Origin of the sequence: Nonomuraea sp. NPDC050394 (assembly GCF_044459065.1) — a bacterium.
In the GTDB taxonomy this organism is placed as follows: domain Bacteria; phylum Actinomycetota; class Actinomycetes; order Streptosporangiales; family Streptosporangiaceae; genus Nonomuraea.
On sequence record NZ_JBITIO010000009.1, the window covers coordinates 338,182 to 392,179 of the forward strand.

Genomic DNA, 53,998 nt, shown 5'->3' on the forward strand with positions numbered 1-53,998 from the left:
CAGATGTGGCACCTGCGCGAGTACGTGGCGCACCGGTCGATCTACCACCTCAAGGAGGCCGACCCGCACGCGTGGGTCATTCCCCGGTTGCAGGGCAGGGCCAAGGCCGCGCTGGTGGCGGTGGAGTTCGACGAGTTCGGCGGCGGACGGGCCGAGCGTGTGCACGCCCAGCTGTTCGCCGACCTGATGGACGAGCTCGGGCTCGACTCCGCCTATGGGGCCTATCTGCGGGTGGCGCCCGCCGAGATGCTCGCGATCGTGAACATGATGTCGCTGTTCGGCCTGCATCGCACACTGCGCGGAGCGCTGGTCGGACACTTCGCCGCCGCCGAGATCACCACCGCGCCCAGCGCGAGGCGTATGGCTCAGGCTCTGGTACGCCTCGGCGTCGACCCGCTGTTCTACACCGAGCACATCGAGGCCGACGCCGTACACGAGCAGGTGCTGCGCCGCGACGTCATCGGCGACCTGCTCCAGCGGGAGCCCGGCCTGGCGGCCGACGTCGTGTTCGGCGTGCAGGCCACTGACTGGCTGGAAGGACGCTTCGGCGAGCTCGTCCTGGACCGCTGGCGCTCAGGCATCACCTCGCTGCTGACTCCGATGTCCGAGAGGCGATAGGGGGCTGGGAGATGTTTCTGCTGAGACCGCCGGGGGTGTACCGGCCACAGGGTGACACCGCGCTGCTGGCGGCGGCGTTCGCGCTTGTCGAGCTTCAGCCGGGGGCCCGGGTGCTCGACGTGGGCACGGGGACAGGCGCGATGGCAGTGCTCGCCGCGCGCCGGGCCGGCGTGCGGGTGACAGCCGTGGACCGGTCGCTGCGCGCGGTGGTGGCGGCCAGGTTCAACACGCTGATCAGAGGGCTGGCCGTACGGGTGGTCCACGGTGACCTGTTCACGCCGCTGGACGGGCAGGTATTTGACCTCATCGTGAGCAACCCGCCGTACGTGGCAGGCCGGTCCGCGCCGCCGCCCGCCCACGGCCGGGCGCGGGCGTGGGACGCGGGGCTGGATGGCCGCGCGATCCTCGACCGGATCTGCTCGCTGGCGCCCGCCCACCTGGCCCGCGGTGGGTCGCTGCTGATGGTGCACTCGGCGCTGAACGGCGTCGACGCCTCGCTGCGCAGGCTGCGCGAGGCGGGGCTCAGGACATCCGTGGTGGCCAGACGGCGCGAGCCGTTCGGGCCGGTCATGCGCGCGCGCAAAGGGATCCTCCAGCTGCAGGGGCTGCTGGAGCCGGAACACGACGACGAGGAACTGGTGGTCATCCGTGCCGACACATTCGACAGCGATACAAGGTGGCAGGCCGCTTGAGGCCCGCAGAGTCACCATGGTGCCCGGCGGGCCCGTGCTGATCGAGGGGCCGGTCGAAGTGGTCCTGGAGGACGGCTCGGTGGCCAGGTCCGACCGGTTCCTGGTGGCGTTGTGCGCCTGTAGGCGCAGCCGCTCCTACCCGTTCTGCGACACCAGCCACCGTCGCCGCGCACGCCTCCAGCACACCGACGAATCTCCCGGCGACATCTAGAACATCTCATCGGACTCCCGCAACCCGCGGGTGAAGGTCAGCGGTTCTGGGCGCCTTCCATGACCAGGCCGACGGCCTGTGACAGATCGTTCACCGCGATGACGTGGCCGGGCAGAGACGTCGCGGCCCAGCCTGGCCCCGCGGCGAGGACCATGACCGATGCGTCGTCGAATATGCGCAAGGCGCTGGGCGACGCGGTGGCCGGCGAGTGCGACCACAGCACCACGACCTTCGGCCGGGCGCGGCCTGCCGCGTCGGCGAGCGCCTGCCCGGGTACATCGGCGCCGAGCGTGAGAGCGGGCACTCCTCGTTCGGCCAGGGCGGCGTTGAGGGCCTCCAGCGGCAACGCGTGGTGTTCCCCGGCCGTACAGGCGAGCATCGCGACCGGCGCTCCCGCAGCGGCGGTGACCACCTGGTGCAGGCCAGTGGCGATCGACCAGGACAGCAGGTGCTCGACGTCGACGCAGTCGCCCTGACCGGAGACCCGCTCCTGTACCTGGTTCAGGGCGGGCACGCACAGGTGCTGCCAGGCGTCGACCACCCCGTGTGTCGTCAGCGCCTGGCAGATCGTGGTGATCGTGGTGTGGCTGTCGAGCCGGTAGGCCGTGCCGACCAACTGCTCGACCAGCGCGCCGCCCAGGCGGACGTCGTTCGGCCGCCGGTCCTTGGCCGCGCGTGCGGCGGCTGCCGGTGGGCTGCCCTGGGCGACGAGTCTCCGCATGATGAGCAAGGCGGCGATGTCGTTTTCGGTGTAGCGGCGGTGCCGGCCGCGCTGGTGATCGCTGGGCCCGATGCCGTAGCGGTTGTTCCAGCTGCGCAGCGTGGAGACGGGCAGGCCCAGACGACGTGCCACCGCGCCGGCGGCAAAGGTCGGCTCGGCCGGATGGACGTGCTGTGTCACCTGCCTATCGTGGCACTGCGCCCGAGCGGACAGGGGCCCGGGCGATGCGCCCGCTTCGGACGGCGTATCGGCCCAGGCCCGGAGGTGAGGGGCTCAGCTCAGCTCTGGTGCGGGCCGTTGACCTCGCCCCGCCAGGCGCCGGTCTGGCCGCCGCGCTTTTCAATGAACTCGCCGAAGCGCCGCAGGTCGCCCTTGACCCGGTGGGTCAGCAGGCCGACGGCGTCGGCCACGTTCTCGGCCACCCCCTCGGGGTCGGTGTCCATTTGCAAGGTGACCCGGGTGTGGTCGTCGTTGAGCCGGTGGAAGGTGACGACGCCGGCGTGCCGCGGGCCGTCGAGCGACTCCCAGGCCACCCGCTCGTCGGGGTGCTGTTCGGTGATGCGGGCGTCGAACTCGCGGCGTACCCCGCCGACCTGGATCTTCCAGATAGAGCCGCCCCTTCCGTCGTGCGCGTCCAGACCGGCGCGCTCAGGGCGCGAGCCGTGGCCCAGCCCAGGGCGGTGCGGCCACCATGGCCGCGCCGATGGCCAGATCACGTGCGCCCACCGCGGCGATCAGCGTCGAGATGCCGGGCAGTGGCTCACCCGCCGTATCGACCAGGTCGCATGGCCCGGCCAGGAGCCTGGGCCGCACGATGATCGCGGCTGAGTGGAGCACGGTGATCGCGCCGAGCATGCGCGCCAGCAACGTCACAACCTCACGCCTGCCCTCAGCGACAGCGTTAAACGACGCATAAACGACGCGATGGGGGTAGCGGCCTGTCCAGGTGCCGCGGGCACACGCCCCGGCCGTCATCTCCCGGAGAGGCAGACACCCATGGACCACGCCACACGCGGACGTAGCCCCGTCCAGTGGGCAGCACTCCTGGTCGGCGCAGTGTTCCTGCTCGTCGGCATCCTCGGGTTCGTCCCGGGCGTCACGACCAACTACGACGATCTACAGGTGGCGGGCCACCACTCCGACGCCATGCTCCTGGGCATCTTCCAGGTCTCCATCCTGCACAACATCGTGCACCTGATCTTCGGCGTGGCCGGGCTCGCGCTGGCCCGCACCTTCTCCGGCGCGCGCGCGTTCCTGATCGGCGGCGGAATCATCTACCTGCTGCTCTGGCTCTACGGCCTGCTCATCAGCCCCGACAGCCAGGCCAACTTCGTCCCGGTCAACACCGCCGACAACTGGCTGCACCTGGCACTGGGCATCGGCATGCTCGCTCTGGGCCTGGTGCTCGGGCGCCCGGTCAGCTCGCGGACGAGTAACCGATAGGGACCGGTTCATCCGAAACCGGGCGGGAGCCTTCAGTGACCCAGGCTGACCCGATGCTGATCCTGCTGCTTTGGCGTGTTGTACGGGTCGCGTCCGGAGGACATGTCGATCAGCCGGCGAACCGGCAGGTCGGCTGCCGTGGGGTAGCGGAAGCGCTGGTCGAGGGTGAGGTGGTAGCGGTTGCGGCGGCCGTTGCGCTCGCGGGCGAAGTCGGACGCTCCCCTCGTCGTACCGGCGCGCGCGTGATCGCCGGAAGGGCGAACAAGGCGGATATTGAGCCGCTTTACGGGTAGTTGTCGTCCCTTGACGATTCTGGGAGGAATCCGATGGGTCTGAGTTACCGGAAGTCGATCAAGCTTGGCCCGTTCCGCATCAACCTGTCCCGCCGCGGCGTTGGTCACAGCTACGGCAATCGCCTGTTCCGCGTCACACGCGGTCCAGACGGGCGCCGGACGGTATCGGTGAACCTGCCGGGCGGCTTCACCTGGCGCAAAAGCACCAAGAGCCGATAGCGGCACCCGTGCCCCCTCGTCCGCGATGTGACCGAGGGGGCACGAACGTTCCACGACGGTAGAACAGGCATGGCGCGGACACCGCCCTGCCGTACTCCCTGAAACGCGAGATCGAGGCGCTCGTCGCGCAGACGGGCGGTGCGCGGTGTACCAAGTGCCCCTACGACCGGAGCGGAGGGCTGGCGTGTCGCCATGCTCGTAGCCCTCAACGTGGCCAGTCGGATCCAGGCCGTCCTCATCGCCTGCCAACGTGGCTGGCTCTGACGCGAAGCCCTCAAGTCCACGCTGACGTCCGCCGGGCCGTTCGAGAGCGAATCGACCACTCGCACCGGTAGCCTGAGTGATCGTTTCCGGTCACAGCCCTACGCTGCCGGGGGTCGGTTCGCCTGACGCGGCTGTTGCCTTATGTGCACAATACCGAGCATGATCCTCAATCTGGCCGTCGCGTTGTCGTTGGTCGTTGCTCCTGTCCCGCGGTGGGACAAGACGTCATCCGACAGTCCCGCCTTCCTGACGAAGGATCATGAAATCGACGGCGACCTGGCCATCGCTCTCGACTGGGACAAGCGTCCCGTGTGGCGCATGATGCGCTGGACCGGCCGTAAGTGGCGTACCGTGGCCACCCCGGCTGCCTTCGCGAACGCGAAGAATGCCGAGGTCAGTCGCTCCTGGGCCTTCGCCGGCAGGGGCAACGCGATTCACGCTTGGCGGATTTCCGGGACGCGTTGGCGAGATCAACCGATCCGGTCGGCGGGCCGGTTGGTGGACGCGGTGGTGGCCGCCGGGGATGAGGTGTGGGTCGCGGGCGCGAGCAAGCGGCTCTGGCGCTGGGATGGCACGAGGTGGCATCGGCGGGACACGCCTCGTAACGTGTCACAGATGCTCGCGGTGGGCGGCGACGACGTCTGGGCGTTGAGCGGCGACCGCCGTACTCCCATGCACTGGGAGGGTAGCCAATGGGTGGAGACGGCGCTTCCCGGCGACAAGCTGCCGCCTACCCCCAAGGGCGGCATCTCCGGATCGTGCGGTACCACGTGGACCGAACCCGCTGTGGAGATCACCGACTGGGCAGCCGGCGCCGGCGGTGACGTCTGGGCTTCGGCCGAGATCCGCTCGCACGCGGCCAAGTGCGTGGGTCATGTGTACAGCACGCTCAAGACCCTCGCTCTGCGCTGGGACGGCGGGCAATGGCAGGAGGTGGATCTGCCGGCCAAGCTGGACCGGCTGGAGCATGTGGCCATCGATGCTTCCGGCGCCGTGTGGTTCGGCTCCGCGGACCAGCCCGAGCTGGTGTTCCGCGCAGGCGCATGGCGGCGAATCAAGGTACCGCGCGGGTTCGAGACGCTGGAGCAGATCGGCCCCACGGCCGACGGACGCGGAATCTGGGTGTGGGCCGACAGGATCTACCGTCTGTCTGTTTCGTGAGACGAGCGGCCCGGTCCGGCGTAGACCGAGGAAGGATACTCTCGGCGTACTGTTGCTGCGTTACGCCGGGAGCCCCGGCCTCTGGCCGTGCAAAGGCCGGGCTCTTTCACGTGTTCTGGGGAGCGATCAGCAGTTGTTGACCCAGAGGTGACCGGTGATGGTCTTCTCCACGGACTTGCCCTTGTCCGGCCCTGAGCTCCACGTTCTGGGGACGTAGCCGACAAACCCGGGCTTGATGCACCACGAGCTGCCCGAGCCGCCCTTGCGTGAGTAGAACCGGATGTGTGAGTAGCTGCCGGTTCCGGCGTTGAACACGTGGTTGCGCGGGATTTCGGTGAAGCCGTTGCAGTTATTGCTCCAGTCCAGGTCGTCGCCTTGCCACCGGCACTCCCGGCCGTAGGCGTCGGTGACGCACACGTATGTCTTGCGGCACTCGAAGATGTCGGCCGAGGCTTCAGCGGCGGCCACGCCTGCGCCGCCCGCCGACGTGGCGATGGCGGCGGCAAGCGCCAGTCCGACTCTGCGGAGGTTCATACAGATCCCCTTTCAGGCGAAGCCGACGGTAGAGGGAACTGCTTTCGATCCGCTTTTGCCAAGGGCGCCTGGCTGACGGACAACCGTTTGAGGTGGTGACCGGTGGTGGCTCCGCGGGCGGAGGGGCGGGCGGGCTCCATGGTGTCCAACCTCGTTGTGTTTCCGGCCGGGTCAGGCCCTTTGTGCTGCCGGTGTGTGAGCGTACGGTGACGGTGATGACGAGCACCAGCTCGCGGTGCTGCACGGCGCCGGCCGCCACCGCCATCGCCTCAACCACGCGTCGCAGGGCTGGCGTGCGACGCCGGTGGCGCTTGGGCAGTCCCTGGACCTGCTTGACAGACGTCACTTCGGACGGGCGTGGTTCTCGCAGGGCGGACGCCGTACCGACAGGTCGACCGCGACCGGGCGGCCCGCCCACGCCAGTGCCCCGACGTTGTGGTGGCCGACCGCGGCTATGGCCGACAACTACCGCCGCCTGGTGCGCGAGGTGCAGACCCGCCCGCTGATCGCCCCCAAGCCTTCCTCGGCCTGGCCTGCGCCCTCATCTGCTGGCGACGCCTCCACTCACCGAGTTAGGAGCTCCCGTTAGTGCTCGTTGCGGCGGGCGAGGCTGCGGGCTCGTCCGGCCCGCTGGCGGCGTGCCGGGTCGGCGGGGTCGGCGGGCGCTCCGGCGGGGTCGTAGGGGCGTTCCCCGGTAGGGTCTCCCAGGCGCTTGGCCAGTTCCTTCAGCTGGATGCTGTCGGCTGGCACGTTGATGTGGAAGTGGCCGTGTTTGGCGGGTTTCAGGTCCCCACCCCAGGTGACCAGGCCATCGCAGTCGGCGAGAATGTCGCCGACGATGCGCTGCTGATGCGGATAGAGGCCGTCGCCGCCGCCTGCCGGGAAGGCCCCCGGATGCAGCGCCACCGCTGACCCCGACAGGTGATTGGATTCATAGTCGGCGTACACGGTCCGGTCGGTGGTGTGCCCGTGCAACGTGGTTCCGGAGCCGTCGCCGAGCGGCTGGATCTCGTAGTGCCAGCGGCGCACCACGTGCAGCAGCACCTGCGCGGCGGCCGGATGCAGGGTGACCGTCTGCGCCGCCCCGGACACGTAGAAGGGCTGGACGATTCGCGGGTCGATGCGCCATCCGTTGCGGCTGGTGTCGCGGTTCCAGGTACGGGCGACCGCGCTGCCACCGCGTGCGGATGCCGGTGCGGCCAGAGCCGTGGGTGCTGGCCCGGTCAGTGCCGCCACGGCGCCGACGGCTCCGCCAATGAGGACAGTCCGGCGGGTGAGGGTAGTCACGTGGGCTCCTCGGTGGCGTCGCGGTGCATCCGGTCGGCGATGGCGTGGGTGAAACTTTCGAGTTCGGCGCGGGGCAGGTCGTCGGGCATCTGGCCCTTGAGGATCAGTTCCCTGGCCAGCGCGTACACGATGGCGTTGCCGAGCATGTCCTCCCCCAGCATCTGATTGGTGATGCGGGAGCGTGCCGTGGCCTGGTCGCTTTGGAACCGTCCCTTGAAGAAGTTGCGGTAGCGGTGGCGGGCGTGGATGCTCGGATTGGTGGGCGAGTAGTAGCGGGTAAGGACGTCGGAGAACAGCATCTCCGGATTGCCGATGAGCAGCTGACTCAGGCTGAGGGCGTCGGCGTCGGAGAGGTAGTCGTCCAGTGCCCACGCGCTGGAGTGGGTGGTGCTGGCCAGGTAGCGGTTCACCATCGCCGCCCCGGACAGGTGCTGGTAGGTGTTGCGCCATTCGACGTACAGGGTGATCGCGTCACCGAACCAGCCGGTGGCATCCCCCATCCGGACCTCGTCGCCGCCGCTGGTGGACTTCAGGTAGCCCTGCACGTTGGAGACGCAATGCTGCATGTCCAGGGTGATGGCCTGGATCGGATCCTTCGGCCAGGCGTTGTTCTCGGTGAGGGCGCCGGCCTGGCCGGCGGCATAGTTGTTGCGTTTGGGGTCGGGGGCGCCGAGGAGCTGATTCCAGTGGAGCGCATCGTACTTGTACTGCCGGAAGAACAGGCACAGGTCCTGGCGCTGGTCGGCGATCGCCAATGATTCGCCGTTGTCGCGGCGGTAGCGGGCGAACGCGTTCTCCAAGGCTTTGACATACCCGATGAACGCGGTGATCTCCGCGTACTGGTCATCCTTGAGGTGCAGGGACTTGACGGCCGGGTCGTAGCCGTCGCCACGCCACACGTTCTTGTCGAGCCCGATCGGTGTGATGTTCCCGTCGGTGAACCCCGTACCGTTGGCGGGATTGAATTCGAATATCTGGCTGAACGACCAGTTCTGCGGCATCGGGAATCCCAGGTTGCCGGAGAATTCGAACGACATGCTGGACACGAACGACCATCTGGCCCCGGTCGCCTCCGACACCCGCGTGCACACGTTGCGGGTGCCGTACACCCCGAACCAGTACCAGCCGCCCTTGTCGGCGAGGGCCTTGCGTACGCCGTTGAAGTAGGGGATGACGAACTGGCTGATCTCATGGTCCTGGGCGTCGTAGTCGACGGCGAAGTAGATGCACGCACCCTGGAGCATGTGGTGCTCGACCATCTTGTCGTGTGCTTTGCCGGCCTGGTCGTAGCCCTTCTGGTAGGTGAAGTTCTCGGGTACCGAGCCGTTGTACTGGAAGATCGGCATGAGTCGCAGCCCGGCGTCGATGATGGTCTTGGGTTCGCCGGGGACCAGGGCCTTGCCGATGTAGTCGGGGTCGTCGGGCGGCAGATGCTCGTCGAGGTATCGGCCGACGACCTTGTAGCCTTTGGCGACCAGGGCTTTGGCGCGTTCGGGGGTGATGGTGACGGAGGTGTCGGAGCCGGTGGCGGCCCGATTCTGGTCTCCCCGGGAGATCAGCAGCTGCGCCCAGGTGTCGAAGGTGGCATTGCCGCTGGTGGGCAGCAGCATGAATTCCTGATAGTGGCGGAGCCATGCTGCGGTGTCGGCGGTGAATTTGCGGCCGTTGTCGACGGAGCGGATCCTGTCCCAGGGAAAGTTGAACGTCTCGACGCCGGACCCCCACGGTGCGCCCTTGTAGGCGGGGGAGTTGAAGTAGCAGGCCGCGTGCAGCAGGTAGGTGAGCGGGGAGGCGGCACTGTCGGTGGTGAGGGTGTGCTTTTTCAGTTCCCGCGTGGTGCCGTCGCCGAAGTAGCCGGTGATGTCGGCGGGGTTGAGGCCGAGGCGGTATTGGATGGCCATCATCAGGCACTGCTGGGTGACGCGGTCATAGTTGCCGTCGCAGGGCGACAGGCCCATCGCCGGTACCACGCCGAGCCGTACATAGTCACGGTTGAGGGTTTGCTGGAACTCTCGGATGACGCCGTCGCCGCCGGGTATGAGCCGGAACTGGTCCATCCGCAGGAGCGCTTTGGTGACGTGCGCCCACATGCGGGGCTCGATCGGGTTCTGGGTGTCGGGCAGGCCCATGTCGCCGAGGAGCTCGCCAATGGAGAGCTTGGCGCGGAGGTCCCAGGTGCCCGCGTCCGAGGAGCCGTAGTACCCCTTGCACCATAACGCGTAGTTGTAGATGCGCAGGATGTTCGTGTTCGTCTGCTGGGCCAGGTCCGGCTTGATGTCGGACGCCACCTTGGCGAACGTGCCGGGCCCGAAGTTCTGCACCGTCGGGGAGATGCCCAGTTCATGCTGAAGTGCCTGAGTGAGGGATAACACGACGCCCCAGCCGGTGCGGCCGTCCTGCGGGCATCGAATGTAGCCAGGGGCCTTCCCGACGTAGGTGGCGTTCACCCACTGTTGCGCTTCGAGGACGTTGGGGTCTGCCATCTCTACCTTTCGTCTACATCGGTGCCTGCGTGACTTATTCAGAGCACCGGCCTGGAATCCCCTCCCCGGTGCCTCGTGAAGGCTTAACGGATCACCCACCGGCCAATCCCGCTGGGCTCAGAGCTCCTAACAGAAGGACCTCTCCTGCATCCCCTCACCTCTGTAAGGAGGTGAGGAGGGTCATTCTGTGAGGGCTCTTAAACGGACGTTGTCCTCGCGAGCGCGATATCCGCTCCTACCGCGGCAGAAGTAATGGTGAGTGTCTTGAGCACGATCACCTTCCAGGTTCGAGGTGACTTGAACGGGTACCGCGAAGGTAGACGAGATCGCTTTCGTTTAGCTTTATGAGTGTCCGGCTACACACCTGACCTGGGCCACAATTGCTTTCATGTCACGCCGGCAGGCTAGGGGGGCCGCCACTCGCATCCCGCCGACGCACTCACCTGTCCCGCTTCAAAACTCGTGCACGTGGTTTGAGCCGGCGCTTCTTCGGAGTGGTCAGGCGACTCGGTGGTACTCGTTGATGGCCCCGCTGAGCACCTTCCGGCGGTACCAGGACGTGCTCGTCTCGATCGGGTGGGCGTCGTTGGCGGGATCGGTGCGGGCAGTGCGCGTCGCAGTGGTCGGCGTACTCGTTCAGGACCGATCGCAGGTGGCGTTCATCCTGACGCTTCAACACGGCAACCTCATGGCGAAGCACCATGATCTCGACATCCTTGGACGCCTGGCTACACCCCAGCCAGCCAACCACCCGAATCAAGGTCAGATACCGGAGACGAACCGGCACGAACTGCGATCCTGGCCGTGGGGCTTGTGGAGGTCAAAGCCGCAGATCAAGCACCACGCGATGAGTTGTGAAGCGATACAGGATGGTTTCTTTCCTGCACTCCGGCGAGAACTGCGTGCGACGCCTCGCGTACCTACCTCTTCCAGACTTCTGTCAGCTTATGGAGCCGATGTTGGGTGCACTTCGTCCACCCGTGCGAGCGTTTGCACGCCCGGCTCGCCGGAGGTACGACGTGACGGCCAGCGACGATCCCCCTATGATCCGCATGGTGATCCTTCGCCCCCTTACTGGCTTCGCAACCGCAATGCTCTTTTTCTCCGGAGTTGCGTACGCCGACCCGGTCACCGGTGTCCCCGAACTCACCCACAACCAGATCTACAAGGCCAAAGTAGCCGGAGCCAGCTGTGCGCTGACCAAAGGCACGAGCGCCTCCTCGACCAAGAAATACGTCACCGACCTGGTCGGCTGCCTGAACAAGGCCTGGAAGCTCGCGATCAAGGACTTCCAGCAGGTCAAGGTGACCTTCAAGGAGGCCGACGACAAGCGGTCCTGTACCACCGGGCTCGACGTCAACGGCTCTTTCTCCGAGATCTGCGCGACCGAGATCCACGTACGGCTGGCCAAAGACTGGATCAAGGCCAAGAGCGACGTGGCGGTGTTCACCTCCATCGCCCACGCCTGGAGCAGTGTGGTGACCGGCCAGACCGGCATCGGCGAAGCCTGGTGGTCGATGCAGAACGACGCCTCGGAATCCCAGATGAACCAGCAGAACCGTCGCTACTACCTGCAGCTCGACTGCTTCGTGGGCGTCTCGGCGAAGGCGCTCCGCCGGGCGGTGAAGGACTGGAAGCCCACCGCCAGGGGCAAGCTGTTCTGGGAGTACGCCCTGAAGAACAAGTACAGCGGGAAGACCGCAAACCGGCTGTACTGGCTTGAGCAAGGCTACGCGAGCGGGAAGCCCGGCGCCTGCAACACATGGAAGGCGGCCGACTCCAAGGTGGCCTGATCCGACCGCGGGCCGCTCGGTCGACGACAGGATCCCCCTGCCTGCTGGTCAACTCTGAACAGTGCCGAGCAGCTCGCGGCGCCCGCCTGCCTGGTAAAGGTGACCATCAGCGATAGTGAGCCAGGGCTGAAGATTGTGGTTGAGGACATTCGGCAGCCGCTTTCGTGGAGTTCGTCGACAACCGCGCGTGGTGGGGATGCCAAGGTCCACGGCCGGGGTTCATACGCCCCACTGGAGCCGCCCACCCACACAGGGCAACCTGCGAGTGAGCTTGCTCCGCTTTCACGGACGCCTTCGTTGTGGCCAAGCCTCGTGGGCGGCTTCGGTGGCGGCGGGACTACGTTAATCGAGGCTGCGCCTGGCCGGGAAGCCGATCTATCACCACAACGGGCGCGGGCACGTGATGTACCTCCCGGACCACGCTTGCGTCACGAGAAAGGTGAACGCCTACCTGCCTGGTCGTCCGCGAGCCACTGAGAATACTCCTCATGTGTGGCCCAAGCGGGCCGACCAGAAAGGTGGCAACGTTCCACTCCATCCCGATAGAATGCAATGAATGTGGGACATCTACGGATGGAAAGGAGTCGCCGATTAAATCTCGACGTCCTCTTCCCAAAGGCTGGCTGCTTTTGCTGGCGCTTTCCATGGCGATTCTCCTTGCGGTGGTGTTGCCGACCTCGCCCATCGCTCACATCTTGTTCGCCGGGTTGTCTGATTCCTGGAACGCTTTCTGGTACGAGCGGCGGTAGTTGTAGGCAGGGGTCTGCAACGGAAAACTGATGACAGCCACGGGCAAATTCCGGATGCCCGTATTTCGCAACCTCATCGCGTCGCCGCTCTTTACGCTCAGGGCCGTCGAATCTGGATCACCGGCTTCACCGACACCGGACTGATCGTCACCCGCAGCCACAGCGCCGGCCAGCGGCTGGACATCACCCAGCCGAACGAGGCCGTCCTCGGCCCGAACTGGAGGCTGGAGCCCCTGGGCGGCATCCTCGGCAACCGGCTGAAGGACAACGGCGACTGCGGCATGACGGCTCCTTTCGTGAGGGGAATCGCCGGTCGGGGAGCGCGCTGCACCCCGGCGGCCGGGTGTCTCCGGCGTCTCGCAAGGCCGGAGGGACCCGCTGCTCGAGAGCGGGGGCTTAGGCCTGCCCTGTCTCGAACCGGCTGATCCGCTCCCCGGTGACGGTGAAGGCCCACCGGGTGCGCATGGCGCCCCAGGTGGAGTTGGTGTAGGTCGCGGCCAGTGTCCGGCCGTCCGCGGAGGCGGACTCCACGTCCATGCGGCCGTTGGAGGAGAAGATCTCCCTCTCGACCCACGCGGCCAGGTCGCGGTCGGTGCCGTCGTCGGACATGGTGGCGTCCGGGGTGAGGACAGCGAAGAAGGCGTCCTTGTCGCCGGCGTTGACAGCGGCGACGAACGCGGCCACCGCGGGATCGGTGAGCTGGGCGGGCATGGCGCATCTCCTCGGAAACGAGAACGTGTGGCGGTCAGTCGCGGCACGGAGCCGGAGGGGGGCAGGCCGGGTCATCGGGTGGTGTAGCCGCCGTTGAGGAAGAGGGTCTGGCCGTTGGCCCACCAGCCGTCGGTGAGCATGTGCCGGACCCAGGGGACGATATCCTCGATCTTGGTGAGGTCGCCGTTCATGGCGGAGGACTTGTGGTAGGCGATGGAGTCGTCGTCCACGGCGGGGTAGAAGGACGGGGTGTCCATCGGTCCCGGGGCGAGGTTGTTCACGGAGATGTTCCGGCCGAAAAGCTCCTTGGACAGAGCCCGGGTGAAGTGCTCTACGGGGCCTTGCTGCCGGCGTAGGAGGAGTACAGGCCGGTGTAGGCGGCCAGCAGCGACGTGATGATCTTCCCGCCGTCCTCCATCCGCCGGGCGGCCTCGCGCATCACGAAGAACGCGGCTTTGGAGTTGACCGCGAACATCCGGTCGTACTCCTCCTCGGTGATCTCCGTGAGAGGCTTCTTCAGCACCATGCCGGCGGTGTTGAGGCTGTAGTCGAGCTTTCCGAACCGGTTGACGACCTCGTCGAACACCCGCTCGACCTCGGCCGGCCCGGTCAGGTCGGCCTGGACCGCGAACGCCTCCCCTGGGCCGGCGTTGATCTGCGCGACCACGTCCTCGGCCTTGGCCCGGGAGGAGTCGCTGTTGTAGTGCACGGCCACCAGCGCGCCCTCGGCGCCGATGGTGGTACTGGCCAGTCCGCCCAGGTTGCGGGACGCGCCGCCGACGAAGGCGACCTTGCCACGCCGGGTGGCAGGCGGACTGGCATGAACTGGCCGAGACCTCGCTCACGTCATGAACGGGTGTCAGATCGTCAGCACGTTGCGGAAGCGGGCCGTGTTCATCGACTGGAACGCCTCCTCGGCCGACTCCAGCGGATAGGTCTGGATGAGTGGCCGGACCCCGGTGAGGGCGGCGAAGTTCATGGCGTCCTCGCTGTCCTGGGCGTGCCCGCTGTACCAGCCGGTGATCTCGCGCCGGCCGAAGATCAGCAGGTCGCCGCTGATCGGGATGGGCTGGTGGTCGTGGTCGGAGGCGATGACGAGCAGGCGGCCGTTGGGGCGCAGGCCCTGGGCGATATCGGCCTGCGCGGCGGCGACACCGACCGTGCCCAGAATGACCTGCGCGCCGCCGAGCTTGGCCAGGGCCTCGCCCGCGCTGCCGGACTCGCTGTCGATGTAGTCGTCCGCGCCCAGGTCACTGGCCAGGGCCTCCTTGGCGCGGCCGCGATTGACGGCGATGACCCGAAAGCCCATCTTGTCGGCGTACTGCAGGGCCAGGTGCCCAAGCCCCCCGACGCCGTGCACGGCGACGGTGTCACCGGGGCGGGCGCCGCTGTTGCGCAGCGCGTTGTAGGTGGTGACGCCCGCGCACATCAGCGGCGCGGCCTCCTCCAGCGTGAGCTGCTCGGGGACGCGGGCCAGCGCGGCCTGCGGGGCGATCAGATGCTCGGCGTAGCCGCCGTCGTAACTGACGCCGACGATCTCACGCCGCTCGCAGTTGACGAAGTCGCCGCGACGGCAGAATTCGCAGGTGAAGCAGTGGCCGCCGTGCCAGCCGACCCCCACGCGCTGACCGGGCTGCCAGCTCGTGACGCCCTCGCCGACGGCGTCGACGACGCCGGCGACCTCGTGGCCCGGAATGCGCGGGAGCCGCACTCCGAGCAGGCCGAAGCGCGCGATGGCGTCGCCGCCACACACCCCGCAGGCGTGCACGCGGACACGTACCTGCCCCGGTCCGGGGTCGGGTACGGCCACGCCGGTGACGGAGAAGGGCGCACCCGGCTGGGTGATCTGGACCGCGCGCATGGTGGTGGTGCTCATCGTGTATCGATTTCCTCTCCGGATGACCGGTTTCAGTTGCTGGACGCGCCGTTCATGAGGATGCGCTGTCCGGTGATGAAGAAGGACTCCTCGCCCGCCAGGAACGCCGTCACGTCGGCGACGTCGGCGGGAGTGGCGAGGCGTCCGAGCGGGACACTGTCGCGCAGGGCCTTCTTGTACGGCTCGGCGTCGTCGACATCGGTGAAGATGCCGGCCCCGTCGACGGGCCCCGGTTGCAGCGAGTTGACGGTGATCCGGCGCGGGCCGAGCTCCAATGCCAGCACCTCGGCCAGATAGTTGGGCGCCGACTTGCTGGTGCCGTACAGGCCCAGTCCGGGCTGGGGGCGGACGGTGGAGCTGGAGGAGATGTTGATGATCCGCCCGCCGTCGGCCAGGTGCCGCGCCGCGGCCTGCATGACCAGGAACGGTCCCTTGGTGTTGACCCGCAGGAGCTGGTCGAGGTCCTCCTCAGTGACGTCGATGACCGGGATGTTGACCTTCTCGATGCCCGCGTTGGCGACGACGAGGTCGATCCGGCCGAACGCGGCCAGCGCGCGCTCGAACAGCTCGGTGACGCCCGCACCGGTGGAGACGTCGGCCTTGACGGCGATCGCCTTGACACCGGTGGCGTGGATCGCCTCAAGGGTGTGCTGCGCGGCCTGATCGTCGCCGAGGTAGTTGACGGCGACGTCCGCACCGTCCTTGGCCAGGCGCAACGCGATCGCCCGGCCGATGCCCTTGGACGAGCCGGTGACGATGGCAGCCTTCCCTGAGAGTTTTGTCATGATGTGTCCCCTTTGGGGAGATCGGCAAGATGCTATCAGCGATACTACTCAAACGCTATCGATGATGCAAACGTTGATAGCGCTCAACTGATACCATCGGTTCATGGCAAGGCGTGAAGACATGCGAGAGCGGATCATCGCCGCCGCGGCGGACCTGCTCGCGGCGGGGGGCCAGGAGTCGGTGACGACCCGCTCGGTCAGCGCCGCCGCCGGAGTCCAGCCGCCAGCCATCTACCGGCTGTTCGGAGACATGCAAGGGCTGCTGGACGCGGTCGCCGCCGAGGGCTTCGCCCGCTACCTGAGCGAGAAGAAGGACCAGCCACTCTCCGCCGATCCGATCGACGACCTGCGCGCCGGCTGGGATCTGCACGTGGAGTTCGGCTTGCGGCACCCGGCGCACTACCGGCTGATGTACCAGCACGCCACCGACGAGGCGGCACGGCAGACACAGGAGATCCTGCGCGCGATACTGCTCCGCGCCGCCGCGGCCGGTCTGCTGCGCGTGCCGGTGGAACGCGCCGCGCAGATCGTGCACGCGGCCTGCATGGGCCTCACCCTCAGCCTGATCTCGCTGCCACCCGAGGAGCGAGACCTGCCGGCGTCGGCCGCGCTGCGCGAATCCGTCCTGGCCGCGATCACCGGCCAGGAGCCCGATGCGGCCGAACGCGACCCGGTCAGGCACGCGGTCGCCCTGCGGGCCCTGCTGGAGGAGACGGAAGGCGGCTTCACACCCGGCGAGCGGACGCTGTTCGGCGAACTGCTCGACCGCGTCGCCGGTCGCGGCTGACCCGCGGGCCGCCGCGAGGCGGCCGGGACCTCAGCGGCCGGGGAGCCGGCGCACCAGGTAGCACACCCGGTCGACGGCTTCAGTGTCGAGCGACTCGCCGGGGTCCGACCAGGTCGGCCAGGTGCCGGAACCACGGGTGATCCACTGCTGGCACGCGGCGCGCTCCAGGACGATCGCGGCCACGGTGACGGCCCGCAGGGTGGGGCCGATGCCGTGGTTGACCAGAAAGAGGGTCGAGGCCGGCCCCAGCGTCGCGGCCACCGACCGGCCCGTCGCCGGCGTGAGGATGAGGTCGGCGGTGCCGGTGAAGCGCGGCACCCCCGGCGGCACAATCAGTTGGCGGCGTGGCTCGCCGGCAGAAGTTCCTGGCCCGCGACGGCGTGGGGGAGTGGGTGCGCATGGGGCGGGCAATGCACCGCCCGGGCCGGCGACGGATGATCCTCGGGGCAGGCCGGCGGGTGACCGGGCCACCCGGCCCGTTCAGTCAGGCGTGCTCCAGTAGGCGAGTCGTTCGCTCGCGCTCTGGACGACCTGTGGCTCGGATGCGTCCTGGGGCCAGATCTGCAGGAGATAGCGGTCGATGATGTCGTCCGAGGTGTCCACGTCGGCGGCCTGATCCATGTTCTGGGCGTGGTAGCGCAGCCGGTACCAGCCCGGTCCTGCGCTCAAGCCGGGCAGGCCATGCGTGTCTCCGTCCCACTCGTGCAGGGATACCTGCTCGGATTCGGATTCGAAGCTGATCTCGACGATGTCTTCGTATCCGGCGGTGTCCGCTCCCGGATCGTGGTCGGCCACGGTCACCGAGAAGGCGACAGTCCCGGTGTGGAGGCCGGTGACCAGGAAGGCGCTACCGCCATCGTCGACGCGGATGATCCCCACGGGGTGCACGGGGTGATCGTCGGGTATGCCGTCCGGGCTCTCGGCGTCGTCGACGAGGTAGGTCTGGTCATAGTGGACGCGCAGGTCGAAGGTATGGCGGGCGCCTGACCGGCGATGATGGCGGCCCGGTAGCGTCAGCACATGATTTTCACGCAAGCCGAACTCGACTACCTGGCCGCGCAGCCCCTCGGGCGGCTGGCCACCGTATCGCCCGCGGGCCAGGTCCAGAACAACCCGACCAACTTCTTCGTCGACGCCGAGGGCGGCACGCTCGTGATCGGCGGGGGTGCGATGGGCGCGACGAAGAAGTTCCGCAACGTTCAGCAGGGCAGCACGGCCGCGTTCGTCGTGGACGATCTGGCCTCCACCGACCCGTGGACGCCGCGGGGCATCGAGATCCGGGGCAGGGCGGTGGCGTTGACGGACGAGGAGCCGCCCCTGCCCGGCCTCTCCCGGGAGATCATCAGGATCACACCGACCAAGATCACCTCATGGGGGCTGGACGGCGGGCGGTCCAGCCGGACGGTGTGATCACCTCGGCGCGGGCACAGTTCGGGCTGACCGGCCAGGTGCCCGCCTTCGCACCCTGGCGCCGGTTCCCCGCTCCCTTGTCTTTGGGCCAGGGGAGCCTTGAAGGGTCGGGATTCGGGGTTTCCGCCGATGGTGTCGTGGCCGTGCGGACCGTGATCGGACATCCCATCGCCGCGACGAGGTCTTCGCAGGCTGGAACCGCCGTCAAGCCTCCCGTACGAGGGGGAGGACGATGTCGTCGAGGATCTCTTCGATGACCTCGTCGGGGAGGGGCCGCAGCGTCGTGAGGGCCTCGTGGCGGAACAGGTCGAAGGCGAGCGATCTGATCCGGGGAGTAAGGCCATCGGCGTCTACCTCGCCGCGGTCGATCGCCCGCTGGAAGATCACGTCCGCGGCCGGGGGGCCGCCCGCGAGGACCTGCTGTCGAAGCCGCGCGGGGTTCGTCCGCGCCTCGTCGAAGTAGGTGCCGAGGGTGGCCGTCATCGCGGCGATGAGATCGATGCGCGTCTCGTTGGCCGCCCGCATGCTCGCCAGGAGGTCTCCGCGCAGCGTCCCGGTGTCCGGGGTCTCGACAGGGCGGGCGGAACTGGCGTGCAAAAGAGCGGCCTCGACCAGGATGTGCTTGTTCGCCCACCGCCGATAGAGCACCGGAGTGCTCGTGCCGGCCCGGCGCGCCACGGCTTCCAGCGTGAAGTCGGCATAACCGCGTTCGATGAGTTCCGCCCACGCGGCCTCAAGCAGTTCCGCCTCCAGCCGGGCGCCTCGCCGTCGTCGAGCGACGGTCTTCTCAAGATGCACACGCACATCTTACGGCCATGCCGTACGGTGGAGTTAAGAAGTGATTCCACTTCTTAAAACGGAAACAGAAGGTGAGTGATGATGACGAACGACGCGGTGACCGTCCTGATCGAGATCCACGCCAAGGACGGGCGGGAGCAGGAGGCGCGTGACGCGCTGATCCACGCCATCGAGACCTCGGTCAAGCCGGGCTTCCTCGGCGCGCGCGTCTTCGGACACGCGACGGATCCGGGTGCCTTCTACTCGGTCCAAGAGTGGGAGAGCGCCTCCGCCTTCCACGCGCACATGGCGGAAATGGCGGCCGGGATGGCGGAGGCGACCGCCATGCTCGCCGAGCCTCCCGCGACGGCGGTGCTGCAGCTCATCGACCGCTGAAGCGACGGCCCAGCCCGGCATCAACCGCGAGACCACGGCCTGGCCTCAGGAGTCGGCGTGAACGGCCACGTGTTCGCTCGCGGACCGCGACCTCGGACGCCGGGCCGTGACCGGATGGGGAACAAGCTCGCCGTGACAGAGGACGACCCCTCATGAAGGCGATGGTGGGCCCGAACCTGGCAGGACGAGCCCGCTGTGGTACGCGGCGGCGATGGCCTGAGAACGGTCACGCAGTCCCAGTTTGATAAGCACGCGCCCGAAATGCGTTTTGACCGTGGCTTCGCCGACGCTCAGCACGGCGGCGATCTCCTGGTTGGACAGGCCGTAGGCGATGTGCGTGAGAACCTCGCGTTCGCGCGCGGTTAACGCGGCCATCTCCGCCGGGGTGGGGATACGGGGGTCAGGGCGGGAGGCGAAGTCCCTGAGCAGGCGGCGGGTGACCGAAGGCGCCAGGTATCCGTCGCCTGCGGCAACCGCACGCACCGCCATGATCAGCTCCTGGGGGGCGGCGTCCTTCAGCAGGAAGCCCGAGGCGCCCGCACGCAGTGCGCTGTATACCGCGTCGTCGATGTTGTACATCGTGAGGATGAGCACCTTGATGGGCCGATCGGCGTCCTTGGCGAATCCGTCGGCGGCGATTTCCCGGGTGGCCTGGACGCCATCGAGCCCGGGCATCCGCACGTCCATGAGCACGACATCAGGTTGCAGTGAGCGAGCGGCCTCTACAGCCTCCAGCCCGTTACCGCTTTCTCCCACGACCAGGATGCCTTCTTCGGCACCGAGCAACATGGCTAAACCCGCTCTGATCAGCGGCTGGTCGTCGCACACGAGCACCTGAATCGCCATCTGCGTCTCCCAGAGGTGGCACGCGGCGAATCCGCTACCGTGATTGTCCACATAAGGCGGGATCGCGTCGAGCGGGTACCCGATCACGGGACGCTTCTGGGCCGTTCGTCTGGCTCGTGTGCGTGGGCGTTGGGCAGCAAGGCCCGGACGCGGAAGCCGCCGGCGGGAAGAGGGCCGGCGTTGAATGTGCCGCCAATCACGTGAACCCTCTCGCGCAGGCCGAGCAGGCCGTGTCCGGTGGACAGCTTGCCGCCCCGCAGCCGTGGCCGCCCGCTTTCCCGGTTGGCGATCTCGACCAGCAACTGATCATTCTCCCAGCCCAGCAGGACGGTGGTGGGGCAGTCGTGACCAGCGTATTTGGCGACGTTCGTCAGGGCTTCCTGGATGATCCGGTACGCCGTGACCTCGACGCTGCGGTCGACCGGTTCGGGTGGGTCGACGCGGGTCAGCTCCACCTGAAGGCCGGCTCCTTGCATATGGGCGATCAGATCATCGATGTCCGACAGGTCCGGCTGCGTGCCCACACCGTCATCCCTTTCGCCGTCACGCAGGGCGCTCAGCATGCGCCGCAGCTCTCCCATGGCCTGCCCTCCGATGTGCTCGATGTCGGAGAGGGCTTGGTGGACACGGGCCGGATCTCGCGCTGCGATCCGCTTGGCGCCCGCCGCCTGCAGCACCATGACCGTAACTCCGTGAGCAACGATGTCATGCAGCTCACGGGCGATTCTGAGACGCTCGGCCGCTACCGCCTCCTGGGCGGCCACGCGCCTGCGCCGTTCGAGCATCGCGGCGTGCACACGGCTCGCCCGCACCCAGCGCCCGATGCTCCAGATGCCGACGTTGAGGACGGTGTAGAAGATGGCATTGCCCAACGCCACGCCCGCCTGCCGTGGACCGGCCGTGTTCCGCACCACTTCGTCGGCAATGGCCATACCTTCAGGCACGAAACAGGAGAAGAGCGCAAGAATGCCCGGCATGACCTGCCTTCGCGACGCCACCGAATAGAGAGCCACCACAAGACCGACGGTCGGCCGGTATCCGGACATGGGAATCTGCAGGGCGATCACGCTGTGTAGCCAGAGCAGGCAGAACACGATGACGGGATGACGACGCCGGAAGATCAGCGCGGCTACCTCGGCCAAACCATAGAGAAGGAGTACCGGCAGGGGGACCAGCTCCTTCTCGGCATTCTCCATGGCGGGAACGCCGAGAAGGTAGGAGAAAAAGGCAAGATCTACTGCGGAGAACAGGACCGCCAGTAGAACGTCCTGCAGACGCGAACCCGTTCTGATCGAAGCGGCAAGCGCTGCCACCCTCCCAGGCATGATGCCTACAGTTCCGGAGGCTCGCAGGGCCAGACGATGAGCTGGCAGATATCGCAGTCACCACCGCGACGGCCCCCGTAAATCCTGGTGCGATAGGCGCGCATCTTCCTGTCGTAGCCAGGTAACTCCTGCCAGACGTCGTCGCGCGGGCCATCCTTGATGTTCTCGTCGTCGATGAGGCCCAGACGGTGGAGTTCCTTCCACATGCCGGTGCGCTTGCGGAGTGCCTTGTTCACCTCGCGGCTATCGCCCGCACGCAGGGTCGATGGATAGCGGGAGTTGCCGGCCAGCCGGATGACGGCGAAGGTGATGCCCTCTTTCCCTTCCTGGGCGCCGAATCCCAGCAATGCCTCGATCCCGAGGCGTTCCACCGGCTGGGCTTGATCGAGCGGTGTGGGGATGACGAGGACCTCGAGGGGACGTTCGGTGTCGAGGAGTTCGGCGGGCGGATTGGGGACAAGCACGGTGTCCCTGCCGACGAGCAGGCCGGCGGCGACATGGCCCTTACCTGGCGCATCGTGCATGCCGACTCGCTGCACGGAGACGTGGATCCTGGTTTCGCAGGCGGCAGAGGACGCCGTCATCGTGACCTCCGGTGATCATTGATGGGTAGCGCTGGTGGTGCTTTCAGAGAACCTTCCGGCGACGCGCGTGGAAAGACGCTTCGCGAGCGTGAGTTCATGGCGGAGCGACCGGAAACGCCCACGGAAGGGCGTCACCGGCCACGGTGTCCGTTGGATGCCCAGCTCATGTCAGGGCTGAATGAGGAACATCCGGCTCTTGGCCAGGCTGGCGTCGTGGTTGCGAATGCCGGCCAGAAGGTAGGCGTACACCTCACACAGGTGTCCCTTCCGGTTGGTGAGGTCGTTCGCCTTCACGGCGTAGACGAAGGAATTGTCCTCACGCGACCACTCCTGTTGGCCGAACTGGCCGCTGACGCTGCCGGGAGCGAAGGGGATGTCGTCGTTGGCGGTGAGGTCGCGGACGACGATGCTGGTGGTGAACTGGCCGCCGCCGGAGAAGATGGCGTTCCCGGCCTCGGCCTCGACCACTACCTGGAAATCGTTGGTGGACGCGAAGGTCACGTCCGCGATGGTCTTGTTCGGCTCGCGGGTGTAGACCTGGGTCAATTCGACGTCGTTCGGTCCCATGATCGGTGCTTCCTTTCGTTCGCGGCTCAAGCCGCGCGACGGTGTCAGCTCCGAATCCTGGTCCGTGCAGCCGGCGTGGTCGTCTGCCGTCAATTGGATTCTTGTTCTCCACCCACGGTCGTAAGCGCGGGAGCGTGGTGCGACCGGCGGAGGACGGAGACCTCGCATGACAGGCGACAACGTCCGCTGACCGATCCGCGTGGACGTAGGCCGAAGCGAGGGCTGCTGCCAAGAGGGGTCCCGAGTTGGATCCACGGTCGGGATGGATGTGGGGCCGCCGCAGGAGACGTGACCGCGGGCGTCTTATCCAGAGGTGCGCGGAATCGGCAGGCGGATGTCGGTGGACGTGGTCCCGACGGCGCGGCCGTCCTCGCCGATCAGCCGGCCGACGCGCTTGGCGGTGCGCAGCATCACCGAGCGGTCGATCACCTCCACGCCTGGAAGGGAGCGGCAGATCAGCGACTCGAAGTTCGTGATCCGGTCGCGCGACGGCACCCAGGCCTGGACGATCAGGTTCGCCGGGCCGTCGACGGTCGCACACAGCCTGACCTGCGGCAACCGGCCGATGGTGGCTCCCACCTCATCGGCCTTGGCGGCTGCCACCCGCAGGAAGTACCACACGCCCACCGGAAACCCCGACCGTTCCCTGGCGACCTCACAGCGCAGGATGAGCTGACCGCTGCCCAGCAGCGCCGGGAGCCTGCGGCGGATCGTCGCCTCGCTCACGTCGGACGACGCGGCCAGGTCGGTGACGGCGCGGCGCCCGTTCTGGCCGAGGGCGACCGCCATGGCCCACTCGGGCGCACCCGCGACCGGAGCGGGGACGGCCGCGTAGGACTTGGCCAGCATGCGCTCCTGGCGCGGCGTCAGCACGCCCATGCGCCAGTGGCCGCCGTTGGTGTGGACGCGGAAGGCCAGGTGCCCGGTGACCGTGCGCACCCCTTCGAGGCCGTCGAACCTGTGGAGGAGGTACTCCGACAGCTGGGCGGCCGACCTCGTGGTGACGGTGAGCATGAGGTCGCGCGCCCCGGTCGTGATGTCGAGGTTCATGCAGTGGGGGTCGTCGGCGAGTTTGGCGGCGACGGCCATCGCCCGCCCCGCCGTACAGCAGACCTCGACGATCGCGCCCGCGTGGGCCGGCTCGCGCAGCGGGTAGGCGGCCACCCAGGCGTCGCCGGAGGACTCCAGCCGTGCCCAGCGGCGGGCGGCGGTGGCGGGGTCGACGTCGAGGGCGTCGGCGATCGCGGACCAGCTCGCTCGGGCGTTCACCTGGAGGGCGTGGATCAGCTTCAAGTCCAGCTCCGGAAGCGTGACGGAATCCCGCATTCCTGCCCTCCCTGTGACGAATGCTGCCGATGTTAGCCGCAGAACAGGTCAATTAGGTGACAACGGTGCACTAGTTCGCAAAACATGGCGGCGAGCACACGAGGAGACCGCTGTGGCACCTATCGTTTCCGCACCTCAGGCGCGCCGTACCATCCGTTATCTGGCTGTTCTCGAGTTCGCGAACGGCCTCGACCAGTCGTGGCTCCTGCCCGTCCTTCCCGCCATCGGGGAACGCTATGGCGTGGACGCCGGTGGGCTGAGCTGGGCGATTTCCGCCAACCTGCTGGCTTCGGCGCTCTACGTGCCGATCCTGACGAAGCTCGGCGACCGCTACGGCCACCGGCGCATGCTCCAGATCGCGGTGGCGCTGGCCACCGTCGGCCTGGTCGTCGTCGCGATCGCGCCCGACTACGGGCTCTTCCTCGCCGGACGCGTCCTCGTCGGCGCCATGACCACGTTCCTGCCGCTGAACTTCGCGATGGTCCGTGACGGCTCCGCCGGCGAGAGCGCAGCCGGCATCGGCGTCATCGTGGCCAGCCTCACGCTCGGCTCGGCCGTCGGCGGGCTGCTCGGCGGCGCGACGCTGGTGTGGACCGGCGACCTCACGCTGACCCTGTGGGTGCCCGCGCTGCTGATGGCACTGTGCCTGATCATCCCCTTCCGCCTGGTGCCGGAGACCACCACCAGGGCCGGGGGACGCGTTGACTGGCCCGGCGCCCTGCTCATCGGGCTCGGGCTGGGAACGTTCCTGCTCGGGGTGTCCAAGCGGGAATGGAGCTGGGCGCTGGCCGGTCTGGCGGTCCTGTCGTTCTGGAGCTGGTACGCGCTGCGCACCCGTGAGCCGCTGGTCGACCTGCGACGGCTCGGCCGAGGGTCCATCGCGCCACTGCTGGCGATCACCGCGCTCATGGGCTTCGTCCTCCTCGGGCAGAACGCGATCCGGTCGATCTACGCGGGTCTGAACGACGACCTCGGCTACGGCCTCGGTCTCGGCGCCGCGCAGATCGGGCTGTTGCTGTTCCCCTCCTCGTGCGCGGCCTCCCTGGGTTCCGCCGTCACCGCCAGGCTCGCCGCCCGCTACGGCGACCGGGCCACGCTCGCCGCCGGCGCCCTCGTCATCGCGGCCGGCTACCTGGAGCTCGCCCTGGCCCACGGCTCCGTCCCCGCCTTCCTGCTCGGGACCTGCCTGGAGTGGTTCGGCAGCGGCATCGTCTTCGCGATCATCCCGTCGATGCTGCTCGCACGCAGCCCCGCCACGGAGGCGGGGGTGACGTCCGGGATGTACAACCTGCTGCGCAGCGCCGCCGCCTCCGTCGGCGCGACGGTCTTCGGCGTCATCCTCAGCACGCTGGTCGCGGGCGGGAGACCGGTGCCGGCCGAGTCGGCGTTCGTCGCGGTCTGGTCGATCGGCGCGACGCTGATGGCGGTGTGCGCCCTCCTGGTCCTCCTGCTCAGGAAGGACGAGACGTGCGCCTCCTGATCAACGGCAACGAGCTCGAGGTCGAGGACCTCGGCGACCGCGACGCCCCGGTGATCATCGCCCACCACGGCGCGCCCGGCCTGAGCACCCGGGCCGAACCGAAGGCCGGCTGGGGCGCGCTCGCGGACACCTACCGCGTGATCGTGTTCGACGCCCGCGGCAGCGGCGAGAGCGGCTCGGTCCCGCCGCTCACGCACGACCAGTGGGTCGCCGACGTCGACGCGCTGCGCGCCTGGGCCGGCGTGGACCGGGTCGTCGTGGCGGGCGGATCCTACGGCGGCTTCATCGCCCTGCAGTACGCCCTGCGTCACCCGGATCGGGTGCGGGCCCTGCTGCTCCGCGACACGGCGGCCACCGATGACTTCCGCGCCAGGGCCAGACGCCGCGCGGAGGAGATGGGCCGGGACGTCGACCTGGCCGAACTGGACCGCATGTTCACCGGCCAGGTGAGCGACGACGCGGACCTGAGGCGGCTGTGGCTCAACATCCAGCCTCTCTACACCCATGACCACGACCCGGCCACAGGGCGGGCGGAGCCGGTCACGATGCGCTTCCGCGCCGCGACCCACCGCCGCGTGTTCGGGCCGGACATGCCCGTCTACGACATCAGGGACCGGCTGGGGGAGATCGGCTGCCCCACCCTGATCACCGTCGGCCGGGCGGACTGGATCACCCCCGTGGAAGCCGGCCGGGAACTGGCCGACGGCATCCCTGACAGCCGGCTCGTCATCTTCGAGCACTCGGGTCACTCACCGCAGATCGAGGAGCGTACGGCGTGGCTCGCCACCGTCCGCGCCTTCCTCGACGACATGGAAGGAAGAACAGACCAGTGAAAGGCCAGACAGCCAAGCCCAGGAAGCCCGACGGGCAACTGCGCTTCGGCATGATGTGGATGAACTCGCCGACGCCCAACATCACCTCGAAGGCGATGGCGGACCGCAACCCTGACGTGCTGGACGCCGACACCCACGCGGAGCTGGCCCGCATCGCGGAGAACACCGGCGTGGACTTCGTCTTCTTCGCCGACGGCTACACGCACCACGGCCCCGGCAACGCCCGCGTCGGTCACGGGGAGCCCTGCGTCTCGGCGCCGATCTACGCCCCCATCGTCATGGCGGCCACGCGGCACGTCGGCGTGGTCACCACCGTCCACACCCGCTACCTGCCGCCGGCCGTGATCGCCCGCCTGGGCGCGAACCTGGACGTGCTCAGCGGCGGGCGCTGGGGGTGGAACGTCGTGCCGGGCTCCAAGGGCTCGGAGGCCGACCTGCTCGGCATCGACCTGGTGGAGCACGACGCGCGCTACGCCATGGCCGCCGAGGCCGTCGAGGCGGTCAAGGCGCTGTGGGCGGCCCGCGGCGAGCCGGTCACGTTCGAGGGCGAGCACTACCGCTTCCGCGGAACGCCGCGCGGCCCCTACCCCGTGCAGGAGCCATGGCCGCTGCTGTTCAACGCCGGTGTGTCGCCGGCGGGGCAGGAGTTCATCTCCCAGTCCTGCGACTACGCCTTCTTCGCGGTCGTGGACGACCTGGCCAAGGTACGCGAACCGGTGGAGCGGCTGTCCGCGCTCACCGAGTCGAAGGGCCGCTCGCCGCTCGAAGTGAACATGGCCGGCTCGATCGGCGTGGTCCTGGGCGACACCCACCGGGACGCGCAGGACAAGTACGCGTGGATCCGCGACTCGATCGACATGGAGGCGGCCCGCGGCTGGGCCAAGGGCTTCCTCGGCGGCAGCCAGACCTACCAGTCCACCTACGGCGGCGGCGACTTCGACGAGGCCGCCCGCAAGATCGGCATGGCGGCCGGCAGCAGCGTCCTGGTCGGGACCCCGGAGGAGGTGGCGGAGCAGTTTCTCCACATCCACCGCGAGACCGGCCTGCGCGGCTTCATGATCCTCAACCTGATGTGGGCGCCGGATGAGGTCGCCCGGCTCGGCGCGGTGTTCCCACACCTGAAGAAGGCCGGCGTGTGGACGCCGCCCGCGGAAAGGGGCTGGTCCTGGTGACGGATGCGATGGGCACCTGGACGGCGCCCGAGCTGGCCGAAGCGCTGGCCGCCGGCCGCGACACCCTCCGCGCGATCGACCTGCACGTGCACTACGTCCCGAGGGAGTACCGCGAGCGGGCGCTGGCCGCCGGGCACGACAGGCCGGACGGGCACGTGGGCGGACTGCCGGAGTGGAGCGCGGGGCGGCACCTGGAGGTGCTGGACGAGTGGGGGATCGAGAAGGCCGTGGTGTCGATCTCCACACCCGGCGTGCAGCTCACCGGCGACTTCGCCGAGGGGAGGATCACGGCCCGGGTCGCCAACGAGGGCGGGGCGCGAGCCGTACAGGATCATCCCGGTCGTTTCGGGTTCTTCGCGACGCTGCCCCTGCCCGACGTGGACGGGTCGCTGGCGGAACTGGAGTACGCGCTCGACACGCTCGGCGCCGACGGGATCAATCTGCTGACCAACACCCACGGGGTCTACCTCGGGGACCCGCGGCTGGAGCCGGTCTTCGCCGAGCTGTCACGGCGGCGCGTGCTCGTCCGCCTCCACCCGACCAGCCCAGGAGCGCTCGTGCCCGGCGTCATGGAGGGCTGGTCGCGGACGATGTACGAGTATTTCTTCGACACCACCCGTACCGTGATCAACCTGATCTTCTCCGGGACGATGGCGCGCAACGACGGCATCCGGCTGATCGTCCCGCACGCGGGCGCGGCGCTGCCCATGCTGGCGCGGCGCGTGGCGCGCAACGTCTGGCGGGCGAACGCGGAAGGCCGGGACATCCCCGACTTCCTCGCCTCGCTGAAGAGCTTCTACTACGACCTGGCGGGCAGCGTCACGCCGGACCAGCTTCCCGCGATCCTCCGGCTGGCGGGACCGGACCGTCTGGTCTTCGGCAGCGACTGGCCGTTCACGCACACCGGCCTGGGCGCCGAACTCGTCGCCGAACTGCGCACCACCCCGCTGCTCACCGAGGAGCAGCGTCGCGCGATCTTCGTGGACAACGGCAGGCGGCTGCTCACGTGCGGGCACTGAGACAGCTGCGCAGGGAGCTCCACCGCGAGCCGGAGGTCGGGCTGCGGCTGCCGTCGACCCAGCGCCGCGTCACCGAGGCCCTGGCCGGCCTCCCGCTGGAGATCCGGCACGGCGCCGCGCTCAGCTCGATCGTGGCGGTACTGCGCGGCGCCCGCCCCGGACCCGCCGTCCTGCTGCGGGCCGACATGGACGCGCTGCCGCTGACCGAGGAGTCCGGCGAGCCGTTCTCATCGGTGGTCGCCGGGGCGATGCACGCCTGCGGGCACGATCTGCACAGCGCGATCCTGGTCGGCGTCGCCCGCTCGCTGTGCGCGGCCAGGCAGAGCCTTGCCGGTTCCGTCGTCCTCGCCTGGCAGCCCGGCGAGGAGGGACAGGACGGCATGGCGCTCATGCTCGGCGAAGGACTGCTCGAGGCCGCGGGCACGCCCCCTGTCGCGACGTACGGCGTGCACGCCCTGTCCGGGACGTTGCCGCACGGGGTGTTCGGCACCCGTGCGGGAGCCTCCCACGCGGCCGCCGCGGAGTTCGCCGTCCACGTCGGGGGAGCTGGGGGACACGGCGGATTCCCCCACCTCGCGCGCGACCCGATCCCGGTGGCGGCGGAGATCGTCACCGCCGTCGAGGTCTTCGCGGCCCGCCGGTTCGGCCCCGCCGATCCCGCCGTCGTCAGCTTCGGCAGCGTGCACGGCGGCGAGGCGCACAACGTGATCCCCGACCATGTCACCCTCACCGGCACCGCCCGCGCGTTCTCGTCCGCCGCCGCCCGGCTGGTCGCGGAGGGCGTGCACCGCATCGCCCGCGGAGTCGCCGAGGCGCACGGCCTGGAGGCCGGCGTGCGCTGGAGCGAGGGCTACCCACCGGTGATCAACGACCCCCACGAGGTCGCCCTGCTGGAGAGCGTGGTGTGCGAGACGCTCGGCGCCCACCGCTACGCGCCGCTGCCGCACCCGCTGCCGGCCGGCGACGACTACGCCCGCGTGCTCGACGTGGTCCCCGGCGCCTTCGCCCTGTTCGGGGCGGCGCCCGCCGACGCGGCCGAACCGCCTCCCGGCAACCACAGCCCGCGGGCACGCTTCGACGACGCCCTCATCGAGGACGCGGTGACCGTGCTCGCCCATCTCACCCGAAGGAGGCTCGATGCCCGCTGACTACACCTCGTTCGCCTACCTGGGCGAGCGCTACACGCCCGTCGAGCTGGACACCGAGTTCGACCGCGCGAAGCCGTACGACCTGGGCCTGAGCCCAGAACAGGCGGAGCGGACCGAACGGTTCCTGCGCGAAAACCTCATCGTCAACCTGCACGAGCACCCCCAGATCTATCCGCGCGACATCGACCAGGCGCCCGCCTACGCCCGCTCCGGCCGCGAGCATCTCGCCTACCGGGCGCTCGCCGCCTCCGGCGTGGACGCGATCTTCGACAACATGATGGGACCGACCGGGTGCGTCGCCAGTCATCACGGCTGGAAGTGGGACGACGTGGTGCACGACGTCGGCATGCGCCTGGCGGACGTGGCGCACCAGGACCACGTCCGTATCGCCCGGAGCGTGAGCGACATCCTCGACTGCCGGGCGAACGGGCGGATCGCCCTGGTTCTGGCCATCGAGGCGGCGACGCCGATCGAGAACGAGCTCGACCGGCTCGACCTGCTCTACGGCTTCGGGGTACGCCAGCTCGGCCTGGTCTACAACGGCGCCAACCAGATCGGCGGCGGGCTGGCCGAGGACCGCGACGGTGGCCTGACCAGGTTCGGGCGGCGGGTCGTCGACCGGATGAACCGGCTCGGCCTGTCGATCGACCTCTCCCACGCGGGGGACCGCACGTCCCTGGACGCCATCGAGGCGTCCGGCGCGCCCGTGATGATCACACATGCCGGAGCCAGAGCCGTGTGGCCCACCGAGCGGATGAAACCGGACGTGGTGCTGCGCGCTCTGGCCGAGTCCGGCGGCCTGCTGGGTGTGGAGGCCGCCCCGCACTCCACGGTCTCCCGGGCCCATCCCCGGCACTCGATCGAGTCGGTGATGGACCATTTCGCCTACTGCGTCGATCTGATGGGCATCGACCACGTGACCTTCGGGCCCGACACGCTCTTCGGTGACCACGTCGGGGTGCACCGGGTCTTCGCCTCGCTGTTCGGCGCCGGCGACGGGTCCGCGCCGCCGCGCGATCCGGACCCGCTCACCAAGATCGGGGTGGAGAACCCGGTGCCTGAGCGGGTGGAGTACTGCGCGGGCATGGAGAACCCCGGCGAGAGCCTGCGCAACGCCGTCGCCTGGCTGGTCAAGCACGGGTACGGCGACGAGGAGATCGCCAAGGTCACCGGTGGCAACGTGCTGCGCGTCCTGCGCCGGAGCTGGCGGGAGCCGGCCCGATGATCGTCTCCGTCGTGGGCAACCCCCGGCCGGGCTCCCGTACGTCCGCCGCCGCCCGCCGTCTCGCGCGCCGGATCGCCGGAGACCGGGCCGCGCCGGACCTGAGCGTCGAGCTCGCCGAACTGGGTCCGGCCCTGCTCGAAGCCGGTGACCGGCGGGTCGAGGCCGCGGTCGCGGCGGTGCGCGCGGCCCGGATAGCCGTCGTCGCCAGCCCCACCTTCAAGGCCACCTACAGCGGCCTGCTCAAGCTCTTCCTCGATCGCCTGCCCGGTGACGGGCTCGCCGGCGTCGTGGCGGTGCCCCTGATGGTGGGGGCCACCGAAGCCCACGCGCTCGCCCCCGAACTGCTGCTGAAACCGGTCCTGGTCGAGCTGGGCGCCACGTGCCCCACCAGGGCCCTGTACGTCCTGGAGACAGAACACGACAAGGAGGAGGTGTACGGCCGATGGCTGGCACACGCACTGCCGCGGCTCAACAGGTCGGCCTGCTGACCGAGGTGGACCCCGCGACCCTGCGCAGGACCTACGGCTGCTTTCCCAGCGGCGTCGTCGCGCTCTGCGGGCTCGACGGGGACGAGCCGGCGGGCATGTCCGCCAGCTCCTTCACCTCCGTCTCGCTCGCCCCGCCCCTCGTCTCGATCTGCGTCGCCAACGAGTCCGCCACCTGGCCGCGGCTGCGCGGGCTGCGCGCGCTGGGGCTCAGCGTGTTCGCCGAAGGCCACGAGGGCGCCTGCAGGAGCCTGTCGGCCAAGGACGGCGACCGGTTCGCCGGCGTCGGCTGGTCGTACACCTCCGGCGGGGCGGTGCTGATCGACCGGGCGGCGGCCTGGCTGGAGTGCGCCGTGGCGGAGGAAGTCCCCGCCGGCGACCATCGCATCGTCCTGCTGCACGTGCGCGCCCTGCGCTCCTTTCCCGGGACCTCGCCGCTGGTCTTCCACGGCAGCCGTTTCCGCCGCCTCACCGGGCGCGTACAGGAGGAACGATGACCGGCATCAGTGGCGCGGTGGCCGTCGTCACGGGCGCGGCAGGAGACATCGGGCGGGCGATCACCACCGCGCTCGTGGCCGAGGGAGCACGCGCGTGGGCGCTGGACGTGCGCGAGCCGGACGCGGACGGAGCGGCTCGCCGCCGCGTCGACGTCACCGACTCCGCCGCGGTCACCGGGACCTTCGCGGAGATCGAGGACACCGAGGGCCGGCTCGACTTCCTGGTCAACTGCGCGGGCGGGCCAGGTACCCGCCGCGACCCCATCGACCAGGTGCCGGACGAGGCCTGGCGGGCCGTCGTCGCGCTGAACCTGGACGGGGTCTTCCATTGCTCGCGCGCCGCGGTGGGCGCGATGAAGCGGTGCGGGGGAGGAGCCATCGTCAACATCTCCTCCGGCGCCGGCCGCACCACCTCGCGCACGGGCGTGCAGGCGTACGCCGCGGCGAAGGCCGGTGTGATCGGCCTGACCAGGCAGCTCGCCCGCGAGCTCGGGCCCGCGGGCATCCGCGTGAACTGCGTGGCGCCCGGCCTGATCCTCGCCGACCCGACCCGGGCCGGCTGGGAGGGCCTGCCGGACAGGGAACGCCGTGCCTTCCTGGACGGCGTTCCGCTGGGACGCGTCGGCGAGGCCGGGGACATCGCCGGACCGGCGCTCTTCTTCCTGTCCGCGGCGTCCCGCTACGTGACGGGTCAGACGATCAGCGCCGACGGCGGGGCGATCATGCTCGGGTGAGCGCGGACTTCCGCTGGACAGATGATGGGTCCGCACCCGGGAACGGGATCACCCCAGCGCGACCGTGATCTTGGCGCAGCCCTCGACCAGCAGCGCGGCGTGGATCTCGCGTTTCTGCCTGGTCATCCGGCTGAGCGGCGCGGCGATGCTGAGCCCGCCGACCGGCCCGCCGCCCGGATGCATGATCGCCGCGCCCACCGAGGTGACGCCCTCCTCGCTCTCGCCCAGGTTGACCGCGTAGCCCGTGCGGCGGACCTCCTGCAACTCCGCCAGCAGGTCCGCGCGACGCGCCGTGGTCCTGTCCGTCACCCGCTCCAAGGTCCTGCCCGGGTAGAGGGCGAGCACCTGCCGGTCGTCGAGCCGGGCCAGGATCGCCTTGCCCATGCTGGTGGCGTGAGCGGGGCTCAGCCGGCCAACGCGCCCGCCCACGCGCAGCGCGTGCGAGCTCTCCACGGTGTCCAGATAGCGGATCCTGTCCTGCTCCAGCAGCCCCACGTGGATGGTCTCGCCGGTCTCCGCCGCCAGCGTCTGCATGACGGGCCGGGCGACGGAGCGCAGGTCGAGCTGCCTGACCGCGGACAGTCCGATCTCCACCAGCGCGGGACCCGCACGATAGGCGCGGCTGAGCGGATCCTGCGCGGCGAAGCCGTGGTAGACGAGCATGGCCATCAGCCGGTGTGCCGTGGACTGCCCGACTCCGAGCGCGTCGCGGGCGTCGGACAGCCGGATCTCACGCGTGGCGCCGAGCATGGCCAGCAGGCGCAGCGCCCGGTCGACCGACTCGATGGGGTAGTGCGGCAGAGCGCGCTGCGGATCCGGTGTCTGCGTCACAGAACCATCTTCTCACCTCGGCACCAGCTCGCCGATCTCGCCGGCGCACGCGCGCAGCCTCTCCGCCAGGGCCACGACGTCGCTGCCGGCGCATGCCTCCGGGAAGCCGAACAGCGACAGGTACAGGACGACCTGGCCGCCGGGGCCGAAGACCGGCGCGGAGACGTTGCGGACCCGGTAGCTTCCCTCGCCGGTCAGCGACTCCGGGTAGTAGGCGCGTGGCCCGCCCAGTGCCGCTTCGAGCTCGCGGACTCTGGCGTCCCTGGCGGGGCCGTCGGGCTGGTGGGCCAGCACGTCGTCCAGCGCGCGGTAGGCGTCGGTGCCGAGACTGACCACCCAGCCGCGCTCGCGCACCCGATCGAGCGCGGCCAGGTGCGCCTCCACGGCCGCCGGGTCGCCGCCGCCGGCACCGCGGCGCGCCCACTCCTCCTGGGTACGGCGCTCGCGCCAGGCCACCATGAGCGCCCCGAGCGGCGCCCAGAACGGCATGCGCTGCCCGACCTGGATGGGCGCCGCGCCCACAGGCGGCGCCCCGACCCCGGCGACGCGCACCACGTGCTCGCCGATCGTGGTCATGATCGCGCACTCCATCTCCAGCTCGCGCGTGAGCGGCTCGACCACGCGCCTGGCCAGGTCCGCCAGCACCACGTGCGCCATGAGATCGGGCCTGGCCGGGATCACCCGGGAGCGGGGGATGAAGCTGCCGTAGCCGCCGTTGTGGAAGATCAGCGGCAGGCCGGGGCCGGCGACCTCCAGATCCACGACCCGGCCGAGGACGATGTAGTGGTCACCGGCCTCGATCTCGTCCACGACCACGCAGTCGATCCAGGCCACGACACCGTCGATGACGGGCGAACCGAGCGGCGAGGGGCGCCAGGTCACGCCGGCGAACTTGTCGACGCCCTTCTTGACGGCGAGCGCCCGGCACACGTCCTCCTGACGGTCGCTGAGCACGTTGACGCAGAAGCGGTCGCGGGTGCGCTGGCGGGCGTACGAGGAGGAGGTCTTGGCGGCCATGAACGAGACCAGACGGGGTTCGAGGGACACCGAGGAGAAGCTGCCGACGATCATGCCGAGCGGCTCGCCGTCGCTGTCGAGGGAGGTCACGGCCACCACCCCGGTCGGGTAGCGGCCCAGAACCCGGCGGAAGAAGTGCTCGTCGTGCACATCGGTCAGCTCCACGGCAGGTTGAACCTTCCCGCGCCGCTGGCGCCGTCCACCATGAGCACGTCTCCGCTGACGAAGGCGGCCTGGTCGGAGCACAGGAACGCGACGGCGTCGGCCACGTGCGCCGCGGTGCCCACCCGGTCGAGCGGGGTGTTGGCACGCATCCGCGCGGCGTAGTCGTGGGGGACGAACTCGCCCAGGCCCTCGCGGTGACCGTGGTCGATGAGCCCGGGGGCCACCGCGTTGACCCTGATGCCCCTGCGGCCCACCTCCAGCGCCAGGCACTTGGCCAGCATCACGACGCCGGCCTTGGAGGTGCAGTAGTGCCCGGCGCGCAGGCGGGCGGCGAAGGCCGCGCCGCTGGCCACGCAGCAGATCGCCCCGGCCAGCCCGTGCGCGGCCATCATCCGCGCCGCGGCCGTGGCGACGTGGAAGGTGCCGTCAAGGTTGACGCCGAGCACCCGCCGCCAGTCGGCGGGCGACATGTCGAGCAGGTCCTGGCTGGGCGCGATCCCGGCGTTGCTCACCGCGACCTCCGGCGGGCCCCAGGCGGCGGCGACGGCGTCGATCGCGGCGTCGACCTGGGCGGCGTCGGCGACGTCGGTCACGCGTGCCAGCACCTGCCCGCCCGCGGCGGCGAACTCGGCCCTGGTCCGCTCCAGCCGTTCCGCGTTGACGTCCAGAAGCGCCACCCTGTCGCCGAGGGAGAGCAGCTTGGCGGCGATGGCCTTCCCGAGCCCGTCGGCCGCCCCGGTCACCAGCGCCGTCCTCATCGTCCCTCCCGGGGGCGTTCCGAGCGGGCGAGGAACGGCAGCAGCAGCCGCAGTACCTCGCGGGGCCGCTCCCTGAACACGAAGTGACCCGCCCGGTTGACCACGTGCAGCGACAGCGGCGCCGTGGTGGAGGCGAGCAGGTCGAACAGCGCGACCCCGCGCTCGACCTCGCTGAGCGGGTCGTGCGAACCCCAGATCAACATGATGGGCACCTGGAAACCGTGGTCGCGGGCGTGCGCGTACAGGGCGTCCTTGGCCGCGAGCGTGCCGGAGCATCCGGCCACGGGCGGGACGGCCGCGTCCAGGAGCGCGTCGTCGATGTGGTGCGGGGTGTACGACAGCCGTTCCAGGGCCCATGCGCGGGCCCGCCGCGGATCGGCCGGCGGGCAGGCGAGCCGGACGCCGGCAGGAGCGTCGCCGGTGGGCGCCGCCTCATGGCCGGCGATCACGCCGCACGACAGGGCGCGCGCGGGTGCGGTCCTGGCCAGGTGGAGTGCCGTCAAGGCGCCCGTCCCGTGGCCGACGACGTGAAAGGCGGAGACTCCCAGCTCGTCGAGGGCCGCCAGCACCGAGGACGCCTCGTCCGGGTGGCCGTTTCCCGTGCCTTCCCAGGCGATCACCCGATGGCCCGCCGCGGCGACGACCCCGGAGATCGGGTCCCAGACCCGCACGCTGTCCCCGTGCAGCAGCAGCACCGGAGCCATGGTCTCGGTGCCGGGCTCCCGGATCTCACATGACATGGGCGTCCACCTCTTCGAGAAAGGATCCGACGACATCCACAAACCACCCCGGATGCTCACGGAAGGGGAAATGTCCGCACTTGTCGACTACCGACAACGTCGTCCGGCGCTCCCACCGCGCCAGCTCGCCGAAGAGCGCGAGCCCGCGGCTCAGCAGCGCCGTCCGGTCGTCGCGGCCCCACACCACCTGCGTCGGCCGCTGCAGCCTGCCCTGGGCCAGCCAGGTCAGCGTCTCCAGCTTGTCCTCGGCCAGCCGCGGCAGGAACAGCTCCGCCATCAGGTCGCCGGCCCGGACCTCGGCCAGCGCCTCCTGGTAGGACGCGCTCCGCACGACGCTCCACGCCTGCTCCACGAACAGGTCGCCGACCACGGCCGGGTCGTGCATGTAGTGCTCGTAGACCCAGCGGACGCTCTGCCGGGACGGCGCCATCGGCGGCGCGCCGAGCACCACCTCGTTGGTGCCGACGCCGGGGCTGAGGGTTCCGCTGTTGACGATGGTCAGCGAGGTGACCAGGTCGGGCCGCAACAGCGTGGCCCTGGTGGCGGCGAAACCGCCGCGCGAGTGCCCGACCAGATGGACCGGGCCGAGGCCGAGCGCCTCCAGGAACGCGATCAGGTGGTCGACGACCGCCCCCATCGTGTAGCCGGCCGGGGTGGGCGGCTTGCCGCTGAAACCCTGGCCCGGCTTGTCGTAGGCGATGACCCGGTGACCGGCGGCCAGTCCGTGGAAGGCGGGCGCCCAGGCGTAGGCGCCGCTGGCCGAGCCGGCGGTGCCGAAGCTGCCGCCGTACACGAAGACCACGGGCGTGCCGCCGCCCCCGGTGGTGTGCCAGGTCCGGACGCCGGCGACCTCCAGCCACGATCCTGCGGGCAGTTCGGCGTAGCCGGGCACGGCGCTCATCGGGCGAAGCCGTTCTTGAGCGTCCACGCGGCCAGCGTGTCCTTGGTCGTCCACCAGACGAGCTCGTGCCGCCGGGCCTCCAGCAGGCAGCGGCGCAGGGTCGGCAGGAACGCCGGCCGGCCCGCCATGTGGCAGTGCAGCACCATGTCCGCCCACTGCGGCCGCCCCGCCTCGCCCTCGGCCCAGGCGACGGCCAGGGTGTCGGCGAACCCTTCGGCGAACACCCGCGGGCTGTTGGTCGGCAGGATCCAGTGGATCAGGTCGTTGGCCGACAGATTCGCCTTGGGCAGGACGGCCAGCCGCCCGTCCCCGACCGGCTCCACGTACGGCAGGTCGTCGCTGGCGTCGTCTCCCGACCAGGTCAGGCCGCTGTCCACCATGATCTGCTTGGTACGTTCGGTGCTGGAGTTGGCCGGACTGGCCCAGCCCGTGGGGCGCGTGCCCGCGGCCTTCTCGATCGCGTCGAGCGTGCGGACGATGATGTCGCGCTCCGCGCCGGCGTCGGCCTCGTTGAGGAACACGTCGTTCACCCAGCCGTGCCCCACGAGGTCGTGCCCGGCGTCGGCGACCGCCTTCACGACGTCCGGCCAGTCGCGGGCCAGCCTGCCCGACACCGAGAACGACGCCTTCACCGCCAGGTCGTCGAAGAGCTCGAGCAGCCGCCAGACCCCGACCCGGACCCCGTACTCGCCGTAGGACAGGGAGAAGGAGTCGCGCTGACCGGGACGGCCCGCCAGGCGGAGCTGGGACTGGTTCTCGAACGCCTCCAGCGCGACCCCGATGGTGGCCGCCGCGTACTGCCCCTGCGGCCAGCGCACGGTGCGCCGGCTGCGCGACAGCGTGTCACGCCAGGTCATGGTGTCTCCTTTCATCGGATGATCTGGGGGAGCTTGCCGCTCATGTCGATCAGGTCGTCCTTGCCGGCCGGCCGCCACCGGCCGGCGGCGGAGTCGTAGACGGTGATGCGGACGCTCTCCACGGGCGCGGTGTCGGTCGCGGAGGTGTTGAGCAGCAGGCCGTCGGCCGCCATGGGCACCTTGACGTCCTTCAGCGCGAGCGCCGTGTTGATGACGTCGAGCCTGGTCAGGGCGGCCGATCTGGTGAGGATCTCGGCGATGATCTGACCCTGGGCCCACCCGATGGCGACGTTCTCCGACCCGGCGTTGACCTGGGGAGCGTGCTTCTTCAGTGCCGCGAAGAACGCGTCGGACTCGGCGTCCCCCGGCACGCGCTGCCTGACCCACGCGTCGCTGACGACACCGTGGACGCTGCCCGGCTTGGCCAGGTTCATGAGTGTGGTGTTGCTGCACGTGAACGTGGTGGCGATGGCCGGCTTCCAGCCGGAGGCGGCCACGGTGTCGAAGATCTGGGGGCACTTGGTCCCGGCCGCCACCACGATGAGCGCGTCGGCGCCGGCCGCCTTCAGCGTGGTGACCTGGGAACGCACGGCGGGGTCGGTCACCTGGAACGTCTGCGCGGCGACCAGGTCCGCGCCGTGCTCTGCCAGACCCGCCTCGATGCCCGACCTGACCGACCGGCCGAAGGAACCGTCCTGGGCGATCAGCGCGACCCTTTTGCGGCCCTGGGTCCTGGCCATGTAGGTGCCCAGGGCGTACCCCTCCAGCGCGTACGGCACCAGCCCGTCGATGGCGTTGAGATGCGCGGCCCGTTCCCGCGGCGAGGCGGAGGAGATGGTCGACTCCAGGATCGGCACGCACTGCCGGGCCAGCGTGTCCCACGCCGACATGGCGCCGGTCGTGCTCTGGACGCCGACGATGGCGAAGACGCGCTCGCGCTGCAGCAGCTCGTTGATGTTGGCGGCGGCCTTGGTCGGGTCGTACTGGTCGTCCTTGCCGATCAGCTCGATCCTGCGGCCGTTGATGCCGCCCTTCTCGTTGAGATGGGCGAAGTAGGCGTTCATGCCCACGTTGGTCTCGCCGATCGAGGCCAGCGGCCCGCTGTTGGGATAGCTCGAACCCAGTTTGATCGTGGAGTCGGTGATGCCGGGGGAGGGCTCGTAGTCCTGGCAGGAATCCTGGCGGACCACGGCCTCGACCTTGGTTCCCGAGACGTTGGCGACGTCGGCGGGCTGCTGGGCCGGGCCCCGGCCGCCGCAGGCGGTCAGCCCGAGCAACAGGGCCAGGGTGGCGGCGCGGATTTTCATCGGCGTTCCTTCTTGGGGCGGGTGATCGAGTCGAAGACACGGCCGGCGAACCCGGCGAGGCCGTCGCGCATCACGAGCACGACGGCGACGAGCAGCGCGCCGTAGACGGCGGGTGCCAGCACGGGATCGATGTCGGAGAGCAGGTCGGGGAGGCGTTCGGTGACGGCCGCGCCGATCAGCGGACCCAGCGCGGTGGTGGCGCCGCCGATGACGATGGCGGCCAGGAACTGGATGGATCCGGTGAGCGTCACATAGGCGGTCTCGGAGGAGACGATCCCGTGGGTGGCCGCGAACAGGGACCCCGCCAGACCGGCCAGCGCGGCGCTAATCCCGAAGAGCGCGAGCTTGGTGCGGGCCACGTCCACGCCCATGAGCGCGGCGGCGGTCTCGTCGTCGCGCATCGCCACCAGAGCGCGTCCTGCCTGCCCGCGGGTGAGGTTGCGGGTCAGCACCAGCGCGATGACGAGCGCGCCCAGGCAGACCAGGTAGCGGAACTGGTCGCCGGCCAGCGGCAGCCACGGCGGCGCGGCCATGGCGCTGAGCGGCTTGCCCTGGTTGCCGCCGGTGAGCGCGCCGAACCGCATCACCACGGAGGGGAACAGCGCCCCGAGCACCAGCGTGATGATCGCCAGGTACACGCCGCGGATGCGCAGTGCGGGCGTGCCCACCAGCATGCCGGCCGCGAACGCGAGGACGAGCGCGAGCGGGACCGTCGCCCACCAGGCCCAGCCGTGATCGGCGACCAGGATCGCCGTCGTGTAGGCGCCGATGCCGAAGAAGGCGCCCTGCCCGAGGGAGATGAGCCCGCCGTACCCGGTGAGCAGGCTCAGCCCGATGGCCGGCAGCGCCACCACGCAGATGCGGGTGTAGTCCTGCACGACGTACGGCGGGTTGAGGAACGGGATCAGCGCGGCCGCCACCAGCAGCAGCACGCACAGGACGCGGAAGGCGCGCCGGCGGAGGGTGAGAGTCATGCGCGGCGCACCGAAGCCTTTCCGAACAGGCCCGAGGGCCGCAGCACCATGCCCGCGAGCATGACCGCGAAGGGGACGGCGAGTGTCATCTCGGTTCCGACGAAGTGCAGGTAGCCGACGGCCACCGACTCGCAGACGCCCAGCAGCAGGCCGCACACGACCGCGCCGACCGGGCTGTCGAACCCCCCGAGCGTGGCCGAGGCCATGGCGTACACCAGCACCGGCAGCATGAGCCCCGGTTCGAGGTACAGGCCGAGAGAGGTCACCAGCACGCCCGACAGCGCCCCGAGCCCGCCCGCCAGACCCCAGCCGACGGCCAGCAGCCGCCCGATCGGCAGCCCGGCGAGCGCGCTGGAGTCACGGTTCTGCGCGACGGCGCGCAACCCCAGCCCCAGCTTGGTGTGGCGGAACAGCAGCGCCAGCGTCACGCCCACGGCCGCGAGCGCGGTCAGGGCCCCCATGGTCGCGTACGGCAGGGCCACGCCCCCGAACAGGACCGACCCCTCCGGGAAGAGGGAGGGCAGAGGGCGGCCGTCCGAACCGAACAGCAGCAGCGCCAGCGCGCCGAACAAGGTGTACAGGCCGGTCATGACCAGCACCATCGACAGATGGTCGCCGATGTCGAGGCGCCGGATCAGCGCGCGTTCGAGCACGGCGGCCACCACGAAGGCGGCCATGACCGCGACCAGCAGCGCGGCCCAGACGCCCAGGTCCCAGGCGAGCAGGAACCACACCAGGTAGGTGGACAGCGTCGCCATCTCGCCCTGGGCGAAGTTGACCACGCCGCTGGTACGGAAGACCAGCACGATGGCCAGAGCGAGCGCGGCGTAGACGCAGCCGTTGCCGGCGCCGTCGACGACGCGCTGGAGGAGGAGGTCCATCACCCGGCTCCAAGGTAGAGGCGGCGCAGAGTCTCGCGGTCCGCCAGCTCGCCCACGCCGGCCGGCTCCGACAGCACTCCGGCGGTGAGGGTGTAGGCCCGCGCGGCGATGCCCAGGGCCAGGTGCGCGGCCTGCTCGACGATCAGCATCGCCAGCGAGTCCGCGGCGTTGAGCTCGGCCAGCCCGGAGAACAGGTCGCGGGCGACCATCGGCGCGAGACCGAGCGAAGGCTCGTCGAGCAGGAGCAGCGCCGGCCGGGACATCAGCGCGCGGGCGACGGCCAGCATCTGCTGCTCGCCGCCGCTCATGCTGCCCGCGGGCTGGTGCCGGCGCTCGCCGAGCCGGGGGAAGAATTCAAGCCATCTGTCCAGGTCCGCGCGCATCTCGGCCCGGGGGCGGGTGTATCCGCCGACGCGGAGGTTCTCCTCCACGGTCATCTCGGCGATCGTTCCCCTGCCCTGGGGCACGTGCGCGACGCCCAGCCGGGCGACCGCGTCGGCCCGCCGGCCGGCGACGGGCCTGCCGTACAGGAGGATCTCTCCGCGCGAGGGGATCACTCCGGAAATGGCGCGCAGAAGGGTGGTCTTTCCGGCGCCGTTGGCGCCGAGCAGCACGACCACCTCGCCGCGGCCGACGGTGAGATCGGCCTCGCGCAGCACTTCGCCCCTGCCGTAGCCGGCGCTCAGCCCTCTGGTCTCCAGCAAGGTCACAGCGCGTCTCCCAGGTAGGCGTCGACCACCGCGGGGTCGGCGGTCACCTCGCCGGGAGTTCCTTCGGCGATCTTGCGGCCCAGATCGAGCACCACCACGTGGTCCGACAGGCCCACCACCATGCCGATGTGGTGCTCGACCAGCAGGATGGTGACGCCGAGGTCGGCCGCGATCGAGCGCAGCATCCGCGAGAGCGCGCCCACCTCGTCCGTGTCGAGCCCGTTGGCGGGCTCGTCGAGCAGCAGCAGGCGCGGCGCGGCCATGATCGCGCGGGCCAGCTCCACCCGTTTCTGCACGCCGAAGGGAAGGGCCCCGGCCGGCACGTCCGCGACCGCGCCCAGGTCGGTGACCGCCAGCGCGCGCTCGCATTCCTCGCCGAGCCGCGCCTCCTCGCGCCGGGTGGCGGGCGTCCTGATCATCGCGGCGAGCATTCCCGACCGGGTACGGCCCTGCGCGCCGCACAACACGTTCTCCCTGACGGAGAGCGTGGGAAAGAGCGCCAGGTTCTGGAACGTCCTGGCCACGCCGTAGCGGACGGCCTCGTGCGGCCGGATGGAGGTGATCTCCGCGCCGTCCACGAAGATACGGCCGGCGGCCGGGCGGTACAGCCGGCTCACGCAGTTGAACAGCGAGGTCTTGCCGGCGCCGTTCGGGCCGATGAGGGCGCAGATGCCGCGCGGGCGCACCGAGAAGCTCAGCCCGTCGAGAACCCGCAGCCCGCCGAAGCTGAGCGAGAGGTCCTCCACCTGGAGCATGGCGGTCACCACGACCATCCCCGCTCCTCGGGCGGCAGCCACACGCCGGCCTTGCGCAGGTGGCCGAAGATCTCACCGTAGGCCGCGACCTCCTGCGGCGCCCACAGGAACGGCAGCAGCAGGAAGTGGCGCAGGCCCGTCGCCCGGAACAGCTCGATGAACTGCTCGGCGACCTGTTCGGCGGTGCCGGCGAGCACGGTGTTGCCCACCCCGAAGCCGATCTTGCGCGCCACGGTCTCGGCGTCCTGCCCCATGAAGAGCTTCTGGTAGGTCTGGCTGCCGCGCATGAAGAACTCGGCGAAGCCCGAGGCGGCGGGCAGGTCGACGCCGGCCTCGAACCAGGCCCGCCGGTCCTCGGCCTCGGCGGCGCTGCCGCCGAGGACCACGCCGATCGAGCCGACCAGCGCCACCTCGCCCTCGGCCCGCCCCGCGGCGGCCGCCCGCCCGGCCAGGCGGTCCACGGCGCCGCGCACCTCGGCCCGGTCGTCCACCACGGCGGAGAATCCGAAGTCGCACTCCTCGGCGATCAGATCCAGGCCCGCCGGCGACACTCCCGGGTTGAAGATCACCGGATGGGGCCGCTGCACCGGCGACGGGCCGGCCATCGACAGCGGCCCGGACGACCACAGCGCCTTGACCGCGCCGAGTGCCTGCCTGGCCTGCTCATAGCGGCGCTCGTGCGGCAGTTCGCCGTCCAGGCCGAACAGCGTCACCTCGGCGGGCTTGACGCCGGGCACCATGTTCCAGCCCCAGCGGCCCTTGCTCATGGCGTCGAGGTTGGCGCCCAGGCGGGCGATCACCGGTACGGGCAGGTAGCGGGTGTGGAGGGTGGTCACGACTCCCAGGCGCCTGGTCGCCGCGATCACCACGGCGGCCCAGACAGGCGCGTACAGGCGCGGTTCGCCGTGCCCGGCCGCGATGCTCGCGGGGCCGTTGACGGTGTAGCTGTCGGCGAAGAAGGCGAAGTCGAGTCCGATGCGCTCGCAGGTCCTCGCCAGCTCCATGTGCACGTCGAGGTCGAGGACATCGGGGTTGCGCTCGGCCACGGTGCGGGACATGACGTTCTGGGACGGGGTGTTGGGCCACATGATGCCGAAGCGCATCAGGCCGTCGATCAGGCGCGGCTTTCCGGTTGCCACTTGTCCTCCTGGAGTGAGAGTCCAAGGATGCATCCGGTTCTTCAGTACGACTATAAGATTCTGCTATCCAGAATCGCTGGGCCGCTCACCCCTCATGACGTGCGGCGAAGTCACGTTCGATGAGGGCCGCCGTGGTGGACAGCTCGGTGACCCAGCCCGCGAGGCGGTCGCGGTCGAACCGGACGGTCGGCATCGCCAGGCTGATCGCGGCCACCGTCCTGCCGGACACGTCGCGCAAACCGGCGCCGATGGCGGTGACGCCCGTCTCGGTGAGCTGGTCGTTGACCGCGAAGCCGCGCTTGCGTACCAGCGTGAGCTCGCGGCGCAGCCGGGGCAGGTCGACCTCCACGGAGCCGTCGTACAACGCCTCGAGCTCGCCGGGCGGCGTCGCGGCCAGCAGTACCTTGCCGCCCGAGGCCAGGTGCGCGGGCAGCGCCTGGCCGACCCGGTCGCCCACCCGGAGCGGCCGGGTGCACTCGATCGTGCTGACGAAGCGCACCTCCGTGCCGACCAGCACGACGAGATTGGTCGACTCGCCGAGCCTGTCGGTCAGGGCGCGCAGGTGCGGCAGCGTCACATGGCGCAGCAGGGCGAGCGGCGCCTCGCTCCGCTGGGTGGGGCGGAGCATGCGGCCGGGGACGTACTTGCGGTCGGCCGTGCGTTCGGCGAAGTCACGGTAGACCAGCATCGCCAGCAGCCGGTGGGCCGTGGAGTTGGAGACGCCGAGCCGTTCCGCCGCGTCGGTCACCCGCAGCCGGCCCTCCTGCTGGAGGGTCTGGGCGAGCAGCAGGGCGTGATCCACGGAGTCGATCGCATAGGGAGGCTTATTCTTCACAGTAGAAAACTGTATCCCTTACCGCGGAATATCCCCATAGTGTGAGGCATGACACCCATCGAGAGTCCGGTCCGCATCGAGGCCACCGATGCTCCCGGTCAGCCCGCGCGCAGCGCCGAGCTGGACGCGCTGTACCGCGGTTTCGAGGACGAGCTGCTGGTGCCGCTGTGGACCGAGATCGGCGACCTGATGCCGGCGCAGCCCGCACCCGCGGCCCGCGCCCACCTGTGGCGCTGGAAGAACCTGCTGCCGCTGGCCGGCCGGGCCGGGGAACTGGTGCCGGTCGGCCGCGGCGGAGAGCGCCGCGCGATCGCGCTGGCCAACCCGGGGCTGGGCGGGGCGCCCTACGCGACGCCCACGCTGTGGGCGGCGATCCAGTACCTGTGCCCGCGCGAGGACGCCCCGGTGCACCGCCACACCCAGCACGCCTTCCGCTTCGTCGTGGAAGGCGAGGGCGTGTGGACGGTCGTCGACGGCGACCCGGTCGCCATGCGGCGGGGCGACTTCCTGCTCACCCCCGGCTGGCGCTTCCACGGCCATCACAACGTCAGCGACGCGCCGATGGCCTGGATCGACGGACTGGACATCCCGTTCGTCCACCACATGGGCTCGGCGTTCTTCGAGCTGGGCCCGGACACCGTCACCGAGCGGGAGACCCCCGCCCGCTCGCGGGCCGAACGCCTGTGGGCCCATCCCGGGCTGCGCCCGGTCTCCTCGGCAGGGGAACGTACCGACAGCTCCCCGATCGCCGCCTACCGCTGGGAGCACACCGACCAGGCCCTCACCGACCAGCTCGCCCTCGCCGGCGAGGGCCACCCGGGCGTGGTGGAGCCGGGGCACGCGGCCGTGCGGTTCACCAACCCCACCACCGGCGGGGACGTGATGCCGACCATCCGGGCCGAGTTCCACCGCCTCGTCCCCGGCGCCGCCACGGCCACCCGCCGCGAGGTCGGCTCCTCGGTCTTCCAGGTGTTCACCGGGCAGGCGGAGGTCCGGGTGGGCGACACCGCGTGGACGGCGACCCGCGGCGACCTCTTCGTGGTCCCGTCGTGGCAACCGCTGACACTCTCGACGGACTCCGGCGCCGACCTGTTCCGCTTCAGCGACACGCCCATCTTCGAGCGGTTGCACCAGCACCGCGTGCGGGTCGAGGGGGCGGCCCGATGAGGCTGGCGACCATCCGCGAGGGGGACACGACCCGTGCGGTGCGGCTGGACGGTGACGACTACGTCGATCTCGGGGCGGCGGACGTGGGCGAACTGCTGCGCCGCCCCGGCTGGCGAGAGGCCGCCGCGGCGCCCGGTCCCGCCCGCCGCGCCGACGGGCTCACGTACGCACCCGTCGTACCCCGGCCAGGCAAGATCGTCTGTGTGGGCCTGAACTATCGCACCCATATCAAGGAGATGGGCCGGGACCTGCCGCGGTACCCGACGCTGTTCGCGAAGTACCCCGAGGCGCTGCTCGGCGCGGACGACGCCATCGAGCTGCCACCGGAGTCCGGGGCGCTCGACTGGGAGGCCGAACTGGCCGTCGTCATCGGCGCGCCGGTACGGCGGGCCACACCGGAACAGGCCGCCGCGGCGATCGCCGGGTTCAGCGTGCTCAACGACGTGACGGCACGCGACTGGCAGTATCGCTCGCCCCAGTGGCTGCAGGGCAAGACGTTCGAGGCCACCGCGCCGTTCGGCCCGGTCCTGGTCACCCCGGACGAACTGCCCGGGGACGTGGCGCCCTCCCTCACGCTCACCTGCCACGTGGACGGCACGCAGACGCAGCGGGCCGACACCTCCGACCTGGTGTTCTCCCCGGTCGAGCTGGTCGGCTACGTCTCCTCGATCCTCACGCTGCAGCCGGGCGACGTGCTCGCCACCGGCACCCCCGGCGGCGTGGGTCACGCGCGCACACCGGCCCGCTACCTCACCGAGGGCGCGCGCCTGGAGACCGAGATCGCCGGGATCGGCCGGCTGAGCAACGTGGTGCGCAGACCATGACATGGATGGCAGAAGGCACCCGGCTGTTCCTGGCCGCCGTGGACCGCCTGACGGACGCCGCGTTCGCCGCGCCGTCCCTGCTGCCCGGCTGGAGCCGCGCGCACGTCGTCGCGCACGTCCACTTCAACGCCGAGGCGCTGCGGAGACTCACGCACTGGGCGCGGACCGGCGAGCGCACGCCGATGTACCCCGGCGGCCGGCGGAACGCCGAGATCGAGGAGGGCTGCCGTCTGCCCCCGGCCCGCCTGCGCGAGATGGCGCACGCCTCCGCCGCCGCCCTGGCCGCCGGCTTCGGCGGCCTGGACGCCGACGCGCTGGCGCGCACCGTGGTCACCGCCCAGGGCCGGGAGGTGCCCGCGGCCGAGATCGCCTGGCTGCGAGCCCGCGAGGTCATGGTGCACACGGTCGACCTGGACACCGGGATCACGTTCGCGAACCTGCCCGGCGACTTCACCGCCGCGCTCGCGGCCGACGCGGCGGCCAGGCACGCCGGCTCGGGCCAGGCCGCAGCCCTGGCCGCCTGGCTCACCGGCCGCACCGGCCGGGCCCCGTCCCTGAGCGCCTGGCTGTAGCAGGAGGAGATTGATGACACACCACCGATCGGACGAGATCCTCGTCGCAGGAGGCGGCATCGGCGGCCTCGCGACCGCGCTGGCCTGCGCGCGGGCCGGCCGCCGGGTGCGCGTGCTGGAACGTTCCGGGGAGTTCGCCGAGATCGGCGCCGGACTGCAGCTCGCCCCCAACGCCACCCGCATCCTGGACCGGCTCGGCGTGCTCGAACGGGTCGTCGCGGCCGGCGTGCTGCCCGAGCGGCTGGTCTTCAACGACGCCCTCACCGGTGCCCGCCTGACCCATCTCGACCTCGGCGAGCGCTTCCGCCGCCGGTACGGCGGGCCGTACGTCGTCCTGCACCGCAGCGACTTGCTCGACATCCTGCTGGAGGCGTGCCGTGAGCACGGCGTGCTGCTCGACAACGACCGGCACGTCACCGCCGTCGCCGACAACGCCGACGGCGTCACCGTGACCTGCGCCGACGGCACCAGCTATCAAGCCGCGCTCGCGGTCGCCGCCGACGGACTGCGCTCCGGCCTGCGAACCCTGCTCAGCGCCGACGAGCCCGTCTGCTCCGGCTACGTGGCCTACCGCGGCGCCGTGCCGATCGAGCAGGTGGGCGCGCGAAGCGCGCTGACCGACGTCGTGGTGTGGTTCGGCCCCGGGCTGCACCTGGTGCAGTATCCGCTGCGCGGCGGCACCGTCTACAACCAGGTCGCGGTCTTCCGCAGCCCGCGCTACGCCGCCGGGCACGCCGACTGGGGGCTGCCCGACGAACTCGACGAGGCGTTCTCGGTCACCTGCGAGCAGGTACGCGCGGCCGTGCCGGCGCTCTGGCGCGATCGCCGCTGGCCCATGTCCGACCGCGAGCCGATCGGCGACTGGGTCGCCGGGCGGACCGCGTTGCTCGGCGACGCCGCCCACCCCATGCTGCAGTACCTCGCGCAGGGCGCCTGCCAGGCCATCGAGGACGCCGCCGCGCTGGCCGACGCCGTCGGCAGGCACCTGCCGCCCGGCCAGGACGAGGCCGCCGCCGTCGACAAGGCCCTGCGCGCTTACGCCGCGGAACGTGTGCCGCGCACCGCGCGCGTCCAGCGCACCGCCCGCGTCTGGGGCGACATCTGGCACGTCGACGGGCTCGCCCGCGACCTGCGCAATGCCCTGTTCTCCCGCCGCGAGGCGGGCGACTTCACCGACACCGACTGGTTGTACGGTCCTGCCGGACCCAAGGAGAGCACCCATGCCTGACGCGCTGCCACCCAAGGTCGCCGAGCTCCTGGACCGGGAGTGGAAGCTCCTGATCGCCGGCGAGCTCACTCCCGCGGCCCGGGGCCGCACCTACGCCAGGGTGAGCCCCTACACCGAGACCGTCATCGCCCGGGTGCCCGACGCCGACGCCGGCGACGTGGACACGGCCGCCCGGGCCGCGGCCGACGCCCGCTCGACGTGGCGCGACACTCCCGCCGCCGAGCGGGCGAAGCTGGTGCTCGAACTCGCCGACGCGATCGAGGCGCACGGTGAGGAACTGGCGCTGCTGGACACCGTCGACGCCGGCTCCCCGATCACCAACTCCCGTCTCGACGTGACGACCGCCCTGTCGCAGCTTCGCCTGTTCGCCGGGCTCGCCCTGGAGCTGAAGGGCACGACGGTACCCGCCGGCACCGGCCTGCACGTCACCGTGCGGGAACCGGCCGGCGTGGTCGCGCGCATCGTGCCGTACAACCACCCGCTGATGTTCGCCTGCAAGGTCGCCGCGCCGCTGGTCGCGGGCAACCCGACCATCCTCAAGCCGCCGGACGCCGCGCCGCTGTCCGCGCTGCGCCTGGCCGAGCTGGCCGCGGGCATTTTCCCGCCGGGCGTGCTGTCGGTCGTGGTCGGCGACGGCCCGGCCGTTCCCGACGCGCTGGTACGGCACCGCCACGTGCGCCGGATCGGCTTCATCGGCTCCGAGCCGACCGGCCGGGCCATCCAGCGCGCGGCGGCGGAGACCGGCGTCAAGGACGTCTCCCTCGAACTGGGCGGCAAGAACGCGATGGTCGTCTTCGGCGACGCCGACCTGGCCGCCGCGGCCGAGGGCGCGGTCTTCGGCATGAACTTCACGTGGTCCGGCCAGTCCTGCGGCTCCAACTCACGGCTGCTGGTCCAGCGGGACGTCCACGACGAGCTGGTCGGGCGGATCGCGCGGCTCATCGAAGCCCGCAAGATCGGCAGCCCGTTCGACGAGGACACCGAGCAGGGCACGATGATCAACCGCGCCCAGTACGACAAGTCGCTGGCCTACATCGACCTCGCCGTCCGCGAGGGCGCCACCGTGGTCACCGGCGGCGGGCGGCCCGCGGGGCTCGACCACGGCCTGTTCGTCGCCCCCACCATGTTCACCGGGGTGCGCCCGGACGCGCGGATCGCGCAGGAGGAGGTCTTCGGGCCCCTGCTGTCGGTCATCCCCTTCGACGACGAGCCGCAGGCCGTGCGGATCGCCAACGGCGTGCCGTACGGGCTGACCGCCAGCGTCTGGACCGCCGACGTCAGCCGCGCGCACCGCGTCGCCCGCGCCTTCGAGGCCGGTTTCGTCTGGATCAACGGCTCCTCGCGGCACTTTCCCAACGTGCCGTTCGGCGGCGTGAAGGGCTCCGGTGTCGGGCGGGAGGAAAGCCTCGAGGAACTGCTTGCCTACACCGAGCTCAAGGCCATCAACGTCCTGTTCTGACCTTCAGGAGTATCCATGCCGTACGTCATAGGCATCGACACCGGCGGCACGTTCACCGACGCCTTCGCCGCCGACCAGCACAACCGGCTCGCCGCCGCCAAGACCCCGTCCACCCCGCCGGACTTCGCCGAGGGGTTCCTGAACGCCATCGACGAGCTGGCCGCGGAACTCGGCATCGGCACCGCCGAACTCCTGGCCGACACCGAGTACATCGTCCACGGCACCACCTCGACCCTGAACGCGCTGGTCACCGGGGACGTGGCCGACGTCGGCTTCCTCACCACCCGAGGGCACGCCGACTCCATCACCATCATGAACCTCGAAGGCCGCTACGCCGGCCTCGGCCCGGACGAGATCCAGCACATGGCCCGCACCGCCAAGCCGGCGGCGCTGGTGCCCCGCCACCGCGTCAAGGAGATCGACGGCCGCGTCGACTACAAGGGCGCCGTCGTCGTGCCCCTGGACGAACAGGGCGTCCGGACGGCGGTGCGCGAACTGGTGGCCGACGGCGTGGAGGCCATCGCCGTGTCGTTCCTGTGGTCGTTCCGCAACCCCGCGCACGAGCGGCGGGTGCGCGAGCTGATTCACGAGGAGGCACCCGGCCTGTACGTCGCGCTGTCCAGCGAGGTCAGCCCACGCATCCGCGAGTACTCCCGCAGCGTGACCACCATCATGAACACCCAGGTCGGGCCCAAGCTGGGCGCCTACCTCGCGCCGCTCGAAGCCGAGCTGCGCCGCCGCGGCCTGACCGGGGCGCTGCTGGTCATGCAGGGCTCCGGGGGATGCGTGACGGCCAAGGACGCGCCCGCGCACGGCATCACCACCATCGGCTCGGTGCTCACCGGCGGCGTCGTCGGCTGCGCCCGGATGGCGGCCGCCCTGGACACCCGCAAGGTCGTCTCGACCGACATGGGCGGCACCACGTTCCTGGTCGGGCTCGTGGTGGACGGCAGGCCGGTGGGCGCGACGAGTACCGTGCTCAACCAGTACACGATCAGCACCCCGATGGTGGACGTGCACACCATCGGCGCCGGCGGCGGCGCCATCGCCTGGGTCGACCCGGGTGGCAACCTGCGCGTCGGCCCGCGCAGCGCCGGCGCGCGCCCCGGGCCCGCCTGCTACGACGAAGGCGGCTGGGAGCCCACGGTCACCGACGCCGACCTGGTCCTGGGCATCATCAACCCGGACAACTTCCTCGGCGGGCGCAAGAAGCTCAACATCGAGCTGGCTCGCGAGGCCATCGACAAGGCGGTGGCCACCCCGCTGAGCCTGACGGTCGAGGAAGCCGCGGCGGCGATCTACGCGATCCAGAACGCGCAGACCGCCGACCTGGTCCGCAAGGTCGTCGTCAACTCCGGCCAGGACCCGAGGGAGTTCACCCTGTACGCCTTCGGCGGCGCGGGCCCGATGCACTGCGCGAGCTACTCCAGGGACCTCGGCGTCAAGGAGGTCGTGGTGCCCCTCGGCTCGACGGCCGCGGTGTTCTCCGCCTTCGGCCTGGCCTCCTCCGACATCGTGCTCACCGCGGAACGTTCCCAGCCCGCGCAGATGCCCGTCGACCCCGCCACGGTCAACGCCGTCTACGCCGCGCTCGAGGCCGAGCTGGAGCTGCGGCTGTCGGAGCAGGGGCTGACGTTCTCCGGCGTCGTCCACGAGCGGGAGGCCGACCTGCGCTACACGATGCAACTGGCCGAGGTCACCACCCCCGTTCCGGGCGGCACGCTCACCACGGAGCAGGTCGAGCGCGTCGGCGCCGACTTCGAAGCCCGCTACGAGTCCCTGTACGGCGTGGGCACCGGCTTCCCCGACGCCGGCCTGCAGCTGATCACCTACCGGGTACGCGCGGTCGGCGCGCTGCCCATCGCCCCCGCGCTTCCCGACCATCCGGAACCGTCCGCCGCACGGCCCGAACCCAGCGGCGTGCGGGAGGTGTTCCTCGACATCCGCGCCGGACGCTCGCCCGCGACGATCTACGACTACCGCGCCCTGGGCGCCGGCCACCGGATCAGCGGGCCGGCCGTCGTGGAGGCGCCCACCACGACGGTCGCCCTGCCGCCCGGCTGCGACGCCACCGTCGACCGGCTCGGCAACCTCGTCATCCGCTTCACCGGCTCCCGCTTGGAGGATTCCTGATGCCCGCCATCCCCGTCGCCGGGTCCGAGCGCTTCGCGCAGACCGGACGGCCGCTCGACGACGCCGACGTCTCCGGCGCGCTCGACCTGCACACGATCGGCGACGACGCGCCGGGCCAGGTCGACGCGCTGACCTACGAGGTCGTCCGGCACCGCCTGGTCGCCATCACCGATGACATGGGTGAGGCGGTCAAGCGCATGTCCGGCTCGGTCGTGGTGACCGACTGCAACGACTTCGGCACCGGCATCATGGACGAGGCCGGCGAGACCGTGCAGGTCGGCCTGTACAACATGCAGCTCGGTTCCGCCCTGGACATGGCGGTGCGCTGGACACTGCGCAACCGCTCCGCCAACCCCGGCATCGGCCCGGGCGACCAGTTCCTGCTCAACGACCCGTGGGTCGGCGGCGGCCTGCACCAGAACGACGTCACCGTGCTCGCGCCGGTGTTCCATGAGGGCCGGCTGTTCTGCTGGACCAGCGTCGTCGCCCACCAGGTGGACCTCGGCGGGGTGTCGCCTGGCAGCTGGTCCGTCGAGGGCCATGACGTGTTCTGGGAGTCGCTCCCGATCCCGCCGGTGAAGATTGTCGAGGGGCGGCGGCTGCGTTCCGACATCGAGGACATGTACCTCCGCCGCTCGCGCGTGCCCAAGCTGGTCGGTCTTGACCTGCGCGCCAAGATCGGCGCCAACAACGTCGCGCACGACCGGATCACGGCGCTGATCGGCACCTATGGTCCGGACACGGTCAAGGCCGTGATGAAGAAGATGATGAACGACGCCGAGACCCGCCTGCGCGCCAAACTGCGCGCCCTGCCCGACGGTACCTGGTCGGCGGTCGCGCACCAGGACGGCGCCCGCGCCGGCGACCGCGGCATCCACAAGATCGTCGTCGCGATGAGCAAGCGCGACGACCGGCTCGTATTCGACTTCACGGGCACCGACCCGCAGGTCGACGGCATCATCAACTGCACCCTGGCCGGGCTGCGCGGCGGCGTCCTGCCCATCATGCTGACCATGCTCTGCCCGGACATGTCGTGGTCGCCGGGCGGCATCATGCGCTGTGTCGACATCGTCAGCGAGCCGGGCACCATCAACAACTGCACCTTCCCCGCCGGCATCGGCAAGGGATCGGTGAACTCCGCCTGGGCCACCCAGAACGCCGTCTCCGAGACGGTCGCCGCCATGCTGGGCACGCACCCCGAGCTGAGCCGTTCGGCCATGAGCGTGTGCTCCGGCACCTTCGACCTGGCGCTGCTGGCCGGAGTCGACCAGCGCGGCAACGGCTTCGCCACCATGCTCTGCGACTCGATGGCGGGCGGGCTGGGAGCCAGGATCGACGGCGACGGCGTCGACACCGGAGGCGAGAACTGCATCCCCATGGGCCGCATCGCGGACGTCGAGATCAACGAGTTCAGCTTCCCCATGCTGTACCTGTGGCGGCGGGAGGAGCCCGACTCCGGCGGGCCGGGCCGCTGGCGGGGCGGCGTCGGCGCCTCCAGCTGCTTCATCCCCCATGACTCGCCGGCCGATGGCGTGCACCTGGTGGTCTCGGCGAACGGCAAGTCCGTGCCGCAGGCCCCCGGACTGTCGGGCGGCTACCCGGCCGCCACTCAGTGGGACGTACTCGTCCGTGGCTCCAGCGTGCGCGAACAACTGGCCGCCGGGCGCATTCCGCAGACGATCCCCGACCTTGGCGGCACGCCGGAAACCCTGCCACCGCACCTGGAAACCGATCTGGCCGCCGGTGACGTGTACTTCACCCACTGGCAGGGTGGCGGCGGCATCGGTGACCCACTGCACCGGGAGCCGGAACGCGTCGCCGCCGACGTGCGCGGCGGCAAGGTGTCGGAGCGCGCCGCCCACGATGTGTACGGCGTCGCCCTCACCCCGGAGCGCACGGCCGACCTGGCCGCCACCGCGTCGCTACGGCGGCGGCTGCGATACGAGCGGGCCGGACTGACCCCGCCCGACGTCCCCGAAGGAGTGAAGCCGTGAACCTCGACGTCAACCTGCGTGCCGACGAGAGCGGTGCGGTGGTGTGCAGGCACTGCGGGGCCAGGGTCGGCGACCACGCCGCGGCGCCGATGAGCCACGCGCTACGGCGGGAGCGGCCGTCCGTGGAGGCCGGCCCCGGGGTGCACGCCGACCCCTCCGCCTTCGTGGACCGGCCCATCGCGCTGCGCCAGGCGTTCTGCCCCGGATGCCTCACCCTGCTGTCCACCGAGATCGTCCCCGCCGACGAACCCTCCTATCGCACCTGGAGCCTGGCGTGAGCCTCGCCGAGAAGATCATCGT

The 53,998-nt window shown here is 70.2% G+C and carries 63 protein-coding genes (2 of these 63 running past the window's edge); 28 read left to right on the forward strand and 35 right to left on the reverse strand.

Annotated elements, in window-relative coordinates:
- The 3 genes in view from ACIBKY_RS32845 to ACIBKY_RS32855 are tightly spaced (at most 16 nt apart) and all read left to right on the forward strand, a layout consistent with a single transcriptional unit that may run on beyond the window.
- Positions 1–618 carry the 3' portion of an iron-containing redox enzyme family protein gene (locus ACIBKY_RS32845; protein ID WP_397102729.1) on the forward strand. 354 nt of this gene lie to the left of the window's left edge, so only the last 618 of its 972 coding nucleotides appear in the window; its start codon lies beyond the left edge, outside the window; its stop codon occupies positions 616–618.
- 11 nt (positions 619–629) lie between these two features.
- Complete coding sequence (locus ACIBKY_RS32850; protein ID WP_397102731.1) at positions 630–1,310, forward strand: HemK2/MTQ2 family protein methyltransferase; 681 nt, start codon at positions 630–632, stop codon at positions 1,308–1,310.
- A 16-nt stretch (positions 1,311–1,326) separates the two neighbouring features.
- Positions 1,327–1,521, forward strand: coding sequence for a CDGSH iron-sulfur domain-containing protein (locus ACIBKY_RS32855; protein ID WP_397102733.1), 195 nt, complete (start codon positions 1,327–1,329; stop codon positions 1,519–1,521).
- Between the two features lie 37 nt (positions 1,522–1,558).
- Here ACIBKY_RS32855 and ACIBKY_RS32860 read toward each other — a convergent pair whose 3' ends face one another.
- The 3 genes from ACIBKY_RS32860 to ACIBKY_RS32870 form a co-directional block, all read right to left on the reverse strand.
- The gene (locus ACIBKY_RS32860) at positions 1,559–2,422 is read right to left on the reverse strand and encodes a MerR family transcriptional regulator (RefSeq protein WP_397102735.1); all 864 of its coding nucleotides are present in this window, start codon (positions 2,420–2,422) and stop codon (positions 1,559–1,561) included.
- Positions 2,423–2,520: 98 nt separating this feature from the next.
- Complete coding sequence (locus ACIBKY_RS32865) at positions 2,521–2,958, reverse strand: SRPBCC family protein (protein WP_397102737.1); 438 nt, start codon at positions 2,956–2,958, stop codon at positions 2,521–2,523.
- Positions 2,891–3,115, reverse strand: a complete 225-nt coding sequence (locus tag ACIBKY_RS32870; protein ID WP_397102739.1) for a hypothetical protein — start codon at positions 3,113–3,115, stop codon at positions 2,891–2,893. The genes ACIBKY_RS32865 and ACIBKY_RS32870 overlap by 68 nt, the downstream gene beginning before the upstream one ends.
- Before the next feature lie 123 nt (positions 3,116–3,238).
- Here ACIBKY_RS32870 and ACIBKY_RS32875 point away from each other — a divergent pair, with 123 nt between their 5' ends.
- Positions 3,239–3,685 (forward strand): DUF4383 domain-containing protein, encoded by a 447-nt coding sequence (locus tag ACIBKY_RS32875; protein ID WP_397102741.1) that lies wholly within the window; start codon positions 3,239–3,241, stop codon positions 3,683–3,685.
- Between the two features lie 32 nt (positions 3,686–3,717).
- Here ACIBKY_RS32875 and ACIBKY_RS32880 read toward each other — a convergent pair whose 3' ends face one another.
- Positions 3,718–4,086: a hypothetical protein gene (locus ACIBKY_RS32880; protein WP_397102743.1), complete on the reverse strand. Its 369-nt coding sequence runs from the start codon at positions 4,084–4,086 to the stop codon at positions 3,718–3,720.
- Here ACIBKY_RS32880 and ACIBKY_RS32885 point away from each other — a divergent pair.
- Together ACIBKY_RS32885 and ACIBKY_RS32890 are read left to right on the forward strand one after the other, a co-directional pair.
- Positions 4,012–4,197, forward strand: coding sequence for a DUF4236 domain-containing protein (locus ACIBKY_RS32885; protein ID WP_397102745.1), 186 nt, complete (start codon positions 4,012–4,014; stop codon positions 4,195–4,197). The genes ACIBKY_RS32880 and ACIBKY_RS32885 overlap by 75 nt on opposite strands.
- Before the next feature lie 423 nt (positions 4,198–4,620).
- Positions 4,621–5,622, forward strand: a complete 1,002-nt coding sequence (locus ACIBKY_RS32890; RefSeq protein WP_397102747.1) for a hypothetical protein — start codon at positions 4,621–4,623, stop codon at positions 5,620–5,622.
- Between the two features lie 126 nt (positions 5,623–5,748).
- Here the strand turns inward: ACIBKY_RS32890 and ACIBKY_RS32895 are convergent, their stop codons facing one another.
- The 4 genes from ACIBKY_RS32895 to ACIBKY_RS32910 all read right to left on the reverse strand — a co-directional run bounded on the left by ACIBKY_RS32895 (position 5,749) and on the right by ACIBKY_RS32910 (position 9,926).
- Positions 5,749–6,156 (reverse strand): hypothetical protein, encoded by a 408-nt coding sequence (locus ACIBKY_RS32895; protein WP_397102749.1) that lies wholly within the window; start codon positions 6,154–6,156, stop codon positions 5,749–5,751.
- Between the two features lie 342 nt (positions 6,157–6,498).
- Complete coding sequence (locus ACIBKY_RS32900) at positions 6,499–6,621, reverse strand: hypothetical protein (RefSeq protein ID WP_397102751.1); 123 nt, start codon at positions 6,619–6,621, stop codon at positions 6,499–6,501.
- 120 nt (positions 6,622–6,741) lie between these two features.
- Positions 6,742–7,443 (reverse strand): hypothetical protein, encoded by a 702-nt coding sequence (locus tag ACIBKY_RS32905; RefSeq protein ID WP_397102752.1) that lies wholly within the window; start codon positions 7,441–7,443, stop codon positions 6,742–6,744.
- Complete coding sequence (locus ACIBKY_RS32910) at positions 7,440–9,926, reverse strand: glycoside hydrolase domain-containing protein (protein WP_397102754.1); 2,487 nt, start codon at positions 9,924–9,926, stop codon at positions 7,440–7,442. The genes ACIBKY_RS32905 and ACIBKY_RS32910 overlap by 4 nt, the downstream gene beginning before the upstream one ends.
- Before the next feature lie 1,043 nt (positions 9,927–10,969).
- On the opposite strand from ACIBKY_RS32910, the gene ACIBKY_RS32915 reads away from it, so the two are divergent.
- Positions 10,970–11,719 (forward strand): neutral zinc metallopeptidase, encoded by a 750-nt coding sequence (locus ACIBKY_RS32915; protein ID WP_397102756.1) that lies wholly within the window; start codon positions 10,970–10,972, stop codon positions 11,717–11,719.
- A gap of 846 nt (positions 11,720–12,565) precedes the next feature.
- On the opposite strand, the gene ACIBKY_RS32920 is transcribed toward ACIBKY_RS32915, so the two are convergent.
- The 6 genes from ACIBKY_RS32920 to ACIBKY_RS32945 all read right to left on the reverse strand — a co-directional run bounded on the left by ACIBKY_RS32920 (position 12,566) and on the right by ACIBKY_RS32945 (position 15,840).
- Positions 12,566–12,751 carry a hypothetical protein gene (locus ACIBKY_RS32920; RefSeq protein WP_397102758.1) on the reverse strand — a complete coding sequence of 62 codons (186 nt, stop codon included), beginning with the start codon at positions 12,749–12,751 and terminating at the stop codon, positions 12,566–12,568.
- Between the two features lie 113 nt (positions 12,752–12,864).
- On the reverse strand, positions 12,865–13,179 hold the full coding sequence (locus ACIBKY_RS32925; RefSeq protein WP_397102760.1) for a nuclear transport factor 2 family protein: 315 nt from the start codon (positions 13,177–13,179) through the stop codon (positions 12,865–12,867).
- Between the two features lie 71 nt (positions 13,180–13,250).
- Entirely contained in the window at positions 13,251–13,460 is a 210-nt protein-coding gene (locus ACIBKY_RS32930) for a hypothetical protein (RefSeq protein WP_397102762.1), read from the reverse strand.
- A gap of 50 nt (positions 13,461–13,510) precedes the next feature.
- Positions 13,511–13,939 (reverse strand): SDR family oxidoreductase, encoded by a 429-nt coding sequence (locus ACIBKY_RS32935; RefSeq protein WP_397102960.1) that lies wholly within the window; start codon positions 13,937–13,939, stop codon positions 13,511–13,513.
- A 99-nt stretch (positions 13,940–14,038) separates the two neighbouring features.
- Complete coding sequence (locus ACIBKY_RS32940) at positions 14,039–15,055, reverse strand: alcohol dehydrogenase (RefSeq protein WP_397102764.1); 1,017 nt, start codon at positions 15,053–15,055, stop codon at positions 14,039–14,041.
- A 32-nt stretch (positions 15,056–15,087) separates the two neighbouring features.
- The gene (locus tag ACIBKY_RS32945) at positions 15,088–15,840 is read right to left on the reverse strand and encodes an SDR family NAD(P)-dependent oxidoreductase (RefSeq protein WP_397102766.1); all 753 of its coding nucleotides are present in this window, start codon (positions 15,838–15,840) and stop codon (positions 15,088–15,090) included.
- A gap of 103 nt (positions 15,841–15,943) precedes the next feature.
- On the opposite strand from ACIBKY_RS32945, the gene ACIBKY_RS32950 reads away from it, so the two are divergent.
- Positions 15,944–16,627: a TetR/AcrR family transcriptional regulator gene (locus tag ACIBKY_RS32950; protein WP_397102768.1), complete on the forward strand. Its 684-nt coding sequence runs from the start codon at positions 15,944–15,946 to the stop codon at positions 16,625–16,627.
- Positions 16,628–16,657: 30 nt separating this feature from the next.
- On the opposite strand, the gene ACIBKY_RS32955 is transcribed toward ACIBKY_RS32950, so the two are convergent.
- Both ACIBKY_RS32955 and ACIBKY_RS32960 read right to left on the reverse strand, forming a co-directional pair.
- A complete protein-coding gene (locus ACIBKY_RS32955; protein WP_397102770.1) occupies positions 16,658–16,945 on the reverse strand; it encodes a hypothetical protein in 288 nt (95 codons plus the stop codon).
- 162 nt (positions 16,946–17,107) lie between these two features.
- Positions 17,108–17,647: a hypothetical protein gene (locus ACIBKY_RS32960; protein WP_397102772.1), complete on the reverse strand. Its 540-nt coding sequence runs from the start codon at positions 17,645–17,647 to the stop codon at positions 17,108–17,110.
- Between ACIBKY_RS32960 and ACIBKY_RS32965 the strand changes: the two genes are divergently transcribed.
- A complete protein-coding gene (locus ACIBKY_RS32965) occupies positions 17,648–18,037 on the forward strand; it encodes a PPOX class F420-dependent oxidoreductase (protein WP_397102774.1) in 390 nt (129 codons plus the stop codon). It begins immediately after the preceding gene.
- 204 nt (positions 18,038–18,241) lie between these two features.
- On the opposite strand, the gene ACIBKY_RS32970 is transcribed toward ACIBKY_RS32965, so the two are convergent.
- Positions 18,242–18,835 (reverse strand): TetR/AcrR family transcriptional regulator, encoded by a 594-nt coding sequence (locus tag ACIBKY_RS32970; RefSeq protein ID WP_397102776.1) that lies wholly within the window; start codon positions 18,833–18,835, stop codon positions 18,242–18,244.
- Between the two features lie 78 nt (positions 18,836–18,913).
- Here ACIBKY_RS32970 and ACIBKY_RS32975 point away from each other — a divergent pair, with 78 nt between their 5' ends.
- Positions 18,914–19,210, forward strand: a complete 297-nt coding sequence (locus ACIBKY_RS32975; RefSeq protein WP_397102778.1) for a putative quinol monooxygenase — start codon at positions 18,914–18,916, stop codon at positions 19,208–19,210.
- 150 nt (positions 19,211–19,360) lie between these two features.
- On the opposite strand, the gene ACIBKY_RS32980 is transcribed toward ACIBKY_RS32975, so the two are convergent.
- The 5 genes from ACIBKY_RS32980 to ACIBKY_RS33000 form a co-directional block, all read right to left on the reverse strand.
- Positions 19,361–20,056: a response regulator gene (locus ACIBKY_RS32980; protein WP_397102962.1), complete on the reverse strand. Its 696-nt coding sequence runs from the start codon at positions 20,054–20,056 to the stop codon at positions 19,361–19,363.
- An 83-nt stretch (positions 20,057–20,139) separates the two neighbouring features.
- Positions 20,140–21,369: a sensor histidine kinase gene (locus ACIBKY_RS32985; RefSeq protein WP_397102780.1), complete on the reverse strand. Its 1,230-nt coding sequence runs from the start codon at positions 21,367–21,369 to the stop codon at positions 20,140–20,142.
- 17 nt (positions 21,370–21,386) lie between these two features.
- Complete coding sequence (locus tag ACIBKY_RS32990; protein ID WP_397102782.1) at positions 21,387–21,965, reverse strand: hypothetical protein; 579 nt, start codon at positions 21,963–21,965, stop codon at positions 21,387–21,389.
- Between the two features lie 168 nt (positions 21,966–22,133).
- A complete protein-coding gene (locus tag ACIBKY_RS32995; protein WP_397102784.1) occupies positions 22,134–22,625 on the reverse strand; it encodes a hypothetical protein in 492 nt (163 codons plus the stop codon).
- Between the two features lie 210 nt (positions 22,626–22,835).
- Entirely contained in the window at positions 22,836–23,858 is a 1,023-nt protein-coding gene (locus ACIBKY_RS33000; protein ID WP_397102786.1) for an Lrp/AsnC family transcriptional regulator, read from the reverse strand.
- Positions 23,859–23,970: 112 nt separating this feature from the next.
- On the opposite strand from ACIBKY_RS33000, the gene ACIBKY_RS33005 reads away from it, so the two are divergent.
- Genes ACIBKY_RS33005 through ACIBKY_RS33045 form a run of 9 tightly spaced genes read left to right on the forward strand, consistent with a single transcriptional unit; the run spans position 23,971 to position 32,451 of the window.
- The gene (locus tag ACIBKY_RS33005) at positions 23,971–25,338 is read left to right on the forward strand and encodes an MFS transporter (RefSeq protein ID WP_397102788.1); all 1,368 of its coding nucleotides are present in this window, start codon (positions 23,971–23,973) and stop codon (positions 25,336–25,338) included.
- The gene (locus ACIBKY_RS33010; RefSeq protein WP_397102790.1) at positions 25,326–26,171 is read left to right on the forward strand and encodes an alpha/beta fold hydrolase; all 846 of its coding nucleotides are present in this window, start codon (positions 25,326–25,328) and stop codon (positions 26,169–26,171) included. Before ACIBKY_RS33005 ends, ACIBKY_RS33010 begins: the two co-directional genes overlap by 13 nt.
- Entirely contained in the window at positions 26,168–27,343 is a 1,176-nt protein-coding gene (locus tag ACIBKY_RS33015; RefSeq protein ID WP_397102791.1) for an LLM class flavin-dependent oxidoreductase, read from the forward strand. Before ACIBKY_RS33010 ends, ACIBKY_RS33015 begins: the two co-directional genes overlap by 4 nt.
- Positions 27,307–28,362, forward strand: a complete 1,056-nt coding sequence (locus ACIBKY_RS33020) for an amidohydrolase family protein (RefSeq protein WP_397102793.1) — start codon at positions 27,307–27,309, stop codon at positions 28,360–28,362. Before ACIBKY_RS33015 ends, ACIBKY_RS33020 begins: the two co-directional genes overlap by 37 nt.
- Positions 28,350–29,510 (forward strand): M20 family metallopeptidase, encoded by a 1,161-nt coding sequence (locus ACIBKY_RS33025; RefSeq protein WP_397102795.1) that lies wholly within the window; start codon positions 28,350–28,352, stop codon positions 29,508–29,510. The genes ACIBKY_RS33020 and ACIBKY_RS33025 overlap by 13 nt, the downstream gene beginning before the upstream one ends.
- Complete coding sequence (locus tag ACIBKY_RS33030) at positions 29,500–30,735, forward strand: dipeptidase (protein ID WP_397102797.1); 1,236 nt, start codon at positions 29,500–29,502, stop codon at positions 30,733–30,735. Before ACIBKY_RS33025 ends, ACIBKY_RS33030 begins: the two co-directional genes overlap by 11 nt.
- A complete protein-coding gene (locus tag ACIBKY_RS33035; protein WP_397102799.1) occupies positions 30,732–31,223 on the forward strand; it encodes an NADPH-dependent FMN reductase in 492 nt (163 codons plus the stop codon). Before ACIBKY_RS33030 ends, ACIBKY_RS33035 begins: the two co-directional genes overlap by 4 nt.
- Entirely contained in the window at positions 31,178–31,717 is a 540-nt protein-coding gene (locus tag ACIBKY_RS33040; protein WP_397102801.1) for a flavin reductase family protein, read from the forward strand. The genes ACIBKY_RS33035 and ACIBKY_RS33040 overlap by 46 nt, the downstream gene beginning before the upstream one ends.
- Positions 31,714–32,451, forward strand: coding sequence for an SDR family NAD(P)-dependent oxidoreductase (locus ACIBKY_RS33045; RefSeq protein ID WP_397102803.1), 738 nt, complete (start codon positions 31,714–31,716; stop codon positions 32,449–32,451). Before ACIBKY_RS33040 ends, ACIBKY_RS33045 begins: the two co-directional genes overlap by 4 nt.
- A 48-nt stretch (positions 32,452–32,499) precedes the next feature.
- Here ACIBKY_RS33045 and ACIBKY_RS33050 read toward each other — a convergent pair whose 3' ends face one another.
- The 13 genes from ACIBKY_RS33050 to ACIBKY_RS33110 all read right to left on the reverse strand — a co-directional run bounded on the left by ACIBKY_RS33050 (position 32,500) and on the right by ACIBKY_RS33110 (position 44,321).
- Positions 32,500–33,282 (reverse strand): IclR family transcriptional regulator, encoded by a 783-nt coding sequence (locus tag ACIBKY_RS33050; RefSeq protein WP_397102805.1) that lies wholly within the window; start codon positions 33,280–33,282, stop codon positions 32,500–32,502.
- A 12-nt stretch (positions 33,283–33,294) separates the two neighbouring features.
- The gene (locus ACIBKY_RS33055; RefSeq protein ID WP_397102807.1) at positions 33,295–34,464 is read right to left on the reverse strand and encodes a flavin reductase; all 1,170 of its coding nucleotides are present in this window, start codon (positions 34,462–34,464) and stop codon (positions 33,295–33,297) included.
- A complete protein-coding gene (locus ACIBKY_RS33060; RefSeq protein WP_397102809.1) occupies positions 34,455–35,222 on the reverse strand; it encodes an SDR family NAD(P)-dependent oxidoreductase in 768 nt (255 codons plus the stop codon). Before ACIBKY_RS33060 ends, ACIBKY_RS33055 begins: the two co-directional genes overlap by 10 nt.
- The gene (locus ACIBKY_RS33065; protein WP_397102811.1) at positions 35,219–35,962 is read right to left on the reverse strand and encodes an alpha/beta fold hydrolase; all 744 of its coding nucleotides are present in this window, start codon (positions 35,960–35,962) and stop codon (positions 35,219–35,221) included. The genes ACIBKY_RS33060 and ACIBKY_RS33065 overlap by 4 nt, the downstream gene beginning before the upstream one ends.
- Positions 35,952–36,890 (reverse strand): alpha/beta fold hydrolase, encoded by a 939-nt coding sequence (locus tag ACIBKY_RS33070; RefSeq protein ID WP_397102813.1) that lies wholly within the window; start codon positions 36,888–36,890, stop codon positions 35,952–35,954. Before ACIBKY_RS33070 ends, ACIBKY_RS33065 begins: the two co-directional genes overlap by 11 nt.
- A complete protein-coding gene (locus ACIBKY_RS33075) occupies positions 36,860–37,720 on the reverse strand; it encodes a polysaccharide deacetylase family protein (protein ID WP_397102815.1) in 861 nt (286 codons plus the stop codon). Before ACIBKY_RS33075 ends, ACIBKY_RS33070 begins: the two co-directional genes overlap by 31 nt.
- An 11-nt stretch (positions 37,721–37,731) precedes the next feature.
- Positions 37,732–39,027 (reverse strand): ABC transporter substrate-binding protein, encoded by a 1,296-nt coding sequence (locus tag ACIBKY_RS33080; RefSeq protein ID WP_397102817.1) that lies wholly within the window; start codon positions 39,025–39,027, stop codon positions 37,732–37,734.
- A complete protein-coding gene (locus ACIBKY_RS33085; RefSeq protein WP_397102819.1) occupies positions 39,024–40,001 on the reverse strand; it encodes a branched-chain amino acid ABC transporter permease in 978 nt (325 codons plus the stop codon). Before ACIBKY_RS33085 ends, ACIBKY_RS33080 begins: the two co-directional genes overlap by 4 nt.
- The gene (locus ACIBKY_RS33090; protein ID WP_397102821.1) at positions 39,998–40,882 is read right to left on the reverse strand and encodes a branched-chain amino acid ABC transporter permease; all 885 of its coding nucleotides are present in this window, start codon (positions 40,880–40,882) and stop codon (positions 39,998–40,000) included. Before ACIBKY_RS33090 ends, ACIBKY_RS33085 begins: the two co-directional genes overlap by 4 nt.
- Complete coding sequence (locus ACIBKY_RS33095; RefSeq protein ID WP_397102823.1) at positions 40,882–41,592, reverse strand: ABC transporter ATP-binding protein; 711 nt, start codon at positions 41,590–41,592, stop codon at positions 40,882–40,884. Before ACIBKY_RS33095 ends, ACIBKY_RS33090 begins: the two co-directional genes overlap by 1 nt.
- Positions 41,589–42,365, reverse strand: coding sequence for an ABC transporter ATP-binding protein (locus ACIBKY_RS33100; protein ID WP_397102825.1), 777 nt, complete (start codon positions 42,363–42,365; stop codon positions 41,589–41,591). The genes ACIBKY_RS33095 and ACIBKY_RS33100 overlap by 4 nt, the downstream gene beginning before the upstream one ends.
- Positions 42,353–43,486: an LLM class flavin-dependent oxidoreductase gene (locus tag ACIBKY_RS33105; RefSeq protein ID WP_397102827.1), complete on the reverse strand. Its 1,134-nt coding sequence runs from the start codon at positions 43,484–43,486 to the stop codon at positions 42,353–42,355. The genes ACIBKY_RS33100 and ACIBKY_RS33105 overlap by 13 nt, the downstream gene beginning before the upstream one ends.
- A gap of 85 nt (positions 43,487–43,571) precedes the next feature.
- On the reverse strand, positions 43,572–44,321 hold the full coding sequence (locus ACIBKY_RS33110; protein ID WP_397102829.1) for an IclR family transcriptional regulator: 750 nt from the start codon (positions 44,319–44,321) through the stop codon (positions 43,572–43,574).
- Positions 44,322–44,369: 48 nt separating this feature from the next.
- On the opposite strand from ACIBKY_RS33110, the gene ACIBKY_RS33115 reads away from it, so the two are divergent.
- The 9 genes in view from ACIBKY_RS33115 to ACIBKY_RS33155 are tightly spaced (at most 15 nt apart) and all read left to right on the forward strand, a layout consistent with a single transcriptional unit that may run on beyond the window.
- Positions 44,370–45,488, forward strand: a complete 1,119-nt coding sequence (locus tag ACIBKY_RS33115; RefSeq protein ID WP_397102831.1) for a cupin domain-containing protein — start codon at positions 44,370–44,372, stop codon at positions 45,486–45,488.
- A complete protein-coding gene (locus ACIBKY_RS33120) occupies positions 45,485–46,312 on the forward strand; it encodes a fumarylacetoacetate hydrolase family protein (protein WP_397102833.1) in 828 nt (275 codons plus the stop codon). Before ACIBKY_RS33115 ends, ACIBKY_RS33120 begins: the two co-directional genes overlap by 4 nt.
- A 5-nt stretch (positions 46,313–46,317) precedes the next feature.
- A complete protein-coding gene (locus ACIBKY_RS33125) occupies positions 46,318–46,884 on the forward strand; it encodes a maleylpyruvate isomerase N-terminal domain-containing protein (protein ID WP_397102835.1) in 567 nt (188 codons plus the stop codon).
- Positions 46,885–46,897: 13 nt separating this feature from the next.
- The gene (locus ACIBKY_RS33130) at positions 46,898–48,112 is read left to right on the forward strand and encodes an FAD-dependent monooxygenase (protein WP_397102837.1); all 1,215 of its coding nucleotides are present in this window, start codon (positions 46,898–46,900) and stop codon (positions 48,110–48,112) included.
- Positions 48,105–49,571 (forward strand): aldehyde dehydrogenase family protein, encoded by a 1,467-nt coding sequence (locus ACIBKY_RS33135; RefSeq protein WP_397102839.1) that lies wholly within the window; start codon positions 48,105–48,107, stop codon positions 49,569–49,571. Before ACIBKY_RS33130 ends, ACIBKY_RS33135 begins: the two co-directional genes overlap by 8 nt.
- 15 nt (positions 49,572–49,586) lie before the next feature.
- On the forward strand, positions 49,587–51,704 hold the full coding sequence (locus tag ACIBKY_RS33140; RefSeq protein ID WP_397102841.1) for a hydantoinase/oxoprolinase family protein: 2,118 nt from the start codon (positions 49,587–49,589) through the stop codon (positions 51,702–51,704).
- Positions 51,704–53,698, forward strand: a complete 1,995-nt coding sequence (locus ACIBKY_RS33145) for a hydantoinase B/oxoprolinase family protein (protein WP_397102843.1) — start codon at positions 51,704–51,706, stop codon at positions 53,696–53,698. Before ACIBKY_RS33140 ends, ACIBKY_RS33145 begins: the two co-directional genes overlap by 1 nt.
- Entirely contained in the window at positions 53,695–53,976 is a 282-nt protein-coding gene (locus ACIBKY_RS33150) for a hypothetical protein (protein ID WP_397102845.1), read from the forward strand. Before ACIBKY_RS33145 ends, ACIBKY_RS33150 begins: the two co-directional genes overlap by 4 nt.
- On the forward strand, positions 53,973–53,998 hold the 5' end (the start) of the coding sequence (locus ACIBKY_RS33155; RefSeq protein ID WP_397102847.1) for an SDR family NAD(P)-dependent oxidoreductase. It continues 727 nt past the right edge of the window; the window shows 26 of its 753 coding nt (coding positions 1–26); its start codon is at positions 53,973–53,975; the stop codon falls past the right edge of the window. The genes ACIBKY_RS33150 and ACIBKY_RS33155 overlap by 4 nt, the downstream gene beginning before the upstream one ends.

What these genes read in the sequence shown, in the direction of transcription:
- ACIBKY_RS32850 (WP_397102731.1), top strand. Translation starts at nt 630, where the DNA reads ATGTTTCTGCTGAGACCGCCGGGGGTGTACCGGCCACAGGGTGACACC.
- ACIBKY_RS32855 (WP_397102733.1), top strand. Translation starts at nt 1,327, where the DNA reads ATGGTGCCCGGCGGGCCCGTGCTGATCGAGGGGCCGGTCGAAGTGGTC.
- ACIBKY_RS32875 (WP_397102741.1), top strand. Translation starts at nt 3,239, where the DNA reads ATGGACCACGCCACACGCGGACGTAGCCCCGTCCAGTGGGCAGCACTC.
- ACIBKY_RS32885 (WP_397102745.1), top strand. Translation starts at nt 4,012, where the DNA reads ATGGGTCTGAGTTACCGGAAGTCGATCAAGCTTGGCCCGTTCCGCATC.
- ACIBKY_RS32890 (WP_397102747.1), top strand. Translation starts at nt 4,621, where the DNA reads ATGATCCTCAATCTGGCCGTCGCGTTGTCGTTGGTCGTTGCTCCTGTC.
- ACIBKY_RS32895 (WP_397102749.1), bottom strand. Translation starts at nt 6,156, where the DNA reads ATGAACCTCCGCAGAGTCGGACTGGCGCTTGCCGCCGCCATCGCCACG.
- ACIBKY_RS32910 (WP_397102754.1), bottom strand. Translation starts at nt 9,926, where the DNA reads ATGGCAGACCCCAACGTCCTCGAAGCGCAACAGTGGGTGAACGCCACC.
- ACIBKY_RS32915 (WP_397102756.1), top strand. Translation starts at nt 10,970, where the DNA reads ATGATCCGCATGGTGATCCTTCGCCCCCTTACTGGCTTCGCAACCGCA.
- ACIBKY_RS32920 (WP_397102758.1), bottom strand. Translation starts at nt 12,751, where the DNA reads ATGCCGCAGTCGCCGTTGTCCTTCAGCCGGTTGCCGAGGATGCCGCCC.
- ACIBKY_RS32925 (WP_397102760.1), bottom strand. Translation starts at nt 13,179, where the DNA reads ATGCCCGCCCAGCTCACCGATCCCGCGGTGGCCGCGTTCGTCGCCGCT.
- ACIBKY_RS32940 (WP_397102764.1), bottom strand. Translation starts at nt 15,055, where the DNA reads ATGAGCACCACCACCATGCGCGCGGTCCAGATCACCCAGCCGGGTGCG.
- ACIBKY_RS32945 (WP_397102766.1), bottom strand. Translation starts at nt 15,840, where the DNA reads ATGACAAAACTCTCAGGGAAGGCTGCCATCGTCACCGGCTCGTCCAAG.
- ACIBKY_RS32950 (WP_397102768.1), top strand. Translation starts at nt 15,944, where the DNA reads ATGGCAAGGCGTGAAGACATGCGAGAGCGGATCATCGCCGCCGCGGCG.
- ACIBKY_RS32965 (WP_397102774.1), top strand. Translation starts at nt 17,648, where the DNA reads ATGATTTTCACGCAAGCCGAACTCGACTACCTGGCCGCGCAGCCCCTC.
- ACIBKY_RS32975 (WP_397102778.1), top strand. Translation starts at nt 18,914, where the DNA reads ATGATGACGAACGACGCGGTGACCGTCCTGATCGAGATCCACGCCAAG.
- ACIBKY_RS32980 (WP_397102962.1), bottom strand. Translation starts at nt 20,056, where the DNA reads ATGGCGATTCAGGTGCTCGTGTGCGACGACCAGCCGCTGATCAGAGCG.
- ACIBKY_RS32990 (WP_397102782.1), bottom strand. Translation starts at nt 21,965, where the DNA reads ATGACGGCGTCCTCTGCCGCCTGCGAAACCAGGATCCACGTCTCCGTG.
- ACIBKY_RS33000 (WP_397102786.1), bottom strand. Translation starts at nt 23,858, where the DNA reads ATGCGGGATTCCGTCACGCTTCCGGAGCTGGACTTGAAGCTGATCCAC.
- ACIBKY_RS33030 (WP_397102797.1), top strand. Translation starts at nt 29,500, where the DNA reads ATGCCCGCTGACTACACCTCGTTCGCCTACCTGGGCGAGCGCTACACG.
- ACIBKY_RS33035 (WP_397102799.1), top strand. Translation starts at nt 30,732, where the DNA reads ATGATCGTCTCCGTCGTGGGCAACCCCCGGCCGGGCTCCCGTACGTCC.
- ACIBKY_RS33040 (WP_397102801.1), top strand. Translation starts at nt 31,178, where the DNA reads ATGGCTGGCACACGCACTGCCGCGGCTCAACAGGTCGGCCTGCTGACC.
- ACIBKY_RS33045 (WP_397102803.1), top strand. Translation starts at nt 31,714, where the DNA reads ATGACCGGCATCAGTGGCGCGGTGGCCGTCGTCACGGGCGCGGCAGGA.
- ACIBKY_RS33060 (WP_397102809.1), bottom strand. Translation starts at nt 35,222, where the DNA reads ATGAGGACGGCGCTGGTGACCGGGGCGGCCGACGGGCTCGGGAAGGCC.
- ACIBKY_RS33065 (WP_397102811.1), bottom strand. Translation starts at nt 35,962, where the DNA reads ATGTCATGTGAGATCCGGGAGCCCGGCACCGAGACCATGGCTCCGGTG.
- ACIBKY_RS33075 (WP_397102815.1), bottom strand. Translation starts at nt 37,720, where the DNA reads ATGACCTGGCGTGACACGCTGTCGCGCAGCCGGCGCACCGTGCGCTGG.
- ACIBKY_RS33080 (WP_397102817.1), bottom strand. Translation starts at nt 39,027, where the DNA reads ATGAAAATCCGCGCCGCCACCCTGGCCCTGTTGCTCGGGCTGACCGCC.
- ACIBKY_RS33085 (WP_397102819.1), bottom strand. Translation starts at nt 40,001, where the DNA reads ATGACTCTCACCCTCCGCCGGCGCGCCTTCCGCGTCCTGTGCGTGCTG.
- ACIBKY_RS33090 (WP_397102821.1), bottom strand. Translation starts at nt 40,882, where the DNA reads ATGGACCTCCTCCTCCAGCGCGTCGTCGACGGCGCCGGCAACGGCTGC.
- ACIBKY_RS33100 (WP_397102825.1), bottom strand. Translation starts at nt 42,365, where the DNA reads ATGGTCGTGGTGACCGCCATGCTCCAGGTGGAGGACCTCTCGCTCAGC.
- ACIBKY_RS33115 (WP_397102831.1), top strand. Translation starts at nt 44,370, where the DNA reads ATGACACCCATCGAGAGTCCGGTCCGCATCGAGGCCACCGATGCTCCC.
- ACIBKY_RS33120 (WP_397102833.1), top strand. Translation starts at nt 45,485, where the DNA reads ATGAGGCTGGCGACCATCCGCGAGGGGGACACGACCCGTGCGGTGCGG.
- ACIBKY_RS33125 (WP_397102835.1), top strand. Translation starts at nt 46,318, where the DNA reads ATGGCAGAAGGCACCCGGCTGTTCCTGGCCGCCGTGGACCGCCTGACG.
- ACIBKY_RS33130 (WP_397102837.1), top strand. Translation starts at nt 46,898, where the DNA reads ATGACACACCACCGATCGGACGAGATCCTCGTCGCAGGAGGCGGCATC.
- ACIBKY_RS33135 (WP_397102839.1), top strand. Translation starts at nt 48,105, where the DNA reads ATGCCTGACGCGCTGCCACCCAAGGTCGCCGAGCTCCTGGACCGGGAG.
- ACIBKY_RS33140 (WP_397102841.1), top strand. Translation starts at nt 49,587, where the DNA reads ATGCCGTACGTCATAGGCATCGACACCGGCGGCACGTTCACCGACGCC.
- ACIBKY_RS33145 (WP_397102843.1), top strand. Translation starts at nt 51,704, where the DNA reads ATGCCCGCCATCCCCGTCGCCGGGTCCGAGCGCTTCGCGCAGACCGGA.